Origin of the sequence: Pseudomonas sp. BF-RE-21, from assembly GCF_019947305.1 — a bacterium.
Lineage (GTDB): Bacteria > Pseudomonadota > Gammaproteobacteria > Pseudomonadales > Pseudomonadaceae > Aquipseudomonas > Aquipseudomonas migulae.
In genome coordinates this window covers 1-57,040 of record NZ_JAGYGF010000011.1, presented here as the reverse complement: position 1 = coordinate 57,040, position 57,040 = coordinate 1, and the positions used below count along the sequence as shown (strand labels likewise).

At 60.4% G+C, this 57,040-nt stretch carries 52 protein-coding genes and 1 pseudogene (1 of these 53 cut by a window edge); 25 read left to right on the top strand and 28 right to left on the bottom strand.

The window, feature by feature from the left end; genetic code table 11:
* Positions 1-80 carry the 5' portion of an SDR family oxidoreductase gene (locus KGB25_RS10675; RefSeq protein ID WP_207285580.1) on the bottom strand. It extends 661 nt beyond the left edge of the window, so only the first 80 of its 741 coding nucleotides appear in the window; it begins with the start codon at positions 78-80; its stop codon lies beyond the left edge, outside the window.
* A 127-nt stretch (positions 81-207) separates the two neighbouring features.
* On the opposite strand from KGB25_RS10675, the gene KGB25_RS10670 reads away from it, so the two are divergent.
* Complete coding sequence (locus KGB25_RS10670; protein ID WP_008040163.1) at positions 208-1,098, top strand: LysR family transcriptional regulator; 891 nt, start codon at positions 208-210, stop codon at positions 1,096-1,098.
* Between the two features lie 134 nt (positions 1,099-1,232).
* On the top strand, positions 1,233-2,270 hold the full coding sequence (gene mgrA / locus KGB25_RS10665) for an L-glyceraldehyde 3-phosphate reductase (RefSeq protein ID WP_223434921.1): 1,038 nt from the start codon (positions 1,233-1,235) through the stop codon (positions 2,268-2,270).
* Positions 2,271-2,439: 169 nt separating this feature from the next.
* On the opposite strand, the gene tauD is transcribed toward mgrA, so the two are convergent.
* The 7 genes from tauD to KGB25_RS10630 all read right to left on the bottom strand — a co-directional run bounded on the left by tauD (position 2,440) and on the right by KGB25_RS10630 (position 10,786).
* Positions 2,440-3,282, bottom strand: coding sequence for a taurine dioxygenase (tauD, locus tag KGB25_RS10660; protein WP_223434920.1), 843 nt, complete (start codon positions 3,280-3,282; stop codon positions 2,440-2,442).
* Positions 3,283-3,337: 55 nt separating this feature from the next.
* On the bottom strand, positions 3,338-4,171 hold the full coding sequence (tauC, locus tag KGB25_RS10655) for a taurine ABC transporter permease TauC (RefSeq protein WP_223434919.1): 834 nt from the start codon (positions 4,169-4,171) through the stop codon (positions 3,338-3,340).
* Positions 4,168-4,962: a taurine ABC transporter ATP-binding subunit gene (gene tauB, locus KGB25_RS10650; RefSeq protein WP_223434918.1), complete on the bottom strand. Its 795-nt coding sequence runs from the start codon at positions 4,960-4,962 to the stop codon at positions 4,168-4,170. The genes tauC and tauB overlap by 4 nt, the downstream gene beginning before the upstream one ends.
* A 16-nt stretch (positions 4,963-4,978) precedes the next feature.
* On the bottom strand, positions 4,979-5,956 hold the full coding sequence (tauA, locus tag KGB25_RS10645) for a taurine ABC transporter substrate-binding protein (RefSeq protein ID WP_008032265.1): 978 nt from the start codon (positions 5,954-5,956) through the stop codon (positions 4,979-4,981).
* 245 nt (positions 5,957-6,201) lie between these two features.
* The gene (gshA, locus tag KGB25_RS10640) at positions 6,202-7,785 is read right to left on the bottom strand and encodes a glutamate--cysteine ligase (RefSeq protein WP_223434917.1); all 1,584 of its coding nucleotides are present in this window, start codon (positions 7,783-7,785) and stop codon (positions 6,202-6,204) included.
* A 293-nt stretch (positions 7,786-8,078) separates the two neighbouring features.
* Complete coding sequence (locus tag KGB25_RS10635; protein WP_008019061.1) at positions 8,079-8,462, bottom strand: PaaI family thioesterase; 384 nt, start codon at positions 8,460-8,462, stop codon at positions 8,079-8,081.
* Positions 8,462-10,786: a Tex family protein gene (locus KGB25_RS10630; protein WP_223413709.1), complete on the bottom strand. Its 2,325-nt coding sequence runs from the start codon at positions 10,784-10,786 to the stop codon at positions 8,462-8,464. The genes KGB25_RS10635 and KGB25_RS10630 overlap by 1 nt, the downstream gene beginning before the upstream one ends.
* 360 nt (positions 10,787-11,146) lie before the next feature.
* On the opposite strand from KGB25_RS10630, the gene ompR reads away from it, so the two are divergent.
* Both ompR and KGB25_RS10620 read left to right on the top strand, forming a co-directional pair.
* Positions 11,147-11,887, top strand: coding sequence for a two-component system response regulator OmpR (gene ompR / locus KGB25_RS10625; protein ID WP_008032260.1), 741 nt, complete (start codon positions 11,147-11,149; stop codon positions 11,885-11,887).
* 103 nt (positions 11,888-11,990) lie between these two features.
* Positions 11,991-13,304 (top strand): ATP-binding protein, encoded by a 1,314-nt coding sequence (locus KGB25_RS10620; RefSeq protein ID WP_192226739.1) that lies wholly within the window; start codon positions 11,991-11,993, stop codon positions 13,302-13,304.
* 127 nt (positions 13,305-13,431) lie between these two features.
* On the opposite strand, the gene rimK is transcribed toward KGB25_RS10620, so the two are convergent.
* Together rimK and KGB25_RS10610 are read right to left on the bottom strand one after the other, a co-directional pair.
* Positions 13,432-14,337: a 30S ribosomal protein S6--L-glutamate ligase gene (gene rimK / locus KGB25_RS10615; RefSeq protein WP_007949201.1), complete on the bottom strand. Its 906-nt coding sequence runs from the start codon at positions 14,335-14,337 to the stop codon at positions 13,432-13,434.
* On the bottom strand, positions 14,334-14,780 hold the full coding sequence (locus KGB25_RS10610; RefSeq protein ID WP_177318178.1) for an ATP-dependent zinc protease: 447 nt from the start codon (positions 14,778-14,780) through the stop codon (positions 14,334-14,336). The genes rimK and KGB25_RS10610 overlap by 4 nt, the downstream gene beginning before the upstream one ends.
* A 247-nt stretch (positions 14,781-15,027) precedes the next feature.
* On the opposite strand from KGB25_RS10610, the gene KGB25_RS10605 reads away from it, so the two are divergent.
* Positions 15,028-15,435: an RNA-binding S4 domain-containing protein gene (locus tag KGB25_RS10605; RefSeq protein WP_008025063.1), complete on the top strand. Its 408-nt coding sequence runs from the start codon at positions 15,028-15,030 to the stop codon at positions 15,433-15,435.
* A 186-nt stretch (positions 15,436-15,621) separates the two neighbouring features.
* Here the strand turns inward: KGB25_RS10605 and KGB25_RS10600 are convergent.
* A pseudogene (locus KGB25_RS10600) lies at positions 15,622-15,850 on the bottom strand (phosphoesterase); the annotation flags it as partial.
* Between the two features lie 103 nt (positions 15,851-15,953).
* Here KGB25_RS10600 and hslO point away from each other — a divergent pair.
* Both hslO and KGB25_RS10590 read left to right on the top strand, forming a co-directional pair.
* On the top strand, positions 15,954-16,856 hold the full coding sequence (gene hslO, locus KGB25_RS10595) for an Hsp33 family molecular chaperone HslO (RefSeq protein ID WP_207285584.1): 903 nt from the start codon (positions 15,954-15,956) through the stop codon (positions 16,854-16,856).
* A 179-nt stretch (positions 16,857-17,035) separates the two neighbouring features.
* Positions 17,036-18,577 (top strand): phosphoenolpyruvate carboxykinase, encoded by a 1,542-nt coding sequence (locus KGB25_RS10590; RefSeq protein ID WP_008025058.1) that lies wholly within the window; start codon positions 17,036-17,038, stop codon positions 18,575-18,577.
* Between the two features lie 204 nt (positions 18,578-18,781).
* Here the strand turns inward: KGB25_RS10590 and KGB25_RS10585 are convergent, their stop codons facing one another.
* The 4 genes from KGB25_RS10585 to KGB25_RS10570 form a co-directional block, all read right to left on the bottom strand.
* The gene (locus tag KGB25_RS10585) at positions 18,782-19,636 is read right to left on the bottom strand and encodes an EamA family transporter (RefSeq protein ID WP_223434946.1); all 855 of its coding nucleotides are present in this window, start codon (positions 19,634-19,636) and stop codon (positions 18,782-18,784) included.
* 43 nt (positions 19,637-19,679) lie between these two features.
* Positions 19,680-20,033, bottom strand: a complete 354-nt coding sequence (locus KGB25_RS10580; RefSeq protein WP_223434916.1) for a DUF1493 family protein — start codon at positions 20,031-20,033, stop codon at positions 19,680-19,682.
* Positions 20,034-20,253: 220 nt separating this feature from the next.
* Positions 20,254-20,550: a hypothetical protein gene (locus KGB25_RS10575; RefSeq protein ID WP_008025053.1), complete on the bottom strand. Its 297-nt coding sequence runs from the start codon at positions 20,548-20,550 to the stop codon at positions 20,254-20,256.
* Between the two features lie 421 nt (positions 20,551-20,971).
* Entirely contained in the window at positions 20,972-21,247 is a 276-nt protein-coding gene (locus KGB25_RS10570; RefSeq protein ID WP_008025051.1) for a hypothetical protein, read from the bottom strand.
* A 298-nt stretch (positions 21,248-21,545) separates the two neighbouring features.
* On the opposite strand from KGB25_RS10570, the gene KGB25_RS10565 reads away from it, so the two are divergent.
* From KGB25_RS10565 to KGB25_RS10550, 4 genes are all read left to right on the top strand, one after another.
* Positions 21,546-22,049, top strand: a complete 504-nt coding sequence (locus KGB25_RS10565; protein ID WP_008040133.1) for a hypothetical protein — start codon at positions 21,546-21,548, stop codon at positions 22,047-22,049.
* A gap of 287 nt (positions 22,050-22,336) precedes the next feature.
* On the top strand, positions 22,337-24,271 hold the full coding sequence (locus KGB25_RS10560) for an ATP-dependent DNA helicase RecQ (RefSeq protein ID WP_223434915.1): 1,935 nt from the start codon (positions 22,337-22,339) through the stop codon (positions 24,269-24,271).
* Positions 24,272-24,499: 228 nt separating this feature from the next.
* Positions 24,500-25,726, top strand: a complete 1,227-nt coding sequence (locus tag KGB25_RS10555; protein WP_223434914.1) for a 3-hydroxyacyl-CoA dehydrogenase — start codon at positions 24,500-24,502, stop codon at positions 25,724-25,726.
* Between the two features lie 135 nt (positions 25,727-25,861).
* Positions 25,862-26,281, top strand: coding sequence for an acyl-CoA thioesterase (locus KGB25_RS10550; protein WP_207285588.1), 420 nt, complete (start codon positions 25,862-25,864; stop codon positions 26,279-26,281).
* Positions 26,282-26,351: 70 nt separating this feature from the next.
* On the opposite strand, the gene KGB25_RS10545 is transcribed toward KGB25_RS10550, so the two are convergent.
* The 4 genes from KGB25_RS10545 to KGB25_RS10530 all read right to left on the bottom strand — a co-directional run bounded on the left by KGB25_RS10545 (position 26,352) and on the right by KGB25_RS10530 (position 31,356).
* Entirely contained in the window at positions 26,352-26,837 is a 486-nt protein-coding gene (locus KGB25_RS10545; RefSeq protein ID WP_008025043.1) for a glycine zipper domain-containing protein, read from the bottom strand.
* A gap of 351 nt (positions 26,838-27,188) precedes the next feature.
* Positions 27,189-29,537, bottom strand: a complete 2,349-nt coding sequence (locus tag KGB25_RS10540; protein ID WP_223434913.1) for an FdhF/YdeP family oxidoreductase — start codon at positions 29,535-29,537, stop codon at positions 27,189-27,191.
* Entirely contained in the window at positions 29,534-30,373 is an 840-nt protein-coding gene (gene fdhD / locus KGB25_RS10535) for a formate dehydrogenase accessory sulfurtransferase FdhD (protein ID WP_192417229.1), read from the bottom strand. The genes KGB25_RS10540 and fdhD overlap by 4 nt, the downstream gene beginning before the upstream one ends.
* Before the next feature lie 95 nt (positions 30,374-30,468).
* The gene (locus tag KGB25_RS10530) at positions 30,469-31,356 is read right to left on the bottom strand and encodes a LysR family transcriptional regulator (RefSeq protein ID WP_008025038.1); all 888 of its coding nucleotides are present in this window, start codon (positions 31,354-31,356) and stop codon (positions 30,469-30,471) included.
* A gap of 135 nt (positions 31,357-31,491) precedes the next feature.
* Between KGB25_RS10530 and lysM the strand changes: the two genes are divergently transcribed.
* Positions 31,492-31,932: a peptidoglycan-binding protein LysM gene (gene lysM / locus KGB25_RS10525; RefSeq protein ID WP_223434912.1), complete on the top strand. Its 441-nt coding sequence runs from the start codon at positions 31,492-31,494 to the stop codon at positions 31,930-31,932.
* A 124-nt stretch (positions 31,933-32,056) separates the two neighbouring features.
* On the opposite strand, the gene yrfG is transcribed toward lysM, so the two are convergent.
* Positions 32,057-32,719 (bottom strand): GMP/IMP nucleotidase, encoded by a 663-nt coding sequence (yrfG, locus tag KGB25_RS10520; protein ID WP_223434911.1) that lies wholly within the window; start codon positions 32,717-32,719, stop codon positions 32,057-32,059.
* Between the two features lie 90 nt (positions 32,720-32,809).
* Here yrfG and nudE point away from each other — a divergent pair, with 90 nt between their 5' ends.
* On the top strand, positions 32,810-33,376 hold the full coding sequence (gene nudE / locus KGB25_RS10515; RefSeq protein WP_223434910.1) for an ADP compounds hydrolase NudE: 567 nt from the start codon (positions 32,810-32,812) through the stop codon (positions 33,374-33,376).
* Positions 33,373-34,200 carry a 3'(2'),5'-bisphosphate nucleotidase CysQ gene (gene cysQ, locus KGB25_RS10510; protein WP_223434909.1) on the top strand — a complete coding sequence of 276 codons (828 nt, stop codon included), beginning with the start codon at positions 33,373-33,375 and terminating at the stop codon, positions 34,198-34,200. Before nudE ends, cysQ begins: the two co-directional genes overlap by 4 nt.
* 124 nt (positions 34,201-34,324) lie before the next feature.
* Here cysQ and KGB25_RS10505 read toward each other — a convergent pair whose 3' ends face one another.
* The 7 genes from KGB25_RS10505 to rfbB are packed head-to-tail and all read right to left on the bottom strand — an operon-like array spanning position 34,325 to position 41,422.
* Positions 34,325-34,780, bottom strand: coding sequence for a thioesterase domain-containing protein (locus KGB25_RS10505; protein ID WP_207285594.1), 456 nt, complete (start codon positions 34,778-34,780; stop codon positions 34,325-34,327).
* Positions 34,781-34,820: 40 nt separating this feature from the next.
* Positions 34,821-36,206, bottom strand: a complete 1,386-nt coding sequence (locus KGB25_RS10500) for a sigma-54-dependent transcriptional regulator (RefSeq protein WP_207285595.1) — start codon at positions 36,204-36,206, stop codon at positions 34,821-34,823.
* Positions 36,203-38,011: an ATP-binding protein gene (locus KGB25_RS10495; RefSeq protein WP_192226765.1), complete on the bottom strand. Its 1,809-nt coding sequence runs from the start codon at positions 38,009-38,011 to the stop codon at positions 36,203-36,205. The genes KGB25_RS10500 and KGB25_RS10495 overlap by 4 nt, the downstream gene beginning before the upstream one ends.
* Positions 38,012-38,047: 36 nt before the next feature.
* Entirely contained in the window at positions 38,048-38,917 is an 870-nt protein-coding gene (gene rfbD / locus KGB25_RS10490; RefSeq protein WP_032832527.1) for a dTDP-4-dehydrorhamnose reductase, read from the bottom strand.
* Positions 38,918-38,925: 8 nt separating this feature from the next.
* The gene (gene rfbC / locus KGB25_RS10485) at positions 38,926-39,471 is read right to left on the bottom strand and encodes a dTDP-4-dehydrorhamnose 3,5-epimerase (RefSeq protein ID WP_008040112.1); all 546 of its coding nucleotides are present in this window, start codon (positions 39,469-39,471) and stop codon (positions 38,926-38,928) included.
* Positions 39,471-40,343: a glucose-1-phosphate thymidylyltransferase RfbA gene (gene rfbA / locus KGB25_RS10480; protein ID WP_008040111.1), complete on the bottom strand. Its 873-nt coding sequence runs from the start codon at positions 40,341-40,343 to the stop codon at positions 39,471-39,473. Before rfbA ends, rfbC begins: the two co-directional genes overlap by 1 nt.
* A complete protein-coding gene (rfbB, locus tag KGB25_RS10475; protein WP_008040110.1) occupies positions 40,340-41,422 on the bottom strand; it encodes a dTDP-glucose 4,6-dehydratase in 1,083 nt (360 codons plus the stop codon). The genes rfbA and rfbB overlap by 4 nt, the downstream gene beginning before the upstream one ends.
* A gap of 177 nt (positions 41,423-41,599) precedes the next feature.
* Between rfbB and KGB25_RS10470 the strand changes: the two genes are divergently transcribed.
* The 4 genes from KGB25_RS10470 (at position 41,600) to KGB25_RS10455 (ending at position 47,251) form a co-directional block, all read left to right on the top strand.
* Positions 41,600-44,512 carry an aminotransferase gene (locus KGB25_RS10470; RefSeq protein ID WP_223434908.1) on the top strand — a complete coding sequence of 971 codons (2,913 nt, stop codon included), beginning with the start codon at positions 41,600-41,602 and terminating at the stop codon, positions 44,510-44,512.
* A 288-nt stretch (positions 44,513-44,800) separates the two neighbouring features.
* Entirely contained in the window at positions 44,801-45,679 is an 879-nt protein-coding gene (gene aguB, locus KGB25_RS10465) for an N-carbamoylputrescine amidase (RefSeq protein ID WP_223434907.1), read from the top strand.
* Between the two features lie 4 nt (positions 45,680-45,683).
* Complete coding sequence (aguA, locus tag KGB25_RS10460) at positions 45,684-46,790, top strand: agmatine deiminase (protein WP_223434906.1); 1,107 nt, start codon at positions 45,684-45,686, stop codon at positions 46,788-46,790.
* A 245-nt stretch (positions 46,791-47,035) separates the two neighbouring features.
* Positions 47,036-47,251 carry a hypothetical protein gene (locus KGB25_RS10455; protein WP_008040104.1) on the top strand — a complete coding sequence of 72 codons (216 nt, stop codon included), beginning with the start codon at positions 47,036-47,038 and terminating at the stop codon, positions 47,249-47,251.
* Between the two features lie 210 nt (positions 47,252-47,461).
* Here KGB25_RS10455 and KGB25_RS10450 read toward each other — a convergent pair whose 3' ends face one another.
* Positions 47,462-49,555, bottom strand: a complete 2,094-nt coding sequence (locus tag KGB25_RS10450) for a TonB-dependent receptor (protein ID WP_223434905.1) — start codon at positions 49,553-49,555, stop codon at positions 47,462-47,464.
* 258 nt (positions 49,556-49,813) lie between these two features.
* Between KGB25_RS10450 and KGB25_RS10445 the strand changes: the two genes are divergently transcribed.
* The 7 genes from KGB25_RS10445 (at position 49,814) to KGB25_RS10415 (ending at position 56,839) form a co-directional block, all read left to right on the top strand.
* Positions 49,814-50,485, top strand: coding sequence for a DsbA family protein (locus KGB25_RS10445; RefSeq protein ID WP_223434904.1), 672 nt, complete (start codon positions 49,814-49,816; stop codon positions 50,483-50,485).
* Between the two features lie 18 nt (positions 50,486-50,503).
* Positions 50,504-50,899: a nuclear transport factor 2 family protein gene (locus KGB25_RS10440; RefSeq protein ID WP_223434903.1), complete on the top strand. Its 396-nt coding sequence runs from the start codon at positions 50,504-50,506 to the stop codon at positions 50,897-50,899.
* A 240-nt stretch (positions 50,900-51,139) separates the two neighbouring features.
* Positions 51,140-52,426, top strand: coding sequence for an OprD family porin (locus KGB25_RS10435; protein ID WP_192226780.1), 1,287 nt, complete (start codon positions 51,140-51,142; stop codon positions 52,424-52,426).
* Between the two features lie 286 nt (positions 52,427-52,712).
* A complete protein-coding gene (locus tag KGB25_RS10430; RefSeq protein ID WP_223434902.1) occupies positions 52,713-53,726 on the top strand; it encodes a 2-keto-3-deoxygluconate permease in 1,014 nt (337 codons plus the stop codon).
* Entirely contained in the window at positions 53,723-55,003 is a 1,281-nt protein-coding gene (locus KGB25_RS10425; RefSeq protein WP_207285603.1) for a four-carbon acid sugar kinase family protein, read from the top strand. The genes KGB25_RS10430 and KGB25_RS10425 overlap by 4 nt, the downstream gene beginning before the upstream one ends.
* Positions 55,004-55,008: 5 nt before the next feature.
* The gene (pdxA, locus tag KGB25_RS10420) at positions 55,009-56,010 is read left to right on the top strand and encodes a 4-hydroxythreonine-4-phosphate dehydrogenase PdxA (protein ID WP_192227011.1); all 1,002 of its coding nucleotides are present in this window, start codon (positions 55,009-55,011) and stop codon (positions 56,008-56,010) included.
* A gap of 55 nt (positions 56,011-56,065) precedes the next feature.
* Positions 56,066-56,839 (top strand): DeoR/GlpR family DNA-binding transcription regulator, encoded by a 774-nt coding sequence (locus KGB25_RS10415; RefSeq protein ID WP_192226787.1) that lies wholly within the window; start codon positions 56,066-56,068, stop codon positions 56,837-56,839.
* Positions 56,840-57,040: the final 201 nt, after the last annotated feature.

Here is a 57,040-nt window from a genome sequence, read left to right as displayed (position 1 = left end):
GCCAGTTGTTTGGCGATCACGGCGCCGATGCCGCGGGAGGCGCCGGTCACGATGGCAACTTTCGAAGTTTGAGTAGTCATGGCGGTGAGTCCTTTGAGGGTGTCTGTTTGGGGTGAAGCCAGACTCACATGTTTACTCAGGCTGATAAATGCACGAGAGTTGCCTTGACTGTTCAATAATCGCCAACAATCAAAGGTCGCGAACGCCATGGATCAAGTCAAAGCGATGAAGGTGTTCGTGCGGATCTACGAGCGCAGCAGCTTCACCCTGGCCGCCGAAGACCTGAACCTGCCACGGGCAACCCTGACCCATACGCTGAACCAGTTCGAAGCCTGGCTCGGTACGCGTTTACTGGAGCGCAGCACGCGTAAGGTGCGTCCTACGCTGGACGGCGAGGCGTACTACTTGCGCTGTGTGCAATTGCTGGCGGAACTGGAAGAAGCTGAACTGGCTTTTCGCAGCGTCGCGCCGAAGGGGCGATTGCGGGTGGATTTGCACGGCACGCTGGCCAAGAGTTTTGTCATCCCCGCCTTGCCGCAATTCATGGAGCGCTATCCGGACATTGAACTGTCCATCAGCGAGGCCGACCGCTTTGTCGACCTGATCGCCGAAGGCGTCGACTGTGTGCTGCGTGCCGGCACACTTGGCGACTCGGCGCTGATCGGCAAACGTGTCGCCAACCTGCGCCAGATCACCTGCGCCAGCCCCGCCTACCTGCGCAAATTCGGCGAGCCAAAATCCCTCGAGGACCTGAAACATCATCGCGCGGTGAACTACGTCTCGCGCACCACGGCGAAGTTGTTCCCGTTCGAATTCATGGTCGATGGCGAATTGCAGGAAGTCGCCATCGAGGGCGCGATCTCGGTGTTCGGCGCAGAAATCTACGCCGCCTCGGCCATTGCCGGACTGGGCTTGATCCAGTGCCCGCATTACCGAATGGAAACGCAGATCGCCCAGGGCCTGGTGCAGGAAGTCCTGATCGACACGCCGCCGCCCCCGATGCCGGTTTCAGTGTTGTATCCGCACAACCGACACATGTCGCCACGGGTTCGGGTGTTTGTGGATTGGTTGGGGGAGGTGTTTGCCGGGGCGCGTTAGCCCCTTGAATCGAAAATATGTGAAACGTTTCAGCATTTCCTCAAGTCCGAGGTTTATCGACGTTTGTCTGGGCGTATGCTGGGCAACTTGCGAAGCAGTCGATACCAACTTCAAGACAGACAAGAGAGGATTCGATGACCTACACCGCTGCCGAAAACCGCTACGACTCCATCCCTTACCGCCGCGTCGGTCGCAGCGGTCTGGTGTTGCCGGCGTTGTCCCTGGGCCTGTGGCACAACTTCGGCGACAGCACGCCGATCGACACCCAGCGCTCGTTGCTGCGCACGGCGTTCGATCTGGGGATCAACCACTTCGATCTCGCCAATAACTATGGTCCGCCGTACGGTAGCGCCGAGATCAACTTCGGGCGTTTGCTGCGTGAAGATTTCAAGCAGTATCGCGACGAGCTGATCATCTCGAGCAAGGCGGGTTGGGACATGTGGCCCGGTCCTTATGGGCAGGGCGGTGGTTCGCGCAAATACGTGCTGGCCAGCCTTGATCAGAGCCTGCAGCGTCTGGGCCTGGAATACGTGGATATTTTCTACTCCCACCGTTTCGACCCGGACACGCCGCTGGAAGAAACCGCCAGCGCGCTGGCCACGGCGGTGCAGCAGGGCAAGGCGTTGTACATCGGTATCTCGTCGTATTCCGGGGTGAAAACCCGTGAGATGGCGGCGCTGTTGCAAGAGTGGAAAGTGCCGTTGCTGATTCACCAGCCGGCCTACAACCTGCTTAATCGCTGGGTGGAAAAGGATCTGCTGGATGTCACCGACGAACTCGGCACCGGCGTGATTGCGTTCACGCCGTTGGCGCAGGGTCTGTTGACCGACAAATACCTCAACGGCATTCCGAAGGATGCGCGGGTCAATCGTCCGGGCGGCGGTTCGTTGCAGTCCTCGCACCTGTCGGAGGCCAACATCGCCCATGTGCGTGGGCTCAATGAGATTGCCAAGCGTCGCGGCCAGAGCCTGGCGCAACTGGCGTTGGCCTGGACGCTGCGCGACCCTCGGGTGACTTCGGCGCTGATCGGTGCGAGCCGGCCGGAGCAGATTATCGAGAACGTCGGGGCGTTGAAGAATCTGAGCTTCAGTGCGCAAGAGTTGGCGGAGATAGACCGGTTTGCCCAAGAGGGCGGGATCAATCTTTGGGAGAAACCTTCGACGGCTGAATGAGTGTTCGGCGCCGGGTTATCTGGCGTCTGTCAGTCCGATATCGCCGGCAAGCCGGTCTCGCTCCCACAGGGGTTGGGGGTTGACCACAATATTTGTGGTCGACCGATCACTTTGTGGGAGCGAGCCTGCTCGCGATAGGGCCGGGGCAGGCAACAAAGAAGTCAGGAACTCACCGAAAAAACGGCACATCCCCCAACACCGTCGCCCGCTGCATCACCCGGCGTGCCGGCCGGTAGTCATCCACCGCGTAATGCTGCGTCACGCGGTTGTCCCAGAACGCGATGTCGTCCTGCTGCCAGCGCCAGCGAATGGTGAATTCCGGCCGCGTGGAATGGGCGAACAGAAACTTCAGAATCGCCTCGCTCTCCGTCTCCGACAGCTCATTGATCTTCGACGTAAACCCTTCACTGACGAACAACGAACGGCGCCCGCTCACCGGGTGCGTACGAATGACCGGGTGCGACAGCGGTGGATTCTTGCGGCGTGCTTCTTCCCACTGAGCCAGCGCCTCAGGCGTGTTGCCATAGCGTTCCAACGGAAACGAACGGGTGAAATCGTGCGTCGCCGTCAGCCCTTCCAGCAGACTTTTCATCGGCGCGGACAGCGCCTCATAAGCCGCAATGCCGCTGGCCCACAACGTGTCGCCGCCAAACTCCGGCAACAGTTTTGCGCTGAGCACTGCGCCCATCGCCGGGGTCGGCAGGAAGGTCACGTCGGTGTGCCAGATCGCGTTGTCGCGCACGTCGGTGACGGCGGTGTCGAGGATCAGTACTTCCGGCTGTTCCGGCACATTCGGGTAGATCGGGTGAATGTGCAGGTCGCCGAAGTTGGCGGCGAAACGCGCCTGTTGCTGCGGCGTGATCGGCTGGTCGCGAAAGAACAAAACCTGATGCTTGAGCAGTGCCTGCTCGATGGCATCGCGCTGTTCCAGGTTCAATGGCTGGCTGATGTCGATGCCGCTGATTTGCGCGCCGAGGGCGGAGCTGAGGGGGACGATTGTCAGGTTGCTCATGGTGGTTCTCTTCAATCCGGGGTGCCGATCTGTCGGCATGGTCAATGACAAGTCGTTAGTGAGCCTGGCCGTGCCACGGCACCAGTTTGCGTTGCAGCGCACGCAAGCCCATCTCCATGGCGAAGGCGATCAGCGCAATCACCAGAATCCCCAGCACCACCACATCGGTGACCAGGAACTGTGCGGCCGACTGCACCATGAAGCCCAGGCCGCTGGTGGCGGCGATCAGTTCGGCGGCGACCAGCGTTGACCAGCCCACGCCCAGACCGATGCGCACGCCCGTCAAGATGTCCGGCAACGCACTCGGCAAAATCACATGGCGAATCAACTGCGCCCGGGTCGCGCCCAATGACTGCGCGGCGCGCAATTTGGCCGGGTCGACGGTGCGCACGCCAGTCGCGGTGGCGATGGCGATCGGGGCGAAAATCGCCAGGTAAATCAGCAGGACTTTCGACAGTTCACCAATGCCGCACCAGATGACAATCAACGGCAGATAGGCGAGCGGTGGAATCGGGCGGTAGAACTCGATCAGCGGATCGAGAATGCCGCGCGCAATGCGGTTGTGACCGATGGCGATGCCGACCGGCACGGCGGTCAGCACGGCAAAACCAAGGCCCAGACCGATGCGGCTGAGGCTCGCGCCCAAGTGCTGCCACAACGTCGAATCCATGTAGCCGGTGGTCACCAGCAGCCAGCCTTTTTGCAGCACGGCGGACGGTGGCGGCAGGAACAGCGGTTCGATCATTCCTGTGGCGGTAACGGCCCACCACAGGGCAACCAGCGCGACAAGGGTCAGCACGCTGATCCAGCGAGTACTGAGGCTGCGCCGACCAGGAATCACCGTCGAACCCGGTTTCACCGTCACGGCCGGAATTTCATAGCTGCTCATGCGCGCTCCTGCCGCGTGGCGGCGCTGCGTTGGGAGAACACTTTGGCGAGTACGTGTTCGCGGGTTTCGATAAAGCGCGGGTCGGATTTGATCGCCCGTGCGGACTCGCCGGCGGCGTAACGCTGACCGAAATCCAGGCTCAGGCGCTCGACGATTTGCCCGGGGTTTGGCGCCAGCAGAATCAGGTCCGTGGCGAGAAATACCGCTTCTTCAATATCGTGGGTAATCAGGAATACGGGTTTGGCGGTGCGCCGCCAGACTTGCAGCAGCAGCTCCTGCATCTGTTCGCGTGTGAAGGCGTCGAGGGCGCCGAAAGGTTCGTCCATCAACAACACGCGAGGGTCGGCGGCGAGCGCACGGGCCAGGCCGACACGCTGCTTCTGGCCACCGGACAGCTGCCAGATCCGCCGATTTTCGAAGCCGGAAAGGTCCACCAGTGCGAGCATTTCCCGAGCGCGGATTTCACGTTTGTCCCGGGAGACACCGGCCAGTTCCAGACCGAAACCGACGTTGGCCAACACATCTTGCCAAGGCAGCAGCGCGTCGTCCTGAAACACCACGCCGCGTTCGGCGCTCGGGCCTTTGACCGGCACGCCATCGAGGGTGATGCGCCCGGCGCTGGGCTCGACGAAACCGGCAATCAGGTTCAACAGCGAAGTCTTGCCACTGCCGGACGGGCCGAGGGCGACCAGCAATTGCTGGGGCCCAAGGCTCAAGGAAATATCCGCCAATACCGGTTCCGGGCTGCCGGGGTACTGTGCGCTGATGCGCTCCAGCTGTAGCAAGGCCATCGCAATTAACTCCCGATCAGTTGGTGATGAACTTGGCGCTGACGTACGGCGCGTAGTCCGGCAGCACGGCCTCGACCTTGCCTTGTTCTTTCAGGAACACGGCGGTGTCGGTGATGGCTTTGGTGGTCGGCGCGCCAAGGGTGATCACCTGGTCAGCCGCCAGCGGGTAGACGTTGCCTTGCAGCAGCAGCGGAATGTCGCTGGCCTTGGCGCCGGACAGCTTCACCAGCTTGTCGACGTTGGATTGATTGGCGAGCCAGGCTTTAGGGTCTTTGCGGTAATCGGCGTAGGCGTCGAGGGTGACTTTGGCGAACGCGGTGACGATTTCCGGGTGCTTCTCGGCGAAGTCTTTACGCACGATCCAGGCATCGAACGTTGGTGCGCCGAACTTGGCCAGTTCGCCGGAAGTGATCAGCACTTTGCCGTTTTCCTTGGCCACACCGAGCGCTGGGTCCCAGACGTAGGTGGCGTCGATGTCACCGCGTTTCCACGCCGCGATGATGGCTGGCGGGGCGAGGTTGAGCACGGTGACTTTCGAAGGGTCGATGTTCCAGTGTTTCAACGCGGCGAGCAGGCTGTAGTGGCCGGTGGAAACGAACGGCACGGCGATTTTCTTGCCGATCAGGTCCTGAGGAGTCTTGATCCCGGAGCCGTCGCGGGCAACCAAGGCTTCAGCGGCACCGATCTGGGTGGCGATGAGGAAGGTTTCAACCGGGACTTTGCGGGTGATTGCAGCCGTCAGAGGGCTGGAGCCGAGGTAGCCGATCTGCACGTCGCCGGAAGCGATGGCGGCGATGATGTCGGCACCGTTGTCGAATTTGCGCCAGTCGATCTTGGCGTTGGTGGCTTTTTCGTAGGCGCCGTCGGCCTGGGCGACTTTCGCCGGGTCCACGGTGGTCTGGTAAGCGACCGTCACGTCAGCCGCCTGGGCAAAGAAACTCGCCGCAGCCAAAGACGCGGCCGCCAGGAGGCGAAGAGGGAAATGCAGTTTCATTGGGAAGCTCCTTTTCAGGCGGACCGAGAGTCGGCGTGAAAAAGAGACTAAATGATATAAGAATCCGAAAATAAATAACTTTTTCGAATGAGCTTATGAGCGGAAAATTCTAAGCAAGACCGCGGCGCAGCCTTCGCGGGCAAGCCTCGCTCCTACAGGTTGGGGGTCGAGTCACAACTGGGTGACCGACACAAAACTGTAGGAGCGAGGCTTGCCCGCGAAAAGATTCGAAGGACCTTCAGAGGTTAGTTGCTGATTGCCAGAATGCTCGCCTGATACGAGCCGACAAACACATCGAAATCGCCGACTTCGTTCTGCTCCAGCTCTACTTGCTCCGCCAGCGACGAACGCGCGCGCTCTTCAAACGTTGCCTGGTCTTCGCTGCTCAACGGCTCGCTGCGGAAATATTCCGCATGGGCCTGGCTCTGGCGCAGGGAGAACTGGCTGAAGCTTTCCTTGTGTTCGGCCATTGCCGCCAGCACCTGGGCCGATGGCGTCAGGGACGAATCCTTGACCTTGGCCAGTTGCGCGTCCACAGCCTTGCTGTGCGCATCGCCGCCATGGCTCTGATCCAGCAACGCCGCCAGTGGCGCAATCTTCTCCAGCAACTCGCCTGCCCACTCTTTCAGGTCAACCGGTTGACCGTCGCGTTGCAGTTGCAGGCCCGGACGGCGACCTTCCTTGACCACGCTGAGGAAGTTCGATGTCGCGTTGCCGCACGAATTACTGGTCAACAGCGGGCTGTCGTTCAGCGCGCAATACAGCAGGAACGCATCCAGGAACCGAGACTCGGTGAGGTCGATACCCATCGGCAGGAACGGGTTGATGTCCAGGCAACGCACTTCGACGTACTGAATGCCACGGGCTACCAGCGCCTGGATCGGGCGCTCGCCGGTGTAGGTCACGCGTTTCGGGCGGATGTTGGAGTAGTACTCGTTTTCGATCTGCAGGATGTTGGTGTTGAGCTGAACCCACTCACCGTCCTGATGCGTGCCGATTTCGACATACGGCGCATACGGTGTGGCCACCGCTTTGCGCAGGCTGTCGGTGTAGCTCGCCAGATCGTTGTAGCACGGCGTCAGGCCGGCCTGGGCGTTGCTCTGATAACCCAGATCGCTCATGCGCAGGCTGGTGGCGTACGGCAGGTACAAGGTGTCCGGGTCCAGCTGTTCCAACTGATGCGTGCGACCGCGCAGGAAACCGGCGTCCAGCGCTGGCGAAGCACCGAACAGGTACATCAGCAGCCAGCTGTAGCGGCGGAAATTACGGATCAGCGCGATGTAGGCCGACGACTGATAGTCTCGGTCAGTACCGACAAAACCTTCCGCCTGCTTGAGCAGCGGCCAGAGCTTCTCCGGCAGGGAAAAGTTGTAGTGAATCCCGGCGATGCACTGCATGGTCTTGCCATAGCGCAGGGCCAGGCCCTTGCGGTAGACATACTTGAGCTTGCCGATGTTGGAGGTGCCGTAATAGGCGATCGGAATATCTTCCTCGGCCGGCAACGGGCACGGCATCGACGGACTCCACAGGTACTCGTTGCCGAGCTTGCTGTAGGCAAAACGGTGAATCCTGTCCAGGCTCGCCAGGGTCTCGGCCGGATCGGGCAGGGCGGGCGTGATGAATTCCAGCAGCGACTCGGAATAGTCGGTGGTGATTTGTTCGTTGGTCAGCGCGGAACCCAATTCTTCCGGGTGCGGCGTTTGCGCCAGGCGACCTTCGCCGGTCACGCGCAGGCATTCACGTTCGATGCCGTGAAGGCACTGTTCGAGCAGAGAGAGGTTAGCGCGCTCGCCGAGCAGAGCCAGGCGGCGGTTGAGAAGTTCGCTCAAGTTGGATTCCTTCACGCGTCAGTCGCCCCAATATGGGGGTGGGCAGGACGGTCTACAAGGGTGAAGTTGAAACTGGCGTTTTCGCCTGGTTTGGGAACCCCTCGGGGCTGTTGTCAGCCGGCCAAGGTTTGATCGCCGCAATCCCTTGTGGGAGCGGGCTTGCTCGCGAAAGCGGTGTATCAGGCAACATTGAAGTCGTCTGACACTCCGCTTTCGCGAGCAAGCCCGCTCCCACAGGGAACTTCGACGCTATGGTCTCAGCGCCGAAATTACCTCAAATCGATGACGGCTAGCTACAGGACAGCGAACGTGCCTTGTGCTTTTGCGACGAGTTTGTCGCCCTGCATCACGTCGGCTTCGACCACCAGCGTGCGGCGGCCCGGGTGGATCACCCGCGCCGTGCACATCACCTCGCCGTCGGAAACGGCGCGGATGTAGTTGATCTTGCACTCGATGGTCGCGCTCTGCTGGTCAAAGCCGTGGGTGCTGGAACAGGCCAGTCCCATGGCAATGTCCACCAGGCTGAACAAGGCCCCGCCGTGCAGCTTGCCGCCGCGATTGCGCAGTTCGGGTTCCAGCGCCAGGGCGACTTGCGCCACCCCGGTTTCCAGGCTGTGCAAGCGACAGCCCAGCAGCTTGAAAAACGCGCTTTCAGTCAGCCCGGCCGGGATCTCCATCAGCGTTTCTTCAACTGCTTGGCGTTGGCGAACAGCGAAGCCATGGCGTTGTTGGACGGGGCCGCTGCCGTGGTTTCCTTGCGCGGTGCAGTGTTCTGGGACTGGCGCGGTGCCGACCCCGGACGCGCGCCACGGGCACCGTCGATTTTCTCGCCCGGGGTGTCGCTCATGCGCATCGACAGACCGACGCGTTTGCGCGGGATATCGACTTCCATGACCTTCACTTTCACCACGTCACCGGCCTTCACCGCTTCACGCGGGTCCTTGATGAACTTCTCCGAAAGCGCAGAGATGTGCACCAAACCGTCCTGATGCACGCCGATATCGACGAACGCACCGAAGTTGGTCACGTTGGTCACGACGCCTTCGAGGATCATGCCCAGTTGCAGGTCCTTGAGGTCTTCGACGCCTTCCTGGAACTCGGCGGTCTTGAACTCAGGACGCGGGTCGCGGCCAGGTTTTTCCAGCTCTTGCAGGATGTCGGTGACCGTCGGCAGACCGAAGGTTTCGTCGGTGTACTTCTTCGGATCAAGACGCTTGAGGAAGCTCGCGTCGCCGATCAGCGAGCGAATGTCGCGGTCGGTTTCAGCAGCGATGCGTTGCACCAGCGGATAGGCTTCCGGGTGAACCGCAGACGAATCCAGCGGGTTGTCGCCGTTCATCACGCGTAGGAAGCCGGCGGCCTGTTCGAAGGTTTTTTCGCCCAGACGCGCCACTTTCTTCAACGCTGCACGGGTCTTGAACGCGCCGTGCTCGTCACGGTGGCTGACGATGTTCTGCGCCAGGGTCGCGTTGAGGCCGGAGATACGGGCCAGCAGCGCCACGGAAGCGGTGTTCACGTCTACGCCGACGGCGTTCACGCAGTCCTCGACCACCGCGTCCAGGCCGCGCGCCAGTTTCAGCTGCGACACGTCGTGCTGGTACTGGCCGACGCCGATGGATTTCGGATCGATTTTCACCAGTTCGGCCAGCGGATCCTGCAAGCGACGGGCGATGGACACCGCGCCACGGATCGACACGTCGAGGTCCGGGAATTCCTTCGAAGCCAGTTCCGACGCCGAGTAAACCGATGCGCCCGCCTCGGAGACCATGACTTTGGTCATCTTCATGGCTGGGTATTTTTTGATCAGCTCAGCAGCCAGCTTGTCGGTTTCGCGGCTGGCGGTGCCGTTGCCGATGGCGATCAGGTCCACCGAGTGCTTGGCGCACAGGGCCGCGAGAATCGCCAGGGTCTGATCCCACTTGTTGTGCGGCACGTGCGGGTAAACCGTGGCGTGATCCAGCAGCTTGCCGGTGGCATCGACCACGGCGACCTTGCAACCGGTGCGCAGGCCCGGGTCGAGGCCCAGGGTGGCACGCGGGCCGGCCGGAGCCGATAACAGCAGGTCGTGCAGGTTGTGCGCGAACACGTTGATCGCTTCGGTTTCCGCGCCATCGCGCAGTTCACCCAGCAGGTCGGTTTCGAGGTGGGTGTAGAGCTTGACCTTCCAGGTCCAGCGCACCACTTCGCCCAGCCATTTGTCGGCGGCGCGGTTCTGGTTCTGGATACCGAACTGCTGACCGATCATGCCTTCGCACGGGTGCATGGTGCCCGGCAGTTCGTCGCCGACTTTCAGCGCCGAGCTGAGGATGCCTTCGTTGCGGCCACGGAAAATCGCCAGCGCGCGGTGCGACGGCATGCTTTTCAGCGGTTCGTCGTGTTCGAAATAGTCGCGGAACTTGGCGCCTTCCTCTTCCTTGCCGGCGATCACGCGGGCACTGAGGGTGGCTTCTTGCTTCAAGTAGTTGCGCAGCTTGTCCAGCAGGCCAGCGTCTTCGGCGAAGCGCTCCATGAGGATGTACTTGGCGCCTTCGAGGGCCGCCTTCACATCGGCCACGCCTTTTTCGGCGTTGATGAAGCGTGCGGCTTCGGTGTCCGGGGCCAGCGAGGGATCGTTGAACAGGCCGTCGGCCAGCTCGCCGAGGCCGGCTTCCAGGGCGATCTGGCCCTTGGTGCGGCGCTTCTGCTTGTACGGCAGGTACAAGTCTTCGAGGCGGGTCTTGGTGTCGGCGAGCTTGATGTCGCGTTCAAGTTGCGGGGTCAGCTTGCCTTGCTCTTCGATGCTGGCGAGGATGCTGATGCGCCGTTCGTCGAGTTCTCGCAGGTAGCGCAGACGCTCTTCCAGATGACGCAACTGGATGTCATCGAGGCTGCCGGTCACTTCTTTCCGGTAACGGGCGATGAAGGGAACGGTAGAGCCTTCATCGAGTAGCGCGACGGCCGCTTCGACCTGTTGTGGGCGTACGCCGAGTTCCTCGGCGATGCGGCTGTTGATGCTGTCCATAAAACCACCTGACAAATTGTGAAAGCAGGCTCGCGGGCGCGGGGATAAAGGCTCGGCGAGTCTGGTTGAGCGGCCTGGCCTGCGCCGCTACCTGGATCAACAGGCATCCCGTTGACCCGTGAAATCGAACAATTACTGCCGTGGCGATGAAAATAAAAAGCCGCCGCGACGGTAACGATCAGACGTTGCCTGACACAAAAGGCCGCGCATTATAACCAGCGTTCTGTCATTCGGGGGCATCACAGGCTGTAGGCACAATGCCCGGATTTCTGGCGGTGAAGGAAAAATCTGCTAACAATGCACACGGTGCGTATAACGGCAGCTACGCCATAATGCGCGCCGAGATCAAAGGAGCATCCAATGAGCAGCACTGCAAACATTGCTGAAGGCGAAAAAATTCTTATCGTTGACGACGATCCGGGGCTCAGCAGCCTGCTGGAACGCTTTTTCGTCAGCAAGGGCTACCGCGCCCGCGCCGTACCGAACACCGAACAAATGGACCGCCTGCTGGCGCGTGAAGTGTTCAACCTGGTCGTCCTCGACCTGATGCTGCCCGGCGAAGACGGTCTGACCGCCTGCCGCCGTCTGCGCGGCGCGAACAATCAGATTCCGATCATCATGCTCACCGCCAAGGGCGACGAGCTGAGCCGCATCAAGGGCCTGGAACTGGGCGCCGACGATTACCTGGCCAAGCCGTTCAACCCGGACGAGCTGATGGCTCGCGTCAAAGCGGTCCTGCGTCGTCAGTCGGCGCCGGTGCCGGGTGCGCCGGGCAGCGAAGACGAAAGCGTGACCTTCGGTGACTACGAACTGTCCCTGGCCACTCGCGAACTGAAACGCGGTGACGAAGTGCACATGCTCACCACCGGTGAGTTTGCGGTGCTCAAGGCATTGGTCATGAACGCGCGTCAGCCACTGACCCGCGACAAGCTTATGAACCTGGCCCGTGGCCGCGAGTGGGATGCCCTGGAGCGCTCCATCGACGTGCAGATCTCCCGTCTGCGCCGGATGATCGAGCCTGATCCTTCCAAGCCGCGTTACATCCAGACCGTCTGGGGCGTGGGCTACGTGTTCGTTCCGGATGGCGCCGCCACCAAGTGATCGGCGATTTGTAGGAGCGGGTCGTGCGGACGCAAGTGTCCGCAGACTCGCGATCCGCAATATGCGAGCATCGCTCGCTCCTGCAAGTGTGTAGCGGTTATTCATGAAAACCCCGGTTTGGTTCCCCCAGAGTTTCTTCTCCCGCACCCTGTGGCTGGTGCTGATTGTCGTCCTGTTTTCCAAGGCGCTGACCCTGGTTTATCTGTTGATGAACGAAGACGTGCTGGTGGATCGTCAATACAGCCACGGCGTCGCCCTGACGCTGCGCGCCTATTGGGCGGCCGATGAAAACAATCGCGACAAGATTGCCGAAGCCGCGACCCTGATCCGGGTGGTGGGCACTGGCGTGCCGGAAGGCGAGCAACACTGGCCTTACAGCGAGATCTATCAGCGGCAGATGCAGGCCGAACTCGGCGCCGACACCGAGGTGCGATTACGCATGCACTCGCCGCCAGCGCTGTGGGTCCGGGCGCCGAGCCTGGGCGATGGCTGGCTGAAAGTGCCGCTGTATCCGCATCCTTTGCGTGGCCAGAAAATCTGGAACGTGCTCGGCTGGTTCCTTGCCATTGGTTTGCTGTCCACCGCCTCGGCGTGGATCTTCGTCAGCCAGCTCAATCAACCCTTGAAGCGCCTGGTCTATGCCGCCCGCCAACTTGGCCAGGGTCGCAGCGTGCGCCTGCCGATCAGCGACACGCCGAGCGAGATGACCGAGGTGTACCGCGCGTTCAACCAGATGGCCGAAGACGTCGAACAGGCTGGCCGCGAGCGCGAGCTGATGCTGGCCGGGGTGTCCCATGACCTGCGGACACCGCTGACTCGTTTGCGCTTGTCACTGGAACTGATGGGCGACCACAGCGACCTGACGGACGACATGGTCCGCGACATCGAGGACATGGACGCGATTCTCGACCAGTTCCTCGCGTTCATCCGCGATGGCCGCGATGAATCGGTGGAAGAGGTGGACTTGAGCGATCTGGTCCGCGAGGTCGCCGCGCCGTTTAACCAGAATGAAGAGAAAGTACGCTTGCGTCTGGAGCCGATTCAGCCGTTTCCGCTGCGTCGCGTGTCCATGAAACGGTTGCTGAACAACCTGATCGGCAATGCGCTGCATCACGCTGGCAGCGGTGTTGAGGTGGCGGCTTATGTGTCCGGGGATGTCAGCGCCCCGTATGTGGTGCTGAGCGTCATGGACCGTGGGGCGGGGATTGATCCGTCGGAGCTGGAGGCGATCTTCAATCCGTTTACCCGTGGGGATCGTGCTCGCGGTGGCAAAGGAACCGGGTTGGGTCTGGCGATCGTGAAGCGGATTGCTTCGATGCATGGTGGAAATGTTGAGCTGCGCAATCGTACTGGTGGCGGGCTGGAAGCGCGGGTGCGGTTGCCGTTGGGGTTGATGCTGCCTCGGGATGCGGTTTAACAACTGAGATCTTCAGTGGGGCTGATGGCCTCTTCGCGGGCAAGCCTCGCTCCTACATGGATTTATGATCACTGTAGGAGCGAGGCTTGCCCGCGAAGGCGGCATCACTGCCGCCACATATTCAGAATCAGCCCTTACCTTTGGTCCGAGTCATATTCGGCCCACCATTCTTCTCAAGATGCTCAATGATGATCCCCGCCACATTCTTCCCGGTGGTGGTTTCAATCCCCTCCAGCCCCGGCGACGAATTCACTTCCATCACCAACGGCCCGTGATTCGAACGCAGAATATCCACACCCGCCACCGCCAGTCCCATCACCTTCGCAGCGCGTAATGCAGTCATGCGTTCTTCCGGCGTGATCTTGATCAGGCTGGCGCTGCCACCGCGATGCAGGTTGGAACGAAACTCCCCAGGCTTGGCCTGACGCTTCATCGCCGCAATCACCTTGTCGCCGACCACGAAGCAACGAATGTCCGCACCGCCGGCTTCCTTGATGTATTCCTGAACCATGATGTTCTGCTTGAGGCCCATGAACGCCTCGATCACTGATTCCGCCGCCGTCGCGGTTTCGCACAGCACCACGCCGATGCCCTGGGTGCCTTCCAGCACCTTGATCACCAGCGGCGCGCCGTTGACCATGTCGATCAGGTCGGGAATGTCATCCGGAGAGTGGGCAAACCCGGTGACCGGCAAACCGATCCCACGGCGCGAGAGCAATTGCAGCGAACGCAGTTTGTCCCGCGAGCGGGCAATGGCCACCGATTCGTTAAGCGGGAACACCCCCATCATTTCAAACTGACGCAGCACCGCGCAGCCATAAAACGTTACCGACGCACCGATCCGGGGGATCACCGCATCGAAACCTTCCAGCGGCTTGCCGCGGTAGTGGATCTGCGGCTTGTGGCTGGCAATGTTCATGTAGGCGCGCAGGGTGTCGATCACCACCATTTCATGGCCACGCTCGGTACCGGCTTCGACCAGACGACGAGTGGAATACAGACGCGGGTTCCGCGACAGCACAGCGATCTTCATGCAACACCTGTGGAGGAGGTAGATACCGGGAACACCGGCTTGTCTTGTACATACTTAATGCCCGGATTGACCACCAGTTGGCCGTCGATCAGGGCTTTGGAACCGAGAAGCAGGCGATAACGCATGGACTTGCGGCAGGCGAGGGTGAACTCGACGGGCCAGACCCGATCACCGAGGGCCAGGGTGGTGCTGACCACGTAACGCTTCTGCGCCTGGCCGTTGGAGCTCTTGATGGATTTCATCGTCACCAGCGGTGCTTCACAGCGTCGGTGTCGCAACTGCACTACCGTGCCCAGGTGCGCGGTGAAGCGCACCCACTGTTCGCCGTCGCGCTCGAACGGCTCGATGTCAGTGGCATGCAGGCTGGAGGTGCTGGCACCGGTGTCGATTTTTGCCCGCAGGCCCGCAACTCCCAAACCCGGGAGCGCCACCCACTCGCGCAGACCGACAACGGTCAAATGGTCAAATGTCTTCAAAGGTACTCAACCGGTGGATACCGCTGGGGCCGCACGCGGCCGGATTCGCGGTATTCACGCAGAATAATGGTTAAAAGGCGACAGATATCTACAGCCCGGAATTCCACCCCTGCAAGCGAGGTGTGGCGTGCGCATTGTAGTACGGGTCGGTGGAAATCCTGGCACGACAGAAACGGTAGTACAGTTCACCAATATTTCAGAATGAGGAAATTCCATGGCACAAAAAAGCGAAGAGGACGACAAGGTCCGTCTCGATAAGTGGTTGTGGGCCGCGCGTTTTTATAAAACACGTGCCTTGGCGAAAGCGGCGATTGAAAGTGGCAAGGTGCATTGCCGGGGTGAGCGTTGCAAGCCGGGCAAAGAGCCGCGGATCGGCGACGAGTTTCAGATTCGCGCAGGGTTCGAAGAGCGCACGGTGGTGGTCCAGGCGTTATCGATCGTGCGCCGTGGTGCGCCGGAAGCTCAGACCTTGTACGCCGAAACCGAAGCCAGCATCGCCAAGCGCGAAGCGGCTGCGGCGATGCGCAAGGCGGGCTCGCTGGGCGTGAGCACCGACGGCAAGCCGAGCAAGAAGCAGCGGCGGGATCTGTTTAAATTTCGTGGGAGCAGCAACGACGAGTGAGTCGGTTGTTTCTGTGTTGTCTGGGCTGACGCTATCGCTGGCAAGCCAGCTCCTACAGGAGATTGCGTTACGTTTGAACGACGCGGTCACTGTAGGAGCTGGCTTGCCGGCGATCGAGTGCGCAGCACTCGCCCTCCAACGAAAAAATCGGGCGCTACGCACCATATTTCTCCGACGACTAGCATCCCCAACCACCGCATCGAACGGTCGCAGACTTGCAATTACCCGAATGCGCAGCCATATCGGGTGAATCGCCACCGGCGAATCGAGTGGATGGAAAGCCACTCGTCGAAAATCACACACAGCCTCTGACCTGTAGGCCATAACCAGAAGGCCAGCAGCACCAGCGGCACAAAATTGCACAACGCCACCGGCAGACGTCCCACCTTGCTTGGAACAAAACCGGATTGTTCATAAAATGCCTCCCATGGCTGAACAGTGCGCACCAAAACGGTGCTGCAGAGGCGCGATTTTCTCGTTTGTAACCTTTTTATCATTTACTTCAGATACCCAGACCTATGACCGATCTACCGGATACCGACTACACCCAACGCTTCATCTTCGATGACAGCGACACCCGCGGCGAGCTGGTTTCGTTGGAGCGCAGCTACGCCGAGGTCCTTGCCAAACACTCGTATCCGGAGCCGGTCGCGCAACTGCTTGGCGAACTGATGGCCGCGGCGTCGTTGCTGGTCGGCACCTTGAAGTTTGATGGTCTGCTGATTCTTCAGGCGCGGTCCGACGGCCCGATCCCGTTGCTGATGATCGAATGCTCCAGCGAACGTGATATCCGTGGTCTGGCCCGTTACGAGGCCGACCAGATCGCCCCCGACGCCACCCTCGCCGACCTGATGCCCAACGGCGTATTGGCGCTGACCGTCGACCCGACCGTGGGCCAGCGTTATCAGGGCATCGTCGACCTGGATGGCGAAACCCTCTCGGAATGCTTCACTAACTACTTCGTGATGTCGCAACAGGTGGGCACGCGTTTCTGGCTGTACGCCGATGGCCGTCGCGCCCGCGGCCTGTTGCTGCAGCAACTGCCCGCCGACCGCCTGAAAGACGAAGAGGAACGCGCCGCCAGCTGGCAGCACATCACCGCGCTGGGCAGCACCCTGACCGCCGATGAATTGCTCGGTCTGGACAACGAAACCGTGCTCCATCGCCTCTACCACGAAGAGCAGGTCCGGCTGTTCGATGTGCAGAAATTGCGCTTCCGTTGCAGCTGCTCGCGCGAACGTTCTGCCAATGCTCTGGTCAGTTTGGGTCTGGAAGATGCGCAGAGCCTGGTCGTCGAACACGGTGGCAACATCGAGGTCGACTGTCAGTTCTGCAATGAACGTTACCTGTTCGACGCCGCCGATATTGTTCAATTATTCGCCGGTGCGGGCGTCGACACGCCGTCAGATACCCGTCACTAAAACGGTTCAGCGCAGGTAAATTCACTGGAAAGTGCCGGAATAACGCCGTTACGACGGGAGGGCCCTACTTTTTTTGGGCGTTTCTGGCATAATCCGGCCCACTTTTTTCGCGGTAGTAGTGCACGACTTTCTACTACAAAACGTTTGGAGCACTCGGCCACTGGCCGACGGGGAACCTCATGACGCAAGCCAATAACGCCGTGTACACCGATCTGAGTGTTGATGATCTGGTTAAAGAAGCCCTGAATCGCGGTGAAGGCGAGCTTGCCGATACCGGCGCGCTGGTTGTTCGCACCGGTCACCGTACCGGTCGCTCGCCAGTCGATCGTTTCATCGTTGAAGAGCCGACCACCCAGGCCGCTATCGCCTGGGGCCCGATCAACCGCAAGTTCCCGGCCGACAAGTTCGATGCCCTGTGGGCTCGCGTCGAGGCGTTCAACAACGCGCAAGATCATTTCGTTTCCCACGTGCATGTAGGCGCGGCCGAAGATCACTACCTGGCCGTGAAGATGACCACCCAGACTGCCTGGCAGAACCTGTTCGGTCGTTGCCTGTTCATCAACCCGGCCCAGTACAACCCGGCGGGTCGTGCTGAGTGGCAAGTGCTCAACGTTGCCAACTTCGAATGCGTGCCAGAGCGTGACGGCACCAACTCCGACGGTTGCGTGATCATCAACTTCGCACAGAAGAAAGTGCTGATCGCCGGCATGCGTTACGCCGGTGAAATGAAGAAAGCGATGTTCTCGGTGCAGAACTTCCTGCTGCCGGCCGCTGACGTACTGCCGATGCACTGCGCCGCCAACATCGGCGAAGCGGGCGACGTGACCCTGTTCTTCGGCCTGTCCGGCACCGGTAAAACCACCCTGTCGGCCGACGAAAGCCGTTACCTGATCGGTGACGACGAACACGGCTGGGGCGAAGGCGTTGTCTTCAACATCGAAGGTGGTTGCTATGCCAAGTGCATCGACCTGTCCGAGAAGAACGAGCCGGTCATCTGGAAAGCCATCAAGCACGGCGCAGTCCTGGAAAACGTCGTGATCGACGACGCCAAGCACGCCGACTACGCCGATGTCAGCCTGACCCAGAACAGCCGCGCCGCCTACCCGCTGGAGCACGTTGCCAAGCGTTCCGAGAAGAACCTCGGTGGCGAGCCAAACGCTGTGATCTTCCTGACCTGCGACCTGACCGGCGTACTGCCACCAGTGTCGATCCTCAGCGAAGAACAAGCGGCCTACCACTTCCTGTCCGGCTACACCGCACTGGTGGGCTCGACCGAAATGGGTTCCGGCAGCGGCATCAAGTCGACCTTCTCCACCTGCTTCGGCGCACCGTTCTTCCCGCGTCCGGCCGGCGAATACGCAGAACTGCTGATCAAGCGCATCCGCGGCTTCGGCTCCAAGGTCTACCTGGTCAACACCGGCTGGACCGGCGGCGGCTACGGCGTCGGCAAACGCTTCAACATCCCGACCACTCGCGGCGTCATCGCAGCGATCCAGAGCGGCGCGTTGATCGGTGCTGAAACCGAACACCTCGACACCATCAACCTCGACGTGCCACTGGCCGTACCGGGCGTTGAAACTGGCCTGTTGAACCCACGTAACACCTGGGCTGACAAGGCTGCTTACGATGAAGCGGCTAAAGCACTGGCCGGGTTGTTTGTTGAGAACTTCAAGAAGTTCGAAGTGAGCGACGCGATCAAGGCTGCTGGGCCGAAGTTGTAAGATTGGTTTGATGTAATGAAAAAGCCGCCCTTTGGGGCGGCTTTTTTGTGGGTAACGCATTACCTGTAGGAGCCAGCTTACTGGCGATAAACCCAAGTGCGCCGCGTTTATCCAGACAGCACGCGTTATCGTTAACCACCATCGCCAGCAAGCTGGCTCCTACAGGTATTGGATTCCGTAAGGTGCCTTTTTTGTGGGGGTGGCTCAGGTTTTCAGGTGCAAAACGAACGCGCCCACCAACACCAGAACCACGCCAAGCACCTGTAACTTTGCCAGCCTTTCCTTGAAAAATACGTATCCCAGAATCGCCGCGATTCCTCCGGACAACGTACTGATCACGGTCACCACCGAAACCGATCCTGCCACCGCGCCCCAGGCGAAAGAAGAAAACCCACCCAGGTTCATCAAGCTGGCGCCGGTCAGCGTCATGCAGTTTTTCAACGGTGGAATTTTCAGTCCGTCCTCAATCCTCAGGACGATAACCACCAGCACGATCAGACCAACCAGATAGGCGAGCCAAAGCATCGTTACCGGACCAAGGACCGGAAGCACGAAGTGGCCTTGCAGCCAGAAACTGGTGCCGTAAAAAACGGCGGCCAGCAGCGCATAGGCAATCGAGCTGCTGGCTTGAGTGGTGTGTGGGATTTTCGAGTCGGAATGAATGCTGGAGAGAATCACCCCGATCACGCACAGAGCAATGCAAAGCAGCTGAATCAGGCTGATCTGCTCACCTCCGGCCCAAGACAGCAACGTCGTCACAACGCCATAAGAAGTTACCAGCGGCGCAACGATGGACGCTTTGCCGAGGGCAAAGGCTTTGGACAACGCGAGGGCACCAGACACCGTCAGCACGGCGGCGACAATGCCGAACAGCCAGACAGTGAGTGACGCCGACATCGATTTGAGGATGAACGCGGGGAAGGCAATCAACAGCAGGCTCATGATGCTGAACCCCAGCGCCTGACCGAAATACACCGCGCGTTTGACGCCCACTGCGCGGGCATTCAAACCCACCAGAAAATCCGTGCCGCCCCACAGTAAGGCGGCGAGTAAACCCATCAGTACGTCCACGCTATGTCCTTATAGGTGTGTGCTGCGGACGTTAGAAGCCTTCCAGCGTCTGAGTGTCCCAGCGTCGGGCCTTAATGGCCTGGTAGAGCATGCCGATGGTAAGCGGGACTTTGTCGCCACGCCCCTTGGCCCTGCGTTTGAGGAAGACATCGTAGCCTTCGGGTTGGAAGTAGCGATAGGCGTCGTAATCGATGAGGTCGATGGCGAACTGTTCTTCCAGTGTTTCCATCAGGTTTTGAGCATCGGCACCGTCGCAGCCCAGGTCGAAGTTGATCGAGGTGGTGAGGCTGATGGTTTTGCGTTCGGGCAGGCCGAGTTCCTCGTGCAGCAGCTGCATGAGCAGGTGCATGGTTTGGTCGTCGGGGAAGTTGGAGGCGAGGTTCATTCGGGGGGCGTCCGGTTGGGCTTGGGCGGATCTTATTGGTCGTCAGGTGTGGTGGGAAGGGCAGGAGCAGATTGTGACGGATTGTCTTCCCGGTATTTGGCGAGCACTTTCTCTCGCGCAGGAAGTGGAGTGACGAGGTCCTCTGGTGACGTATCGAATCCTGCAAGGCGCAGGCAAGCCGGCTCCCACAAGGGGGCGGCTTACCTATTAGCGCTTAGCGTCAGGCAGGCGCTTTCCAGCCCATCATGCGTTGTTGGGCGACTTTGAGTAGGTCGCAGCCATCCTGGGTCAGGAGGTAGAGCGCGTGGGTGATGTGGGGGATATCTTCTAGATCGCCTTGCTCGAAGCTTTGGCAGTGCAGGGTTCGGAGCAGTTCGCTGGAGGCTCGGATGCGCTGGAGGGCGGCTTCGAGGATGTCTTGCGGGTTGGCTTCTGTGTCGATGATCAGGGGTGGGGAATCGGTGAGGTTGGTTTGGAGTGGGCGGTAGCGATCGGTGAGCGGGTTCCAGGTATTCATTTGAATTTTCTCTTTTATGTAGCTGAAGACCCGCCACTATCGTGACCAAACGATGGGTGGCGGACTGTGTTCAGGTTGGTCAACCAGGGAGAGAAAACCCGGGTACGCAGAAGCGTCCCAAACACAGCCGCCATAAAGCGTGCCGACACAAAAGAAGTCGGCAGCATACAAGGGCATGCATAAGTTTTCTCTCAAATTCAGGTGACCAAACCTGAGTCGCTGAATTGGCAGCGACAGTCCGACTATAGATTCGAGCCACCGGTTGGCGATAGGCGACAAGGTGTCTTGTGTTGTAGGACCGGGAGGAAGCTTTGATAGGGCGTTGCCTACGGAGTTATCCCCAGCCGAAATTTTTAGTCAGGTACACCGCGTTATCGTTCTTCGCGGGCGAGCCTCGCTCCTACAGAAGGGGTGGTGGGCATTAGCCGGCGGTGAGTTTTGGGAGGCGTTGGCGGGCGATGTCGAGGAGTTCGTTGCCGTCCTGGGTCAGCAGGTAGAGGGCGTTGACGATGTTGGGAATGTCGCTTGCGTCGGCCTGTTTGAAGCACAGGCAATACAGGGTTTCGAGCAGGTCGCTGGCGGCGTGGATGCGTTGGCGGGCGGCGTCGAGGATTTCGTGTGGGTCGGCCTCGGTGTCGATGACCAGGACCGGGGTGTCGCTGTAGCTGCTTTTGAGGGGGCGGTAGCGATCTTGCATCGAGGGGCAGTCCTTTGGGAAGTCGGGCAGGCCGACACACTGTTTCAGCCGCGCCGAAAACTATGAAGGGGACGGCGGGCTGCGGCAATACAGCCGCAATCGACAGAATGTGTAGGGGATTTACTGGTCTTCGGGTATTGGCCCTACGCGTTTCCCGAGGTTTTTTTCACCGAAACCCCTACTGGTGAAATTTCCTACGTGTTTATCAGGCGCGACGCAGTAAACCTCTGTATGGTGCGCGCCAGAATCTGTAGGGCATTTCGAAAATGCCTGGTTAGGCACTTAAAGGGAATTAGGTATGCAGTGGCTACGTATGGCCTCGGTTTTGTTGTTGTGGGCGGGTGTTTGTCGTTTGACGGGCGCGGCCGACGCTGGCAGTTCGATGATGTTGGCCAACATGGCCCGCACCGGTTGGCCGGACGCCCTCACCACGCAGGCGAACATGGACACCGCGTCCCGCGCTGAGGTGTTGATGTTCGGCAAGGCGTTGCTGGCCAGCGAGTCGCTGGACGAGCAGGGGCTGAAACAGCGTCTGGGTGTGCAGGCATTGAAGCTCAAGTCTGTGCGACAAGTGCGTGACGGGTTGTGGGATCGGTTGCTGACCACCTACCGCAACGCCAGTCAGAACTGCGACGGCGAACCGTTCTGCCCGCGTGTACGAAGCGTCGCTGATTTGCGTCAGTTGGCGGCGGCGTTCACCGGCGAAATCAGCCCGGCCCATGCGGTGTGGGCGAGCAAGAGCCAGGTGTTTCATGAGCAGATGTTGAATGAGCAGCTGCGGGTGGCGGTGTTGGTGCCCTGAAGGGATCAACCATGATTTTTTGGTGAGGCCGCAGGCCTCATCGCTGGCAAGCCAGCTCCTACAAGGGGCAGGTGCGCCTATAAAATCGCTGTCCGCCGAAGCTCAACTGTAGGAGCTGGCTTGCCAGCGATGGCGATCTACCGGTCGCCATATTCCTCAAGCCCCGCCATCCCCCCCGCGTTATCCGCTGTATCATCCCGTATCGTTTTTGCCCCCGACCTTTTCTCGACTCGCTGCGATCACCGGCTAGGCTTTGGGCTTCGCAGCGGTCAACGGAGTGACAGCTTATGCACAACACCCTGGAACAGGTTTTCGGTTATCCACAGTTTCGACCCGGCCAGGAGGCGGTGGTCAGCGCGGTGATGGCCGGGCGCTCGGCGGCGGCGATTTTCCCCACGGGTTCAGGCAAGTCCCTGTGTTACCAGATGTCGGCGGTGTTACTGCCGCACCTGACGCTGGTGGTCTCGCCGCTGCTCGCGTTGATGCAGGATCAATTGGCGTTTCTGCAGCGCCATGGCATTTCGGCAGGCAGTATCGATTCGGCTCAAAGCCGCGATGACGCCGGTGACGTGATGGCTCGCGCCAAGTCCGGCGAATTGAAGATTCTGATGATTTCCGTGGAGCGCCTGAAGAACGAGCGCTTCCGCAATTTCTTGCAGCAAGTGCCCATCTCGCTGCTGGTGGTGGACGAGGCGCATTGCATCTCGGAGTGGGGCCATAACTTCCGCCCCGACTACCTCAAACTCCCGGATTACCAGCGTCAGTTCAACATTCCTCAAGCGCTGTTGCTGACCGCCACCGCGACCCCGAAAGTGATCGCCGACATGGAGGCGAAATTCGCCATTGCGTCGGAAGACGTGGTGACCACCGGTTTCTACCGGCCGAACCTCAACTTGTTGGTGGAACCGGTGCGTGGTCAGGACAAACGCCGACGCTTGGTCGAATGGATGAGCGAGCGTCCCAACCAGCCGAGCATCGTCTACGTCACGCTGCAGAAAACCGCTGAACACATCGCCGAACACTTGGATCGCAACGGTATTCAGGCCGAGGCCTATCACGCCGGCTTGCCCCACGAACAACGCGAAGCCATTCAGAAACGATTCATGGGCGGCCAGTCCAATTGCATCGTCGCCACCATCGCCTTCGGCATGGGCATCGACAAGAGCGACATCCGCAACGTGGTGCATTTCGACCTGCCCAAATCCATCGAAAACTACAGCCAGGAAATCGGTCGCGCCGGGCGTGACGGTCAGCCATCGGACTGCCTGGTACTGGCCAACCGCGACAGCCTCAACGTGCTGGAAAATTTCGTCTACGGCGACACGCCGGAGCTGGAAGGCATCCGTCATGTGCTCGACGAATTGCAAGCCGCCGCACCCGAGGGGCATTGGGAGTTTCTGCTAGGGCCGTTGGCCGATCAGAGCAACATTCGCCAGTTGCCGCTCAAGACCTTGCTGGTGCAATTGGAGCTGCGCGGGATCATCGCCCCGCGTTACGCCTATTACGCTGAATATCGCTTCAAGTATTTGCTGGAGCCGGAAGACTTGCTCGCCCGCTTCGAGGGCGAGCGCAAGGATTTCGTCGCGGCCATCATCCAGACCTCCAGCCGCGCGCGGACCTGGGCGACGGTGAATTTCGATGCGCTGTACGAGCAGCATCAAGCCGAGCGCAATCGGGTGGTCAAGGCGTTGGATTACTTCCAGGAAAAGGGTTGGGTCGAGCTGGAAAGCAAGCAGATGACCGAGGTCTACAGCCTGCTGCAAACGGAGTTCGATATTCAGGCGCTGAGTGCCGAACTGCATGATTGTTTCACCCGGCACGAACGCACCGAGATTGCGCGGATTCACGCCATGCTGGACCTGTTCGCCACTGACCACTGCCTGGGTAATCGCCTGGCCGAATACTTCGGTGACGAAAACTCGCCGCAGCAGTGCGGGCATTGTTCGGTGTGTCACGGGCACGTGGCGCGGCTGCCCGCACCGCCGGAGTTGCCGGCGCTTGTGGATAAAAACTTCGAGGCGCTGTGTGGTGGTTTTATCCACAGGCACGAGCAGCACACCGGCAGCGTTCCTCCCGCTGAGCGGGTGACGCGGTTTCTGTGCGGGATCAGTGTGCCGCTGTTCACCAAGCTCAAGGCTCGGTCGATTCCGGGGTTTGCGGTGCTGGAAGAGTATCCGTATGGCGAAGTACGGACTTGGGTTGAGCAACATCTCTCAGGCTGAACAGTACCCCTGTAGGAGCCGGCTTGCTGGCGATGGCGGATTTACATTCAACATTGATGTTGAAGGTGATGGCCTCATCGCGAGCAAGCTTGCTCCTACAGGGATGTCAGTGTCTGGCGGACGTGCATCCATCCGCTGAATGTCCCCCATCACAGGAATAAATTTCAAAAAAGCCGGGTGGCTGACTATGGTGGGGTCTGTCTTTGGATCGCCAACAAGAGAACAACCATGAGCCAGACACCGTTCAACATTCAGCGCGCTGCCGTCATCGGTGCGGGCACCATGGGCCGTGGCATTGTCATGTGCCTGGCCAATGCCGGGGTGCCGGTGCAGTGGGTCGATAACAATCCGCAGATGCTTGAGCAGGCACTGGCCAGCGTGGCTGAGACCTACGCGCACAACGTGCGGCAGGGACGGATTGATCAGGCTGAAGCGGATGCGCGCATTGCACGGGTCACGGCGGCTGCCGATTACGCAGCGATCCGCGAGGTCGATCTGGTGATCGAGGCGGTTTACGAAAACCTCGAGCTCAAGCAGAGAATCTTCCGCGAGCTGGATGGCCTGCTCAAGCCCGAAGCCATATTGGCCAGCAACACGTCGGCGCTGGATATCGACGCCATTGCTGCCGCCACCCGCCGCCCGAAACAAGTCCTGGGCCTGCACTTCTTCAGCCCGGCGCACATCATGAAACTGCTGGAAATCGTTCGTGGCGCACAGACTTCACCGGCGGTGCTGGAAGCCGCGCTGGACCTGGGCAAGCGCATGGGCAAGGTCAGCGTGGTGTCGGGCAACTGCGAGGGTTTCATTGGCAACCGCATGCTCAAAACCTACGTGTTGGAAGCACGCAAGATGCTGCTTGAAGGCGCTTATCCCTATCAGGTGGATGCGGCGTTGCAGGGGTTCGGTTTCGCCATGGGGCCGTTCCGCATGTACGACGTGGTTGGTATCGACCTCGAATGGCGGGCTCGGGAGCTGGCGGGCAAGGGGCAGGATGCGCCGCAGGTTCAAGTGGATAACCGTCTGTGCGAACTGGGCCGTTTCGGGCAGAAGAGTGGCAACGGCTATTACCACTACGAAGCGGGCAGTCGCCAGGCTGAGCACGATGTGCAGGTGGATGCGCTGGTGCTGAAGGTCAGCGAAGGATTGGGTTTCCAGCGTCGCGAGATCGGGCCTGAGGAGATTCTGGAGCGCTGCTTGCTGGCACTGGTCAACGAGGGGGCGAAGATTCTTCAGGAAGGGATTGCGGCGTCGGCGCATGACATCGATCTGGTGTACCTCAACGGTTATGGCTTCCCAGCGGACAAGGGCGGGCCGATGACCTGGGCGGATCAGCAGGGGTTGGCGGATATTCATCAGCGGCTACTGCAGCTGGAAACCAAACAGGGTGACCACTGGCAGCCGGCGCGGTTGATTGGGGAGTTGGCGGTGGTGGGCAAGGGGTTTGCTGATCGGTAAGTGGTGTATTGACCGTGGTGGCGCCATCGCTGGCAAGCCAGCTCCTACAAGGTCCTCGCTATCCTGTAGGAGCTGGCTTGCCAGCGATGATAGCGACACGGTCTACTGGCCATCCAACTTCAGGAACCGACGCTGATGCCCCAACGCACCGACTACCCGCACTTCCAGCCCATCACCACGCGCTGGCACGACAACGATGCCTACGGTCACGTCAACAACGTCACCTACTACAGTTTCTTCGACACGGCGGTGAACACCTACCTGATCGAAGTCGGCGGCCTGGATATTCATGACGGCGAAGTCGTGGGTTTTGTGGTGAGTTCGGCTTGCGATTATTTTGCTTCAATCGCTTTCCCCGACCGGATCGAGATCGGTTTGCGCGTTGGCAAGTTGGGCAACAGTTCGGTGCAATACGAATTGGCGGTGTTCAAGGCCGGTGAAGACGAAGCCTGCGCCGCGGGGCGTTTCGTGCATGTGTTTGTGGATCGGGTGTCGAATCAGCCCGTGGCGATTCCTGCCGGGTTGCGCGGTGCGCTGGAGCGATTGGCGGTTTGAGGGGCAAAAAAAATCGCAGCCCTTGGGCTGCGATTTTTTTGATCTACCGGTAAACGAGGCGATTCAAGCCTCAGTCGTGATAGCGATGTTTGTGCTTGCGGTGGCCATAAGCATGGCCGCGACCCGGATGGTCATCCCGGTAATAGCGACGATCACCATGACCGCGATAGGAACGACGATCATCGTCATCATCATCGCTTTTGTTGCCCATGTAGTTACCCAGCGCGCCACCGGCGCCGCCGCCTGCTGCGGAGCCGATCAGGCTGCCGGTGGTGCCGCCCATGCTGCGGCCGACCACGTTACCGCCTGCTGCGCCCAACGCACCGCCAATGGCCGCTTCGCCACGGCTGCGTTTGTCTGCGCCGACTGCGCTACCACCCGCGCCGCCCAGGGCCGCGCCAATGGTTGAACCTGTGTTGCCGCCTAGCGATTGACCGACGACCGAGCCCAAAACCCCGCCCAATGCGCCGCCCACACCTGCTTCGGTGGTGCCTCCGGCAGAAGCGAAGCCACTGACCAGGCCAAGGGACAACAAGAGAATCGAGGAGAACTTCATTTGAGGAACCTCAAGGGGATGACGGCGCGATCCTGAGGCTGTGTCGTAAGGCTGACAATCGAAATCCGACGAGTAACACGACTTCAGCACATTTCTATAAGTTACTGTTTTTTAGCTGGAACTTAAGTGTTTTTCGCCGGTCTTTAGTTACTTCGGAATGGCCGTTTTTGTGAAAAAACGGCCTTTTTTGTGGGCGATTGGAAAGTAATCGGGCGGTGCGGATACAGGTGTAGTCGTGTCGGATGCCTTCGCGGGCAAGCCTCGCTCCTACAGGTTTTGCCGTGACCGTGAGATCACTACTGATCTGTAGGAGCGAGGCTTGCTCGCGAAGAGGCCAGACCTGCTACCGCGTTAAGCAGACTTCGCCAAAATCAACCCGATCTCACTCGCCGCTTCCAACCGGATCGCCACAAACTTCGACGTCGGCGTATGGCTGCCATCCCCAGTGCTCTCCAGCGGCACCAGCGGATTCACTTCCGGGTAGTACGCCGCCGCTTGCCCCGCAGGAATATCAAACGCCAGCAGTGTGAAGCCTTTCACCCGACGCTCACGGCCATCATCCCAGATCGAAACGATGTCAGCCTTCTGCCCCGGTTTGAACCCCAGTCGAATAATATCCGCCTCGTTCACAAACAACACATCACGCTGACCTTTCACGCCGCGATAACGGTCGTCGAGGCCATAAATGGTGGTGTTGTACTGATCGTGGGAGCGCATCGACTGCATGATCAGGTCCGGCAACACGCCTGTGGAGCGCGTGCGCTCGTGCACCAGGTCCTTGGGCAGGACGTTCGCACGGAAATTCGCCCGGCCCGACGCGGTGTTCCAGCGGCGGGAACCGGCACTGTTGCCGAGGTAGAAGCCGCCCGGATTCTTGATCTTCTCGTTGAAGTCCTTGAAGCCCGGAATCGTATCGGCAATCAGGTCACGGATGCGCGAGTAATCGGCCACCAGCCAGTTCCAGTCCACCGGTTTGCTGCCCAGGGTCGCGGCGGCGATACCGGCGATGATCGCAGGCTCGGAGCGCATCTGGTTCGACAGCGCCTGCAACTGGCCGTTGGAGGCGTGGACCATGCTGAACGAATCTTCCACGGTCACCGCTTGCGGGCCTTCGGTCTGGATATCGATGTCGGTGCGGCCCAGGCACGGCAGGATCAGTGCTTCCTTGCCGTGAGCCAAATGGCTGCGGTTGAGCTTGGTGCTGATCTGTACGGTCAGGTCGCAGTTGCTCAGAGCCTGGAAGGTACGCGTGCTGTCCGGAGTGGCCTGGGCGAAGTTACCGCCCAGAGCGATGAAGACTTTTGCACGACCTTCGGCCATGGCATGAATCGCCTCGACCACGTTATGACCGTTTTCGCGCGGCACTTTGAACTGGAAGCGACGCTCCAGGGAATCGAGGAACGCCACCGGCGGACGCTCGTTGATGCCCATCGTGCGGTCGCCCTGCACGTTGCTGTGGCCACGCACCGGGCACAGGCCGGCGCCGGGGCGGCCAATGTTGCCGCGCAGCAGCATCAGGTTGGCGATTTCCTGGATGGTCGCGACCGAATGGCGATGTTGGGTGATACCCATCGCCCAGCACATGATCACATTCTTGCCTTTGGCATACATGCGCGCCGCTTGCTCGATTTCCACGAGGGTCAGGCCGGACTGCTCGACGATCTGCTCCCACGGCGTATCGTCGACGGTACCCAGGTACTCCAGCACGTTGACACTGTGTTCATTGAGGAAGTCGTGGTCGAACACGGCAGGCTCACCGGCTTTCTGCGCGTCGCGCTCCCATTGCAGCAGGAATTTCGCCATGCCGCGCAGTACCGCCATGTCGCCGCCCAAGGCCGGACGGAAATAGGCGGTGTTGGTCGGTTTGTCGCCGTTGGTGAGCATTTCGATCGGGTGTTGCGGGTGCTGGAAACGTTCCAGGCCGCGTTCTTTGAGCGGGTTGATGCACACCACTTGCGCGCCACGTTTCACGGCTTCACGCAGCGGCTCGAGCATCCGTGGGTGGTTGGTGCCGGGGTTCTGGCCCCAGACGAAAATCGCGTCGGCGTGTTCGAAGTCGTCGAAGGTCACGGTGCCTTTACCGACGCCAACGCTCTGCGCCAACGCGACACCGCTGGCCTCGTGGCACATGTTCGAACAGTCGGGGAAATTATTGGTGCCATAGGCGCGCACGAACAACTGATAGAGAAACGCCGCTTCGTTGCTGGCACGTCCCGAGGTGTAGAACTCGGCTTGGTCCGGGCTCGACAAACTGCGCAGATGTTTGGCGATCAGGGTGAAGGCGTCATCCCAGCTGATCGGTTGGTAGCGATCGGTTTCGGCGTTGTAGCGCATCGGCTCGGTCAGGCGCCCCTGATATTCGAGCCAGTAATCGCTTTGTTCCAGCAGCGAGGTGACGCTGTGTTTGGCGAAGAATGCCGGGTTGACGGCCCGTTTGGTCGCTTCCCAGTTCACCGCTTTGGCGCCGTTCTCGCAGAACATCACCATGCCCTTTTCCGGCGAATCGCCCCAGGCACAACCCGGGCAGTCGAAGCCGCCGTTCTGGTTGGTCTTGAGCATGATGCGCAGGTTTTTCAGCGCGTTGTCGCTGGTCAACCAGGCCTGGGCGACGCTGATCAGTGCGCCCCAGCCACCGGCTGGGCCCTTGTAGGGCTTGTAGCGGGGGACGGGTTTCTGGTCGGCTTGACGGTGTTGACTCACGCTTGATTCTCCAAAGCCGGGCTGTAGACCCGCGGCGCATTCTTCTGTGGCAGATGGATAAGGTTCAGGTTGTGACGACGGGCCCATTGCACGGCAAGGCCCGTGGGCGACGACAGGCTGACCAGGGTCTGGATGCCTGCGCGCAGTACTTTCTGGATCAATTCGAGGCTGCAACGACTGGTGACAATCGCCAGGCCGCCAGTGGTCGGGATCTTTTGCCGGATCAGCCCGCCAATCAGCTTGTCGAGTGCGTTGTGCCGGCCAATGTCCTCGCGGCCCAGCAGCAATTCGCCATGAGCGTTCATGAACACCGCCGCATGCACCGCGCCGCAATGCTGGCCGAGCGGCTGGAACGCGCCGATACGCTGGCGCAAACCGTCGAGCCATTCGGCGGGCGGCAATGGCGCACCGGGCAACACTTTGAGGTCCGGCAAGGCTTGTTCGACCGCTTCCACGCCGCAGAGGCCGCAACCGCTGGTGCCGGCCAGTTGCCGACGTTGCTGCTTGAGGTTCCAGAAGGCGCGGTTGGCGATGGTTACTTGCGCGTACTGCGCCGATCCCGAACCGCTCAGTTGCAGGTCATAAATGTCGGAGGCGTCTTCGATGATGCCGCTGCCGAGGCTGAAACCGACGATGAAGTCTTCCAGGTCCGTCGGCGTCACCAGCATCACTGCCTGACTGATACCGTTATAGGCAATCGCCAACGCAACTTCCTCGGCGAGCGCGGTGCTGGCCGATTCGGTGTATTGAAAATCGCTGTAACTGTACGTTTGGCTGGCGGCGGGCGCGGGCGTTTCGAGGGCTGGCGCCGCGCAAACAGGACGCTTGGCGTTCATGGGGGCATCACCGACGGTTTAGTCAGCTTTAAGCCTATGCGCGACAAGTTGTCGCGTCTAATCGCTATTACTGATCTGCCGATAGATGGCGTCGATCAAGAGCTTGTCATTGATTGTTGATAAATCGCGAAACAGGCCTCCGCCAACGCCGAGCGCGGTGCGCTGCGCCGCATGATCAGCCCCAGCCGGCCGAGGGTCTGGGCGTTTTCGATCGGTTGCAGGCGCAGATGGTCTGTGAGGTTTTCCAAGCCGCCTTCGAGCGGCATCACGGCGCAACACAACCCGCCATGAACAGCTTGTAACAGTTGATGCACGGCATCGGTTTGCAACAACGGCTGCGGAGTAAGGCCGCGACTGTGGAAATTGTGGTCGATGGACTGGCGGAAATGCATGCCGCTGGTGAGCATGCCCAGCGGCAGTTCGATCAGCGACTCCCAGCTCAGCGGCGCCTCGCCGAACGTGAAGAAGCGCTGGTCGTAGAGCAGGCCCATGCGCGTTTCGCTGAACGCCAGGGAATCGAAACGTTCGGCGTCCAGACGCTCCAGGTACGACACGCCAAGATCCAGGCGATTGTTCGCCAGTTGTTCGAGGATCTGCTCGGAGCTCAGCGCCGAGAGTTCGAAGCGCAGGTTCGGGTGTTCGCCGTGCAAGCGTTGCAGCAGCGGCAGCGGGTCGAAACTCGACAACGGCACCACGCCCAGACGCAGCGTACCGACCAGGTTACCGCGACAGGCGGCGGCTTCGGCCTGCAAGCCGTCGTAGGCCGCGAGCACCGTTCGCGCCCACGCCAGCACCCGCTCGCCCGGCGCGGTGAAGCCTTCGAAGCGCTGGCCACGGTTGACCAACGGCAATTCGAGTTCTTCTTCAAGGCTGCGCAAGCGCATGGACAGGGTCGGCTGAGTGACGTGACAACGTGCAGCGGCCTGGCCGAAATGCCGGGTTTCGTCGAGGGCGATGAGGAATTTCAGCTGCTTGATGTCCATCTTCGCTCCAGGGCGCGGGAAGGTCGGGATTCTAGCGCCTGGGGGCAAGCGGCGTCATTGGTCGGGTAGGAACCGGGTGTTGCAACCTTGGTCTAGGCTTTTGCGTCTGGAACCAAAAACCAAGGAGAGTGCACCATGAGTATTTTTAGCTTTGTGAAGGAAGCAGGCGAAAAGCTTATCGATTTGCTGACGCCGGGTAACGCCAATGCCAGCGAGCAGTTGAAGGAACACATCAGCAAGGTCGGCCTGGGCAATCCGAATGTGCAGGCGACGGTAGATGGCGACAAAGTCACGGTGACCGGTGAGGTGGCGAGCCAGGAAGAGAAAGAAAAAATCCTGCTGGCGGTGGGCAATATCGCCGGTGTCGGCAGCGTGGATGATCAGATTACGGTGACCGGGCCTGCGGTCGTCGCCGCGAAATTTGTCACGGTTGTGAAGGGCGACACCCTTAGCGCGATTTCCTTGCGTGTGTATGGCGATGCCAACAAGTATCAAAAAATCTTCGAAGCCAACAAGCCGATGCTCAAGGATGTGAACAAGATTTATCCGGGGCAGTCGTTGCGGATTCCTGAGTAAGGTTTAAGACCGTGTGATGGCTATCGCCGGCAAGCCGGCTCCTACAGGATTGAGTCGTACGCATTATTTGTGAACGACACAAAACCTGTAGGAGCCGGCTTGCCGGCGATGCAGGCGACTCGGTCTAAAGCCCCGCAATCAACTCTCGATAATCAACCACCGCCGCAAACTCCGCCGTGTCCTTTGGCCCCTTGCGGCTGTCCGGCTCCTTCACCGCCAACAGATGCGCGACCCCAAAATCCCGCGCACTGCGCAGGATCGACAACGTATCGTCGATAAACAGACTGCGCGCCGGATCAAACCCGATATCCGCCTGCAATGCCTGCCAGAATTGCGGATTCTCTTTGGGAAAACCGTAATCATGCGAGCTGATCAACCGCTCGAAATACGGCGCCAGTTCAATTCGTTCCAGTTTCAGTGACAGCGAATCCCGATGTGCATTGGTGATCATCACCACCCGCTTGCCGGCCTGCTTGATCGCCGCAAGGAACGTATCCGCGTCCGGGCGCAACGCAATCAGGTGTGCGGTTTCCAGTTTCAGCTCGCGCACAGGCAGCTTCAGTTCGGCGCTCCAGAAATCCAGGCAATACCACTGCAACTGACCGGCATGGCGTTCAAACAGCGGCTGCAATTCCATCTCGGCCATGGCCCGGCTCACCCCGTGCAATTCGGCGTAACGCTGGGGCAGGTGTTCCAGCCAGAAATGGTTGTCGAAGTGCAGGTCCAGCAGCGTGCCGTCCATATCGAGCAGAACGGTGTCGATGTCTCGCCAGGGCAGCAGGGACATAAAAAACTTCTCCAGCGGTAAAAGAGATATCCGAGGTCAACAATCAGGATAGGCCGGGTATAGTAACGCGTTCACGCCAAGGAGCTTTTCATGCGCCAGAAACCCACCATCCTCGCCCGCGAGATTGTCGCCACCAGTCGCTTGTTCTGCGTCGAAGAGCTGAAATTGCGCTTTTCCAATGGCGTGGAGCGCACCTATGAGCGGCTGGTCGGCAAAGGCGCCGGGTATGGCGCGGTGATGATTGTGGCGATGCTCGACGCAGATCACGCGGTGCTGGTCGAGGAATATTGCGGCGGCACCGATGAATACGAGATGTCGCTGCCCAAAGGCTTGATCGAGCCGGGTGAAGACGTGCTGGCGGCGGCCGAGCGTGAGCTCAAGGAAGAAGCCGGGTATGGCGCGCGGCAACTGGAACACCTGACCGAGCTGTCCTTGTCGCCGGGCTACATGAGCCAGAAGATTCAGGTGGTGTTGGCCACCGAACTGTACGAAGAACGGCTTGAAGGCGACGAGCCTGAACCGATGCGCGTGGACAAGATCAACCTGCGAGAGCTGTCGGCCCTGGCCCAGAACCCGAAATTCACCGAGGGCCGTGCCTTGGCGGCGCTGTACCTGACCCGAGATTTGCTGACCCAGCGCGGAGTGTTCCTGCCATGATTTTCCCTCATCCATTGATGGCGCCGGTGATTGAACTGACATTGAAGGCTGGCGATGCGATCCTGCCGTTCTGGCGCACCGGCACGACCGTGACCGCCAAGGCCGACGATTCACCGGTCACCGCTGCCGACCTGGCCGCTCATCATCTGATTCTGGCCGGGCTGACCGCGCTGGACCCGAGCATCCCGGTGTTGTCCGAAGAAGATGCCAACATCCCGCAGAGCGTGCGTGCCGGCTGGCAGCGCTGGTGGCTGGTGGATCCGCTGGACGGCACCAAGGAATTCATCTCCGGCAGCGAAGAATTTACCGTCAACATTGCGTTGATCGAGCAGGGGCGCGTGGTGTTTGGCGTGGTGTCGATGCCGACCAATGGGCGTTTCTACGTCGGTGGTGCCGGTCTGGGCGCGTGGCGTGGTGATAAGGACGCCGAGCCGCTGCCGATTCAGGTTCGCACCGTACCCGCCCCGGGCGAGGCCTTCACGGTCGTCGCCAGCCGTCGGCATTCGAGCCCTGAGCAAGAGCGCTTGCTCGCCGGGTTGAGCGACAGCTTGGGTGAGCTGCAACTGGCCAACATCGGCAGTTCGCTGAAGTTTTGTTTGTTGGCGGAAGGGGCGGCGGATTGTTACCCGCGTCTGGCGCCGACTTCGCAGTGGGATACGGCGGCGGCCCAGGGTGTGCTGGAAGGGGCGGGCGGTGAAGTGCTGGAGTTGAGTGGCGTGCCGTTCAGCTATCCGGCGCGGGAGTCTTTGCGGAACGAGTTTTTCCTGGCGCTGCCTGCAAAGGCTGCCTGGCGTGAAAAGTTGCTGGAACTGGCACGCGGCTAAGACCTTTCTTTGTGGGAGCGAGACCGGCTTGCCGGCGATGGCGGCGGGTCAGGCAACTACGATGTTGGCTGGACGGCCGCCATCGCGAGCAGGCTCGCTCCCACAGGTTTTGTGGCGTTCCGATTTACCGATGCAGGACGTACTGCCCGGCAAACCTCACGGCGTCTTCATCGCTATCGGCATTCACAATCCGCGAATGCAGCGTCAACCGCGCTCTTCCATAGCGCTGATACATCGCCAGAAACTTCTTCCACACCGCCGCACTCGGCGCCTGGCAAATCGCGATCGCGTCCATGGTCACTGGCAGCGGATAGCTGATTTGCCCTTCGTGAATCACGATGTGCCCGTCTTCAATCCCTTCTTCGCGCAAACGCAAATGCAGCCAGCCCCAACCCGCGAGTACCGCGCCGCAGTACAGACTGCCGCCGAACATGGTGCTCTTGTGATTGACGTTGGCCTCCAGCGGCAAGTGCAGGCGCAGTTGCTGGTCGTGCCAGTCGAGCACTTTGATGCCCATGGCTTGCGTCAGGGGAATGTCGCGATGGAGGACTGATTCCAGGTGACGACTGTCGCGGTTCATGACGGGGCCTTTTGTTTGAAGAGGACGGTTTGACGGTCGATCAATCGAGTTCGTCGCTCGGGTGGTGGTCGGCGAAATTCAGTCCGTGCTTGCGCAGTTTGTCGTGCAAGGTTTTGCGCGGAATGCCGAGGGCTTCGGCGAGGCTGCGCACCGAGCTGTGAGAGCGCGCCAGTTCGGCGGCAATCAGCGTTTTCTCGAAGTTTTCCACCTGCTCGCTCAAGCCACCGCTGACCGCTTCAACCGTTGTGCCCGCCGTGCCATCCGGCGCGTTGTTGTCCAGCGCCAGTTCGAGGCCCAGGGCAAAACGCTCGGCGGCGTTTTGCAACTCCCGCACGTTGCCCGGCCAGGTGTGACGCAGCAGCAGCGCCCGTTGCCCCGGTTGCAGTTCGTGGGGTGGCAAGCCATGGCGAGCACTGGCTTCATCGGCGAAGTGCTGGAACAGCATCAGCGCATCTTCACCGCGTTCGCGCAGCGGCGGAATGCGCAGCGGGGCGACGTTCAGGCGGTAATACAAGTCGGCGCGGAAGCGGCCCTGATCGGCGGCCTGGCGCAGGTCTTCCTTGGTCGCGGCGATGATGCGGATGTCCAGCGGGATCAACTGATTGCCGCCCAGACGCTCGACTACACGTTCTTGCAGCAAGCGCAGCAATTTCACCTGCACGTCCAGGCTCATGCTTTCGATTTCATCGAGGAAAACCGTGCCGCCGCTGGCGAATTCGAACTTGCCGATACGGCGCTTCTGCGCACCGGTAAACGCGCCCGGCTCGTGACCGAACAACTCGCTTTCCACCACGGATTCGGCCAGAGCCCCGGCGTTGATCGCCACGAACGGGCCGTTACGCCGGTTCGACAAATCGTGCAGCGCCCGCGCCACGACTTCTTTGCCGGCGCCGGTTTCGCCGAGGATCAGTACATCGGCCTTGGTCGCCGCCAGTGCGCCGATCTGCTCGCGCAGACGCAGCATTGGCGCCGATTGCCCGACCAGCCTTGTGCTCAGTTCATTGCGGTCGCTGAGGGCCAGACGCAAGCTGCGGTTGTCCAGCACCAGTCGGCGCAGGGCCAACGCGCGGCGCACGCTGTCGAGCAAGGCGTCGCTGGCGAAGGGTTTTTCCAGAAAGTCGTAAGCGCCAGCGCGCATGGCTTGCACCGCCAGCGGTACGTCGCCGTGACCGGTGATCAGCAGCACCGGCAGCTCCGGGTCCTGGGCGTGCAGTTCGGTCAGCAGTTCGAGACCGTCCATGCCGGGCATGCGGATATCGCTGACCACCACGCCCGGCCAGTCGCGTTCCAGTTGCCCGGCCAGGCCCTTGGCTTCGGCGAGCGGCAGGATTTTCAGGCCGGCCAGATCCAGCGTCTGGCTCAGGGCCTGGCGCAGATGGGGATCATCGTCGATCAGCACGACCTGGATGCGGTTGTCGATGGTCATGCACTTCGGTCCTCGGACGGTTGCAGGCTCACGCCCGGTGCGCCTGCGCGCAGTTTCAGGGTAATCAGGGCGCCGCCTTCCTTGTGGTTGGCGAACGACAGTTCACCGCCGAAGGCGCGCATCAGGGTTTCGCAAATCGCCAGCCCCAGACCGAGCCCCTGGGTGCGGGTCTTGGTGGTGTAGAAGGGCTCGCTGGCGCGGCCAAGAGCTTCCATGCAAAAGCCGGGGCCGTTGTCGCGAATGTACAGATTGACGCCGTCGGCGGTGGATTGGGCACTCAACCAGAGTTTACGCGGCGGGCCTTTTTCCGTCAGCGCGTCCAGTGCGTTGGCCAGCAGGTTGCCGAGCACTTGGCGCAGACGGGTTTCCCCGGCCTCGACCCACAGCGTGGCGGCGGGCAAATCGCGGATCAGCTCGACTTCCATGCTCCGCCGACGCTTGGCCAGCAGCGCCAGCGCGTCGTCGAGCGCCGGTTGCAACGCGACGCTTTCCGGCGCGTGGCGATCACGCCGGGCAAAGGCGCGCAGGTGCGCGATGATCGAAGCCATGCGCCCGGTCAGTTCGCTGATCAGTTTGAGGTTGCCGCGCGCATCGTCGGTGCGCTGATGATCAAGCAGCACTTCGGCGTTTTCCGCGTAGCTGCGGATGGCAGCCAGCGGTTGATTCAGTTCATGGCTGATGCTTGCCGACATGGTCCCGAGCGCCGACAACTTGCCGGCCTGCACCAGGTCATCCTGGGCGCGTACCAGTTCCTGCTGGGCGTGTTCGCGCTCCAGCACTTCCTGTTTCAGTCGGCGGTTCAGGCCCTCGAGGTCGCTGGTTCGCTCAGCGACCCGGCCTTCCAGTTCGCGCCGGGCCTTGGCTTCGAAGGCGATCCGTTCGAGGTAGTGACGGCGCCGTTGCATCATCAGACCGAGCAGCAGCATCAACACCAGCAGCGTCGCGCCGCCGATGGCGACCACCGTGCGCACCGGGCGATCAATCAAAGTGCGCGGTGCAAGAATGCTGACGCTCCAGCCGGTTTCGTCGATCTGCCGGGTCTGGGTCAGCCAGGCGTCAGGATTGAGATTCAACGGTTTCGGGTCGCGGGTCGGATAGGGTTGAATCGCGGTGATTGCCTCGCGCTCGCCCTCGCCCAGTGGCCGGGTCGCGCGGAATCGCCATTCTGCCCGCGAGGTGAGGATGACCACGCCGTTGTGGTCGGTGACCAGCAGTTGTTCCGGAGTTTTACCCCAAAGGCTTTCGGTGTGGTCCAGGTCGACCTTGACCACCAACACGCCGAGGATTTTTTCGCCGTCACGCACGGCCGCCGCAAAGAAGTAACCGCGTTTGGCCGAGGTGGTGCCCAGCCCGAAAAACCGCCCGAGACGCCCGGCCATGGCTTCGCTGAAGTAGGGGCGAAACGAAAAATTCCGGCCGACGAAGCTGTCGTGTTTGTCCCAGTTGGACGCCGCAAGGGTCTTGCCGGTGGTGTCCATCAGGTACATGACTTCGGCACCGGTCTGCGCGCTGATGTTCTTCAGCAGGCGGTTGGCATTGCCTTGGGTCACACCGTCGTCGGGGGCCCCGAGCGTGGCGCGCAGGGCCGGCAGGTCGCCGAGGATCTGCGGCAGCACTTCATAACGGTGCAGGGTGCCCAGCAGGTTGGCGACGTACAGGTCGAGGGTCTGCCGGTTCTGCCCGGCCAGTTCGCTGCGGTAGTAACGCTCGGCCAGATGCTCCAGCGGCCACAGCAACGGCGCCAGGCACAGCGCCAGCAGGGCGAGGCTACGCCAACGGGGTCTGCGGGGGAGGGTCGGAGTCATGAGCATCAGGCGCCTGAGGGTACAGGCGCATTATGCCTAGGCTTGCCCGGCAAGACACTCGCGCAGCGCGGTTTGCCAGTCTGGCTGACTGACGCCCCATTCGCGGAGCAGGCGACTGCAATCGAGGCGCGAGTTCAACGGTCGGGCGGCAGGCGTCGGGTAATCGCTGGAAGGGATGGGCAACAGGTGCGCGCAAGGCTTGCCCTGTTTGCGCAGCGCTTCACCAATGGCCTGGGCGAAACCGAACCATGAGGTTTCACCTTGAGCGGTCAGGTGATAAGTGCCCCAGGCGCCCCGCTCACCGGCCTGCCAGCGCTCGATCAGCGCGAGGGTGCTGTTGGCGATCGTGCCGGCCCAGGTGGGCGCGCCGATCTGATCGGCAACGATGCGCAACTCGGGTTTTTCTTGCAGCAGACGCTGCATCGTCAGCAGGAAATTGCTGCCACTGGCCGAGTAGACCCAGCTGGTCCGCAGAATCAGATGCATGCCTCCCACCGCCGTGATGGCTTGTTCGCCAGCCAGTTTGCTCTGGCCGTAGACCCCCAGCGGCTTGGGCGCGTCGGCTTCGTTGTAAGGCTCGCCCTTGCTGCCGTCGAACACATAATCGGTGGAGTAGTGAATCAGCGGGATGCCCAGGGCCAGTGCTTCTTCGGCCAGAATTCCCGGGCCCGTCGCGTTGATGGCGAACGCCAGCTCAGGTTCGCTTTCTGCCCGATCGACCGCCGTGTGAGCGGCGGCGTTAATGATCAGGTCGGGATGAGCGAGCCGGACCTGTTGGCGAATCTGTTCCGGTTGAGCCAGATCGAGTTGATCGCGCCCCAGCACCATGAGTTCATCAGCCGCACTCAAGCGACGCTGCAGTTCGCGGGCGACCTGGCCGTGCTGGCCAATGATGAGAATTCGCAAAGGGATTTTCATGGAAGCAGTTCAGATTCCTGCCAGCTTTTACCGTGTTGGTCCTTTTCTGACAGTTGAGGCGCTTCTTCCAGTTCCCAGTCGATGGCCAGTGTCGGATCGTCCCAGCGAATGCAGCGATCTGACGCCGGGTCGTAATAGTCGGTGGTTTTGTAGAGAAACTCGGCGTACTCGCTGAGTACCAGGAAGCCATGGGCGAAGCCTTCCGGTATCCACAACTGACGATTGTTCTGTGCGGACAAACGCACACTGGCCCAGCGTCCGAAGTTTGGCGAACTGCGGCGGACATCAAGGGCCACATCGAGTACTTCCCCCGCAGTCACCCGAACCAGCTTGCCCTGGGTGTGTTGCACCTGATAGTGCATGCCACGCAGCACGCCTTTTCGCGAACGCGAGTGGTTGTCTTGAACGAACGCTTTCTTGAGGCCGGTGGCGTTTTCAAACTCACGGACATTGAAGCTTTCATAGAAAAACCCACGTTCGTCACCAAAGACCTTCGGCTCGATAATCAGCACACCTGGTAACTGGGTGGGGGTGACTTTCATTACGCTTCTCCGGCAATCGTATAGAGATACTGGCCATAACCGGTCTTGCCGAAATACTTCGCTCGCTCAAGCAAGTGCTCGCGATCGATCCAGCCATTCATGTAGGCAATTTCTTCGAGACAGGCCACTTTCAGTCCCTGGCGGTGTTCGATGGTTTGCACGTATTGCGACGCTTCAAGCAGGCTGTCGTGAGTGCCGGTGTCGAGCCAGGCGAAACCGCGGGTAAAGCGCTCGACCTGAAGTTTGCCGCGTTGCAGATAGGCGTTGTTCACATCGGTGATTTCCAGCTCGCCGCGCGGTGACGGTTTGACGGCCTTGGCAATGCGGATAACGTCGTTATCGTAGAAATACAGCCCGGTGACCGCATAGCTGGACTTTGGCTTGAGCGGTTTTTCTTCGATCGAGATGGCGCGGCCTTCTGCGTCGAAGTCGATCACGCCAAAGCGCTCCGGGTCCTTGACCCAATAGCCGAATACCGTCGCGCCGCTGGTTTGCTGCGCCGCTCTTTGCAACTGGCCACCGAAGTGCTGACCATGGAAGATGTTGTCACCGAGGATCAGGCACACCGGGTCGTCGCCGATGAATTCCTCACCAATCAGGAACGCCTGGGCCAGGCCATCCGGCGTAGGCTGTTCGGCGTAGCTGAAATGGACGCCGAACTGACTGCCGTCACCCAGCAGGTTGCGGTACTGCGGCAGATCCTGCGGGGTGGAAATCACCAGGATTTCCTTGATGCCAGCCAGCATCAACACCGAGATCGGGTAGTAGATCATCGGCTTGTCGTAGATCGGCAACAGCTGTTTGGAAACGCCTAGCGTGATCGGGTGCAGGCGCGTGCCCGACCCTCCAGCCAACACAATTCCTTTCATCATGCGAGTAACTCCTTGATATCGGTGGAGCCTAGTCGTTCACCCTGATAACTGCCATCTTGAACGCGGCGGCACCATTCCAGGTTTTCCAGATACCACTGAACGGTTTTGCGCAGGCCGGTTTCGAAGGTCTCTTCCGGCACCCAACCCAGGTCGCGCTCGATTTTTCCGGCATCGATCGCGTAACGCAGATCGTGCCCGGGGCGGTCCTGGACGAAGGTGATCAAGTCGGCATATCGGGTAACACCGGCTGGTTTGACCGGGGCAAGTTCTTCGAGCAGGGCACAGATGCTGCGCACCACGTCGATGTTCGTCTGTTCGTTGTGTCCGCCAATGTTGTACGTCTCGCCGACGACACCTTCGGTGACTACTTTGAGCAACGCTCGTGCGTGATCCTCGACGAACAGCCAGTCGCGGATCTGCAGGCCGTTTCCGTAGACCGGCAGCGGTTTGCCGGCCAGCGCGTTGAGAATCACCAGCGGAATCAATTTTTCGGGGAAGTGGAACGGGCCATAGTTGTTCGAGCAGTTGGTCAGCAATACCGGCAGCCCGTAGGTGCGCTGCCATGCGCGGACGAGGTGGTCCGAGGCCGCTTTGCTGGCGGAGTACGGCGAGCTTGGCGCGTACGAAGTCGTTTCGGTGAACAGATCATCGACACCGTGCAGGTCGCCGTAGACTTCGTCGGTGGAGATATGGTGGAAGCGGAAGGCGCTTTTTTCCGGCTCGGCCAGCGTGTGCCAGTAGGCGCGAGTGGCTTCCAGCAGGCTGTAGGTGCCGACGATATTGGTTTGAATGAAGTCCGAAGGCCCATCGATGGAGCGGTCGACATGGGACTCAGCCGCCAGGTGCATGATGGCGTGTGGCTGGAAACGTGTCAGTACGGCGCTCACGGTGGCTTGGTCGACAATATCGGCCTGCACGAACTCGTAGCGAGTGTCGGTGGCAATGCTGGTCAGCGATTCGAGATTGCCCGCATAGGTCAGTTTGTCCAGGTTGAGCACTTCATGCTCGGTGTGCCGAATCAGCTGGCGAACCAGGGCAGAGCCGATGAAACCGGCGCCGCCGGTGATAAGAATACGCATGTGGGCCAGCCTTTTTTTCCGTCAGACGATATAGCGAAGATCATAGCTTGTCGGCAGGAGAGTGGTGGTGCAAGAGGGTTGTGTCTGCAATTTGGGTTTTGTGGCGTAAACAGGGGGTTGATTATCGACCGATGCGGTGGCGATATAAGCGCCTAATAAAATTTCAGGGGTTGTTGTATGCCGCTCGCCACGTTGATTCATCGCGCCAGTTTGCCCAGCCCGCAAGTGTCTGCGGAGCAAGCGCTTGAGCTGCTCGAGGGGCATTACGGGCTGAGCGCAAAGCTGCAGGCGCTCGGCAGCCAGCAAGACCTCAACTTCCGCGTTGACAGTAAGCATGGGCGTTTCGTCCTGAAAATCTGCCGGGGCGACTATTCGGTGCTGGAGCTGCAAGCCCAGCATGCCGGGCTCAAGCATCTGGCCGAACACTCCGGTGTGCCGGTGCCGCGAGTGATTGCCGCGCAAAGCGGCGCCGACCTGCTGTCACTGGAAATCGACGGGCAAGCGGTGCACGTACGCCTGCTCGAATACATCGAGGGCCAGTCGCTTACACATCTCGATCATCTGCCCGGATCCGTGGTGGCCGGTTTCGGCCGACTCTGCGGCGAAATGGACCTGGCGCTGGCCGCTTTCGATCATGCGGGCCTTGAGCGCACCCTTCAGTGGGACGCCCGCCACGCGAATGCGTTGATCGCGCATTTGCTGCCGGTGATTGCAGATGACCGACAACGCGCGTTGGTCGCCGAAGTGGCCGAACAGGCCGAGCGGCATTTGCAGCCGCTGGTGAAGAAGTTGCCGGTACAGGCCATTCACATGGACATCACCGACGACAACGCGGTCTGGCAGCGCGATGCGCAACGCCAGTGGCAATTGCAGGGCGTGATCGATTTTGGCGATCTGGTCCGCACGTGGCGCATTACCGACTTGTCGGTGACCTGCGCGGCGCTGCTGCACCATGCCGGAGGCGATCCGTTCTACATTTTGCCGGCGGTTCAGGCTTATCACGCGGTCAATCCGTTGCAACACGAAGAGCTGCTGGCGCTGTGGCCATTGATCGTTGCGCGGGCGGCGGTGCTGGTGCTCAGCGGCGAGCAGCAGGTCAGCATCGACCCGGGTAATGCCTACAGTCGCGACAACCTGACCCATGAGTGGGAGATTTTCCGCGTGGCCACGTCGGTGCCGTTGGCGTTGATGGAAGCGGCAATCCTCACCTCGGTCGGCCACAGCCTGCCGGACATCGGCAGCGAAGGCTTCGCACCGCTGCTGCCGAGCCTGGTCGGGCGTGAATTTGCCTTGATCGATCTGGGCGTATTGAGCCCGCATTTCGAGGCCGGTAACTGGGAACAGGAGGGGATCGATCAGCGTCTGTTGAGCGAAGCGGCTGCGGCCCACGGCTTGGCAGCGAGCCGTTATGGACAATACCGTTTGTCCCGCACACGCCCGGACAGTGCGACGGAACCAGACACCTGCCCGTTGCACGTCGAGCTGCGGGTGCCTCATGGCACTGCGGTCGAATCGCCGTTTGCCGGGGTTGTTCATCAACCGGCGCCGGGCGTGCTGCAACTGGACGGCCCGCAGTTGAGCGTGCGGCTGTGGGGCGTGACACCGTCGCTGCACACCGGTGCGGCACTGGTCAAAGGCCAGGTGTTGGGTTCGGTCAGCGGCCCGTTGCGGGTGCAGTTGTGCCGAAGCGCGGCGCTCGATGCGCCGTTGTTTTGCACGCCTTCGCGCGCGGCCGCCTGGCAAGCGTTGTGCCCGTCGCCGGCAGCGTTGCTGGGGCTGGCGTGCGATGCCGAGGCAGAGCTTGATTCGCAGACTTTGCTGGCGCGCCGCGACGCCAGTTTCGCCCGAACGCAGAAGCACTATTACGTCGACCCGCCGCGCATCGAGCGTGGCTGGCGCAATCATTTGATCGACATGCAGGGCCGCTCCTACCTCGACATGCTCAACAACGTCGCGGTGCTTGGCCACGGTCATCCGCGCATGGCCGCGGTCGCCAGTCGTCAGTGGTCGCTGCTCAACACCAACTCGCGCTTCAACTACGCAGCGGTTGCCGAGTTTTCCGAGCGCTTGCTGAAACTGTCGCCGGAGGGCATGGACCGGGTGTTCCTGGTCAACAGCGGCAGCGAGGCCAACGACCTGGCGATCCGTCTGGCGTGGGCCTACAGCGGCGGTCGCGACATCATCAGCGTGCTGGAGGCGTATCACGGCTGGACCGTGGGCGCGGACGCGATCTCGACCTCGATCGCCGACAACCCCAAGGCCTTGAGCAGCCGTCCCGACTGGGTGCACCCGGTAACCGCGCCGAACACCTATCGCGGCGAATTCCGTGGCCCGGACAGTGCGCCGGATTATGTGCGCAGCGTCGAACACAACCTGGCGAAAATCGCGGCGCAGCAACGCCCGCTGGCCGGTTTCATCTGCGAACCGGTGTATGGCAATGCCGGTGGTATTTCGCTGCCGCCGGGTTACCTGAAACAGGTCTATGCAATGGTCCGTGCACAGGGCGGTGTGTGCATCGCCGACGAAGTGCAGGTGGGTTACGGCCGCATGGGCCATTTCTTCTGGGGCTTCGAAGAGCAGGGTGTGGTGCCGGACATCATCACCATGGCCAAAGGCATGGGTAACGGCCAGCCGCTGGGCGCGGTGATCACCCGTCGGGAAATCGCCGAAGCGCTGGAGGCCGAGGGCTACTTCTTCTCGTCGGCGGGGGGCAGCCCGGTCAGTTGCCAGATCGGCATGGCCGTTCTGGATGTGATGGAGGAGGAAAAACTCTGGGAAAACGCCCAGGTCGTGGGCGGGTATTTCAAGGAGCGTCTTGAGGCGCTGATCGACAGTCATCCGCTGGTGGGCGCGGTGCACGGTTCGGGTTTTTATCTGGGCGTCGAGTTGATCCGCAACCGCGAAACGCTGGAACCGGCGACCGAGGAAACGACGGCGCTGTGTGACCGGTTGCGCGAGCTGGGGATTTTCATGCAGCCGACCGGTGATTTCCTGAACGTCCTCAAGATCAAACCGCCGATGGTTACGTCGCGCCAGAGTGTGGATTTCTTTGTCGACATGCTGGCGAAGGTGCTTGACGAAAACCTGTAGGAGCCGGCTTGCCGGCGATAGCGGCAGGTCAGTCGACGTAAATGTTGAATGATAAGACGCCATCGCTGGCAAGCCAGCTCCTACAGGTGGCGGGGGTGACTAAGTCCGATTGTTATCGGGTTTTAGTGCTGTTGTTTTCGACAGAAGGAAGATTAATCGCTTTTAAAGCCGATTTTTATCGGCTATAAAGTCGCCATTGCCGCGGCGTGTCTCTTCACGCCAGGCGCTTCCCTTTCTGTCATCGGTCGATGCCAAACTCGACCCACAGCACTTGCCCGGAGATGATTCATGAGCCGTATCGTTACCGTCGCCGCCACCCAGATGGCCTGTTCCTGGGACCTTGAAGCCAACCTCGAAACCGCTGAAAGGCTGGTCCGTGAGGCTGCGGCCAAAGGCGCGCAGATCATCCTGATCCAGGAACTGTTCGAGGCGCCGTACTTCTGCCAGAAGCCGAACCCGGATTACCTGCAACTGGCCACGACGGTTGAAGACAACGTCGCCATCAAGCATTTCCAGAAAGTCGCCAAAGAACTGCAAGTAGTGCTGCCGATCAGCTTCTACGAACTGGCCGGTCGCGCACGTTTCAACAGCATTGCGATCATCGATGCCGACGGCTCCAACCTCGGGATTTATCGTAAAAGCCACATCCCAGACGGCCCTGGCTATCACGAAAAGTATTACTTCAACCCGGGCGATACCGGCTTCAAAGTCTGGAACACCCGCTACGCGAAAATCGGCGTAGGCATCTGCTGGGATCAGTGGTTCCCGGAATGCGCGCGCAGCATGGCGTTGCTGGGTGCGGAAATTCTGTTCTACCCGACCGCCATCGGCAGCGAGCCGCACGACAAGACCATCTCGTCCCGCGATCATTGGCAGCGTGTGCAACAGGGCCATGCCGGTGCCAACCTGATGCCGCTGATCGCCAGTAATCGCATCGGCAATGAGGAGCAGGACGGGTACGACATCACCTTCTACGGCTCGTCGTTCATCGCCAACCAGTTCGGCGAGAAGGTTCAGGAACTCAATAAAACCGAAGAAGGCGTATTGGTTCATCGTTTCGACCTCGACGAACTGGAGCACATCCGCAGCGCATGGGGCTCGTTCCGTGATCGCCGCCCGAACCTATACAATGCGCTCAAAACCCTCGACGGTTCCCTGGAGTCCTGACCGCATGACCACTTTAAACAGCACCCCGCGCGCCGACGGCTTCTACATGCCCGCCGAGTGGGCGGCGCAAACCCAAGCCTGGATGATCTGGCCAGAGCGTCCGGACAACTGGCGCCTGGGCGGCAAACCGGCGCAAGCCGCACACGTGGCGGTGGCCAAGGCCATTGCGCGTTTCGAACCGGTGACCGTGGCGGTGTCCGCCGGCCAATACGAAAACGCTCGGGCGCGTCTCGATGTGCCGAATATTCGTGTGGTCGAAATGTCCAGCGACGACGCCTGGGTCCGCGACACCGGCCCGACATTCGTCATCAATAACAGCGGTGAAGTCCGCGGCGTGAACTGGGATTTCAACTCCTGGGGCGGTTTTGACGGCGGGTTGTATTCGCCTTGGAACCGCGACTCGCAGGTCGGCGGCAAGATCCTCGAGATCGAGCGCAGCCCGCGTTATCGCACCGAGGGATTTGTGCTCGAGGGCGGTTCGATTCACGTGGATGGCGAAGGCACGCTGATCACCACTGAAGAATGCCTGCTCAACCGCAATCGCAACCCGCACATGAACCGTGCGGAAATTGAAGCGATGCTCAGCGCGAATCTGGCTGTGGATAAAATCATCTGGCTGCCGGACGGTTTGTTCAACGACGAAACCGACGGCCATGTGGATAACTTCTGCTGCTACGTGCGTCCGGGCGAAGTATTGCTGGCCTGGACCGACGACCCGCAAGACCCGAATTACCCGCGCTGCCAGGCGGCGATGAAAGTGCTGGAAAGCAGCACCGACGCCAAGGGTCGCCCATTCACGGTGCACAAGATGCCGATTCCGGGGCCGCTGTATGCGACCGAAGAAGAGTGCGCCGGTGTCGACCCGGTGGACGGAACTCAGGAGCGCAATCCGACCGTGCGTCTGGCTGGTTCCTACGTGAACTTTCTCATCGTCAACGGCGGCATCATCGCGCCAAGTTTCGACGACCCGCTGGATGGTCCGGCCAAAGAGATTTTGCAGAGCCTGTTCCCGCAACACGAAGTGGTGATGGTGCCGGGCCGCGAACTGTTACTGGGAGGCGGTAACATCCACTGCCTTACCCAACAACAGCCCGCGCCGCACAAGGAGTGAGTGGGGTTGTAACAGCTTGAGTTGATTGCTAAATCGCTCAGGCAAACGTTTTCCCCGTACGCCTCGCAGAAAGCCCGCAGCCCGTCAGGACTGCGGGCTTTTTTTGTATCCGCTCGTCGACCATCCAGACACATTGGCACAGCTCTTGTATCTCACCAGGTGTAGACAGGGAGGGGGAGGACTTCGATGTTCTGTCATAAACCTTGGATAAGTTAGCCGCTCACAAACCAGGAGAGAGCGCGGAAATGAACGCCGAAATGAATGTGGTGAGCGAGCGGGCATTGCATCCCCTGGCAGTAAAGAACAGCGATTCGCTCCAGATTCTGGCGCACTGGTTGAAGTCCAATGGAACGCGTCAGATCAGGGAACCTGATCCGCGCCGGATGATGATCGAGCGTTACCCCGCTGGTTTATTCAGCGAAGCGGAACTGGAAGCGTTGTGGGATGTGATGGAAGGATAAGAAGAAAAACAACGGATTGATAAAAGCGCTGCCGGGAGGGCGGCGCTTTTTTTATGGGCGATGGTTTTGTGGGCATTACGCAGACCCCTGTAGGAGCTGGCTTGCCAGCGATGGCGGTTTTTCATTCAGCATCAATGTTGAATGTTATGGCCTCATCGCTGGCAAGCCAGCTCCTACAGGGAGGTAGTTTGATGTCTGGATCTTTGGTGTTTAGAAGCTGTAAGTCCCGGTCACCACCACGCTGCGCGGTTCACCCGGTTGAATCTGCGCCGCGCTGGTGGCCGACGAGTAATAGGTTTTGTCGCTGATGTTGTTCAGCGCCGCACGCAAATCCCAATCCTTCTGACGGAACCCGGCCAACGCATCCCAACGGCCATAACCCGGTAGCACGGTGGTGTTGAGGTTGTCGGCGTAACGCTGGCCCACCAGGGTCAAACCGGTTTCGGCGTACCAGCCCATTTCCGGTTTCCAGGTCAGGAACAGGCTGCCGTTGTGCTTGGCGACGTTGCTGATGCGCTTGCCTTCAAAGCCGTTGTTGTCCTTCTCGACCGTCGCGTCCTGAACGCCCACGCCACCGCGCACGTACCAGTTGCCGACAATCTTGCCGGTGCCGGTCAGCTCGATCCCGCGGGAACGTTGTTTACCGGTAAGCAAGGTGATGGTCGGGTTGAGCGGATCGCTGGTGCGACGGTTGTAGAGCTCCAGTTCGTAGATCGCCAGCGTGGTGCTCAGGCGATCGTCGAGCCAGTCGCTCTTCACGCCGATTTCCTTCTGCTTGGTCAGCTCGGGGCTCAGGTCGTTGGTGTTGCCGGCAGCGCCAGGCGTGATGCCGATCAAGCCACCGCCCACCGGGGAAAAGGTCTTGGTCCATGACGCATAGAAGGAGTGATTCTGCAGTGGCGTCCAGACCAGTCCTACACGTGGGCTGGTGCTGTGGCTGTCGCGGTCCTCGGAAATGTCCCGCAGGTTGTTGGTCGATTCGATGTCGAAGGTGTCGTAACGCAGACCGCCCAACAGTTGCCATTCATCGTTCAGGCGCAGTTGGTCCTGCACGTACACCGCACGGCTTTCGACTTCGGTGTGGTTGTCGCTGGACACCTGCATGCGTCCGGTGTGACGCAAATTGCGATTAGGGTTGTTCAGGTTCAGCGCCGGTACGGGCCGACTGCCGGGGCCGGTCGTGGCGGCGGTGTACAGGATCGGGTCGCGGCGCTGGCTGCCGATTTCGATGCCGGTCAGCAATCGATGCTCAAGGCCAAAGGTATCGAAACCACCCTCCAGCTCAACGTTGTTAAACACGTTGCGGGTATTCAGGTCCTGCTGCCAGTGCTGGCGCGTGACCGAGTTGGTCGCCGGGGTGTAGCCGATCAGGTAGGTGTTGTCGAAATCGCTGTTGAGCTTGAACACACCCAAGGTCTGACGCAGCTGCCAGTTCTCGTTGATGTCATAGCTGAGTTTCGAGCGCAGGGATTGCGACTTGTCATCGATGAAATCGTTATCGCTGCCGTAGGTCGTATCCCGTCCGACATCGGCCGGGCGTCCGTTGACACCGGGAATTCCGCGATCCGGCGTACGGTTGTAGCGGCTGTATTCGTACTGCACCAACCAGTTCAGGTCGGGTGTCAGTTGCCAGCTCATCGACGGCGCGAACAACTGGCGATTGCCGCTGACACCATCGCGGAAACTGTTCTGATCCATGTTGCCCATGTTCAGACGCAGGCTGATGTTCTCGCTGGGGTCGGTGCTCAGGTCCGCGTAAAGGCTGCGCAGATCGTTGCTGCCGCCCTGGGCTTCGATGGTCGAACGGCGGCCGAATTCCGGCAACTTGCTGACCCGGTTGACGATCCCGCCCTGACTGCCACGGCCGTACAACACCGCCGCCGGCCCCTTGAGGACTTCGATGCGCTCGATGTTGTGCAGGTCGCGCACGTACTGGCTGTCGTCCCGAATACCGTCCAGGTAAAAGTCGTTGCTGGCGTCGAAACCGCGAATGCGCAAGCTGTCGAAACGGGTGTCGGCGCCGCTGCTGACGTTGGGCATTCCGCTCAGCGCCGTGCCCAGATCGTTGGTCCCGTAATCGACGACGTTCGAGGTTTTTATCGAGTCGATGGCTTGTGGCACGTAGCGTACCGGCGTGGCCGTGCGGGTCGCTGTGCTGGTTTCTTTCACACGTGGATCGTCAGCCTCTGCTTCGGCGCTGATCGAAGTAGCCGGCAGGGTTGTAGGCGCGGCGTAGGTAAAACCGGCAGATAGCAAGGCAGAGAGCCCAAGACTGAAGGGCGTAAGACGAAAAGGGGCAGGCATTAAGGACGCATCCGTAGGATTTTGGGTAGTATCGTGAAGGGTGCGAATGGTAATGCTTGCTATTTACTTTCGTGAATTATTCCTGAGAAGTTCCTTTGTTTGATTGTTTCAATTTGTGTCGTAGTTGTTACAGAAAGGATTTTCAGCATTCGACCGATTCATGAAACAGACTGAAAGCCATTCCGGCGTTTTTCAGAAACTGTCGCAGGGCTAACCTGCCGGCATCGATTTTTCCTACCTTATCGCCGGAGCCTTCCCATGATCCTTCACTACATTTACGACCCGTTGTGCGGCTGGTGCTACGGCGCAAAACCACTGGTGCAAGCCGCTCAGGCCGTTCTGCCGGTGATTGCCCATGGCGGCGGCATGATGACCGGCGCCAACCGCCAGACGGTCTCGCCACGTTTGCGTGACTACGTGATGCCCCACGACCGGCGCATCGCCGAGTACACCGGTCAGCCATTCGGCGAAGCGTATTTCGAAGGGTTGCTGCGCGATGAAACGGCGGTGTTCGATTCCGCTCCGCCGATTGCCGCCGTGCTCGCGGCGCAGCAGATCGCTAGCCGTGGGCTGGAGTTGTTGGGCCGTTTGCAGAGTGCGCATTACGTGGAAGGGCGGCGTATCGCCGATGAAGCCGTGTTGATCGAACTCGCCAATGACATCGGCCTGGAGCCCGAAGCCTTCCTGTCAGCGTTTGAAAACGCCGACACCGATCGCCACATCAAAGCCAGCCGGGCCTTGTTGGCCAGCGTCGGCGGCCATGGTTTCCCGACCTTCGCCCTGGAGCAGGATGGCCAGTTCACGTTGATCGACATCAGCCCGTGGCTGGGCAAGCCGCAAGCCTTCGCGGCATGGCTGAGTCAATCGCTTCCCGCAGACGTCGCGACATCCGAGTTTCAAGCCTGCGGCCTCAACGGCTGCGCCCACTGAATTCTCCCGGAGCCTCTCATGGATAACCTGAGCCTGATCAAAAGCACCTACGAAGGCGCCAACTCCCAGGAAAATGCGCGCAACACCGCCGCAGCCCTGGCCGATGACGTTCGCTGGACCGAAGCCGCAGGCTTTCCCTACGCCGGCACCTACGTTGGTTTTGACGCCATCGTCGAGAATGTCTTCAAGCGTCTGGCCACCGAATGGGAAGGTTTTCAGCTGAAGATCGAGGACTACGTCGCACAGGGAGACAAGGTGTTTGCCTACGGCAATTACAGCGGAGTCTACAAAGCCACCGGCCGCTCGATGAATGCTCGCGTCGCCCATTTGTGGACCATCGCCAATGGCAAAGTTACCCATTTTGAACAATTCGTCGACAGCCACACCGTGCAGCTGGCAATCGTGGACAAGTAATTTCTTAGACGATTTTCACCTAATCACAGACGATTCATGAAATTGACACATGGTTAAGGGCGCGGATAGGATTCGCCCCAACGCCTGTGGCTAACCGCCATGACTCAAAAAAATAAAAAGGCCCGCTCCGCGATTTATCGTGGGCGGGCCTTTTTGTTTTCGGGTGAAAAAAGAGTGCGATAGCGCCGTTTCAGCCGTTCGACACAGCGCGTATCAACCCGAAATAAGGAAAAGAACAAAATGTTGAATAAGCGAATCAGCCTGATCGCTCTGGGGATGTTGAGTGCGACACAGGCCATGGCTAACGACCAGGCCGAATCCAAGGGTTTTGTTGAAGACAGCAGCCTCAAAGTGCTGCTGCGCAATGCCTACATCAATCGTGACTACAAAGACGGTCGTGCGGACAAAGCCGAGTGGGGCCAAGCGGCCATCGGCACGTTCTCGTCCGGTTTCACCCAAGGCACCGTCGGTGTGGGTGTGGATGCGTTCGGTCTGTACGCACTGCGTCTGGATGGCGGCAAGGGTCGCACCGGCGCGCAAGGCATCGACTTCTTCAAGAAGGGCGACAGCGGCAACGCGGCTGACGACCTGTCGAAGGGCGGCGCAGCGGTCAAATTCCGTCTCTCCAGCACCACGCTGACTTACGGTGACCAGATGCCGGCTCTGCCGGTGTTGAGCTACGACAACGTGCGCCTGCTGCCGGAAAGCTATACCGGTACGCTGATCACCTCCAAGGAGATCAAAGGCCTGGAACTGAACGCCGGTCGTTTCACCGCCGAATCGCGCAAAAGCGCGGAAGGCCGTGACAGCGGTGGCCTGAAGTCGATCAACGTATTGGGTGGTAGCTACCAGTTCACCGAACAGTTCAAGGCGGCGGTGTACGCGTCCGACGTTGAAGACGTGTTGAAGAAGCAATACGTGAACGCCAACTACGTGTTCCCGATCGACAAGGATCAGTCCCTGACCCTCGACTTCAACGGCTACCGCACCAAGCTGGACGATTCCTACGTCCGCGAAAGCGGTGCCACCGGCGATGACAACAAAATCTGGAGCCTGGCAGCTACCTTCGCCACCGGCCCGCACTCGTTCACCGTCGCTCACCAGCGCAGCACCGGCGACAGCAACCTGGGCTACGCCTACGGCGGCTATCAGAAAGATCAAGGTCGCGTCGGTGACGGTGGCAACACCATCTACCTGGCGAACTCCTACTGGTCCGACTTCAACGCTGAAGACGAGCGCAGCTGGCAGGTCGGCTACGGTCTGGACTTCAGCACGTTCGGCGTTCCGGGCCTGAGCTACAACGTGGCTTACGTGCGCGGCGACAACATCACCACCTCCACCAGCGAAGGCGGTACCGAGCGCGAAATCTTCAACCAGTTCAAGTACGTCGTGCAAAGCGGCCCGGCCAAAGACCTGAGCGTGAAACTGCGCAGCTCGATCCTGCGTGTTTCGCAGAAGTCGAGTGAGTACAACGTCAGCGGCAACGAAGTACGTGTGTTCGTCGACTACCCGATCAACATTTTCTGATGATCGGTTGCCGTATCGAGGCCTGATTAGAGGCTGAGAACGAAGAAGCCCCGACTGGTTCGGGGCTTTTTTGTGGGCGGCGCGAGGCTCTAGGTCGCGGCAAGCGCATCAGGTGCTCAACAACTACCGACGCAAAATGATCAAAACGAGCATCCAGAATGATTGATTTGCGCAATTTGTAAGGGTGGCATAAGATTATTTTGACTGATTCAATCACTCTTGTGATCGGTTCAGTCAGTTTCGAGGTGAAACACGTCTTACCCCACAATTATAAAAGGAGACCCTCGTGGCCCAATTTCCTATCAAGCGCACCATAGAACGCATTCCGGGCGGCATGATGATCGTGCCCCTGCTGATCGGTTCGCTGGTCGCCACCTTCATGCCTGATACGCCCAAGTTTTTCGGCTCCTTCACCAACGCGCTGTTCACCGGAGCGTTGCCTATCCTCGCGGTGTTCTATGTGTGCATGGGCGCGAGCATCAACATCAAGGCCACGCCTTACCTGCTGAAGAAGGGCGGCACGCTGCTGATTACCAAAGTCGGCATCGCCGTGCTCATCGGTATCGTGCTCGGGCATTTCCTGGGCGAGCAGCCGATTTCGTCAGGCCTGTTCGCCGGCATCTCGACGTTGGCGGTGGTCGCCGCGATGAACGACACCAACGGCGGTTTGTACATGGCGCTGATGGGGCAGTACGGTCGCTCCGAAGACGTCGGTGCCTACTCGGTCATGTCCCTGGAGTCCGGCCCGTTTCTGACCATGGTCACCCTTGGCATCGCCGGCCTGTCGGCGTTCCCGTGGCCGACGCTGGTGGGCAGCATCCTGCCGCTGGCGCTGGGCATGTTGCTGGGCAATCTCGACCGCGACATGCGCGACTTCCTGGCCAAGGCCGTTCCGGTGATGATCCCGTTTTTCGCTTTGGCGCTGGGCGCAAGTCTGGATCTGCACAACGTCTGGCAGGCCGGTTTGCTGGGTCTCGGCATGGGTGTTGCGGTGGTCGTGTTGACCGGTATTCCACTGTTCTTCGCTGATCGTTTGACCGGTGGCACGGGCGTCGCGGGTGTCGCTGCGGCTACCACCGCCGGGAACGCCGCAGCCGTTCCTGCGCTGATCGCGGCAGCCAATCCGGTTTACGCTGAAGCAGCCAAGAGCGCGACCATATTGGTAGCCGCCTGCGTGGTGGTCACCGCGATTCTTGCGCCGATACTCACTGCCGCCGTCGCCAAGCGCGTACAAAAGCGCAACCCCGTCGTCGTCCCAGAGCAGGAGATCGAACCTCAAAAGCAGGAGGCGTTGCGATGAGGATTCTGATCATCGCCGATGATCTGTCCGGCGCGGCGGATTGCGCCATCGGCTTTGCGAGTGTGGGGCTGCAAACGGTGGTCACGCTCGATCCGCTGAACGACTCGGCCGATGCTCAGGTGATCGCTGCTGATACGGACACTCGCCGCCTCTCTGCGGCGCAGGCTGCCGAGCGTACCGTTGCTGCATTCAAGGCGCTGCATCAGCCTGGGCAGCGGTTGTACAAGAAAATCGATTCGACCTTGCGCGGTAACTGGGCAGCGGAAGTCGCTGCCCTGCAACCCTTGGCCGGCCTGGCGATCGTTGCCCCGGCATTCCCTGCTACGGGGCGCACGTTGCGCGGCGGTCGGGTCTTCGTGAACGGTCAACCGCTGGAAACCACCGATACCTGGAAGCTCGAAAACGCTGATCGCCCAGCTGACGTAGAAGCGATGCTCATCGCCGCCGGCCTGAGTACCGCGAAGCTGGACCTCGACACTTTGCGCGGCAACGAAAATGCGCTCGCGCAGCACATCACCGAAGTCGCCCGCAGCGGCACGCAGGCCCTGATCGTCGATGCACAAATCGAAGACGATCTGCTGACCCTCGCTCGCCTGACTGCGTCGATGGATCAGCCGCTGTTCTGGATCGGTTCGGGAGGCCTGGCGCGGGAAATCGCCAGCCTTCCGGATTTCTCAGAAACACGGTTCACGGCCATCGAACCGACCGCGCAGGAAAAAAACCAGGCGCCGATTCTGATCCTCGTCGGCAGCCTGTCCGGTGTCTGCGAGCGGCAATGCGCGCTGCTCAAGGAGCGCGGCGGTGTCAGCGAACTGGTCGTCCCTCCTGAGGTCCTTCGCCAGGGCGTCGCCCATGAAGATTGGGCAACCTGGCAGGCGCGCATTGGCGAGCAACTCGATGGCTGGAGCGACCTGCTGCTGCGCATCGGCCGCGATGACGCGTTCGATCCGCAAGAGGGCGCGCAACTTTCAAGCATGTTGGCCGTGCTGGTCGAACCGCACTTCGCCAAGGTCGGCGGCCTGATCGCCACCGGCGGCGAGACGGCCCGGGCCATTTTGACCACCGTCGGCATCGACAGCCTGCAACTCATCACCGAAATCGAGGCCGGCGTTGCCTTCGCCCGCCCGACTGTTTCCCGACAAGGCCATCGTCCCGGCATCGTGACCAAGGCCGGCGCGTTCGGCACCGATCACGCTTTGTATGCGGCATGGCAACACCTGAGCGACAGCGCCGATCGCTCCTCGCCCCAACGCACACGAATCCAAGGACTCGAATGAACACTATGAGCAATTACCTCCCTATCATCGGCATCACCATGGGCGACGCCTCGGGTGTCGGTCCGGAAATCGTCGTCAAGAGCCTGACTCACGACATCGTCTATCAACAATGCCGACCGCTGGTGATTGGCGATGCGCGTCGTCTCGAACAGGCCAATGTGATCGTCGGCGGCAGCGCCAAAATTCGCCGCATCAAGGACGCTTCCGAGGCACGCTACGAGACCGGCGTGATCGACTGCATCGACCTCGACCTGATCCCCGACGACCTGCCATTCGGCGAACTCTCGCCCATCGCCGGTGACGCCGCTTACCAATACATCGCCCGTGCCGTCGAACTGGCGCAGGCCAATCAGATTGACGCGATCTGCACCGCGCCGCTGAACAAGGAAGCGCTGCACGCCGGCGGCCACAAATACCCCGGCCACACCGAAATGCTCGCGCACCTGACCAACGTCGATGAAGTTTCCATGATGCTGGTGGCACCGCAGCTGCGGGTGATTCACGTCACGACGCACATCGGCATCATCGATGCGATCCGCAAGATCGAGCCGGGCCTGGTCCAGCGCACCATCGAGCGCGGCAACGCGACGCTGATCAAGGCCGGCATCGCCCGCCCGCGCATCGGCGTGTGCGGGATCAATCCACATGCCGGTGAAAACGGCCTGTTCGGTTATGGCGAAGAAGAAGAAAAAATCATCCCAGCGGTGAAGCTGTTGCAGGAACGCGGTCTAGACGTCACTGGCCCGCTGCCGGCCGACACCCTGTTCTTCCGCGCTGGACGAGGCGACTTCGATCTGGTGGTCGCGATGTATCACGACCAGGGTCACGGCCCGGTCAAGGTGCTCGGTCTGGAAGCGGGCGTGAACGTCACCGTCGGCCTCGACGTGATCCGCACCTCGGTCGACCACGGCACCGCATTCGACATCGCCGGCAAAGGCATCGCCGATGAGCGCAGCCTGCTCGAAGCGCTGCGCCAGGGCGCGGAACTGGCCACGCGACGGGGATGAGCCGCAGGGGCGCTGTCGTGTAAGATCGACCACCGTCCACCGTGCGAGACCCGCCATGAAAGCCTCCGAACGCCACCGCGCCATCCTCGACCTCGTACGCATCGGCGATGCCAACGTCGAGCAATTGAGCGCGGCCCTTGGCGTTTCCGAAGCCACGGTGCGACGCGACCTGACCATGCTCGCCAAACAACGGCACTTGGTGCGCACCTACGGCGGCGCCACCGCCGTGGTCGGCGTGCATGAACCGGAAGCTTCGCTCGAAGAGCGCAAAACCAGCCAGTGGGAACAGAAAGACGCCATCGCCCAAGCGGCGGCGGCGCATGTCCAGGACGGCGACACCGTCCTGCTCGACGGCGGCACCACCTGCGCCGCGCTGGCCCATCACCTGTGCTCGCGACAAGACGTGCACGTGGTCACCAACAACCTGCTGGCGGTGATGACCCTGGCCAATGCGCCGGGTATTCGCCTTACCCTGATCGGCGGCGACTTGCGCGGTTCGAGCATGAGCACATTGGGGCCGTTGGCGGAGTTGACCTTGAGCCGGTTGAGCGTCGACAAAGCCTTCCTCGGCGCGGACGGCGTGGTCGCGGAGTTTGGATTGTGTGAGGCGAGCGCGCAGCAGGCCTATCTCAAGGAATGCATCATCAAACGGGCGGCGCAGATTGTGGTACTCGCCGACACCGACAAACTCGGCCGTGCGCGGCAACAGCACTGGACGCCGATTGAGCGGGAGTGGCGGTTGATTACCGGGGCTACCGCCGATGAAGCTGCTCTCGCACCGTTTCACGCGCTCAAGCAAATCACCGTCGAAACCGTCATCGTCGATTAAGCCCCGAACTGTAGGAGCCGGCTTGCTGGCGATGGCGTCTTCGTAATCGCCATCGCCGGCAAGCCGGCTCCTACGAAAAGCGATCTCCGCTCTGTCGGCGAATTCTGTTTCCAAGACGTGTCGCAAAAAGTGAAAAATTGCGACACGTTATGGTGTCATGCATTACACCACGTAACTAATGATGTTCCCGCCCCCACCTTT

Bases quoted from the DNA above. Each gene is read 5' to 3' on its own strand.
- KGB25_RS10670 (WP_008040163.1), top strand. From the start codon at position 208: ATGGATCAAGTCAAAGCGATGAAGGTGTTCGTGCGGATCTACGAGCGC.
- mgrA (WP_223434921.1), top strand. From the start codon at position 1,233: ATGACCTACACCGCTGCCGAAAACCGCTACGACTCCATCCCTTACCGC.
- tauD (WP_223434920.1), bottom strand. From the start codon at position 3,282: ATGAGCAACCTGACAATCGTCCCCCTCAGCTCCGCCCTCGGCGCGCAA.
- tauC (WP_223434919.1), bottom strand. From the start codon at position 4,171: ATGAGCAGCTATGAAATTCCGGCCGTGACGGTGAAACCGGGTTCGACG.
- tauB (WP_223434918.1), bottom strand. From the start codon at position 4,962: ATGGCCTTGCTACAGCTGGAGCGCATCAGCGCACAGTACCCCGGCAGC.
- tauA (WP_008032265.1), bottom strand. From the start codon at position 5,956: ATGAAACTGCATTTCCCTCTTCGCCTCCTGGCGGCCGCGTCTTTGGCT.
- KGB25_RS10635 (WP_008019061.1), bottom strand. From the start codon at position 8,462: ATGGAGATCCCGGCCGGGCTGACTGAAAGCGCGTTTTTCAAGCTGCTG.
- KGB25_RS10630 (WP_223413709.1), bottom strand. From the start codon at position 10,786: ATGGACAGCATCAACAGCCGCATCGCCGAGGAACTCGGCGTACGCCCA.
- ompR (WP_008032260.1), top strand. From the start codon at position 11,147: ATGAGCAGCACTGCAAACATTGCTGAAGGCGAAAAAATTCTTATCGTT.
- KGB25_RS10620 (WP_192226739.1), top strand. From the start codon at position 11,991: ATGAAAACCCCGGTTTGGTTCCCCCAGAGTTTCTTCTCCCGCACCCTG.
- rimK (WP_007949201.1), bottom strand. From the start codon at position 14,337: ATGAAGATCGCTGTGCTGTCGCGGAACCCGCGTCTGTATTCCACTCGT.
- KGB25_RS10605 (WP_008025063.1), top strand. From the start codon at position 15,028: ATGGCACAAAAAAGCGAAGAGGACGACAAGGTCCGTCTCGATAAGTGG.
- hslO (WP_207285584.1), top strand. From the start codon at position 15,954: ATGACCGATCTACCGGATACCGACTACACCCAACGCTTCATCTTCGAT.
- KGB25_RS10590 (WP_008025058.1), top strand. From the start codon at position 17,036: ATGACGCAAGCCAATAACGCCGTGTACACCGATCTGAGTGTTGATGAT.
- KGB25_RS10585 (WP_223434946.1), bottom strand. From the start codon at position 19,636: ATGGGTTTACTCGCCGCCTTACTGTGGGGCGGCACGGATTTTCTGGTG.
- KGB25_RS10580 (WP_223434916.1), bottom strand. From the start codon at position 20,033: ATGAACCTCGCCTCCAACTTCCCCGACGACCAAACCATGCACCTGCTC.
- KGB25_RS10575 (WP_008025053.1), bottom strand. From the start codon at position 20,550: ATGAATACCTGGAACCCGCTCACCGATCGCTACCGCCCACTCCAAACC.
- KGB25_RS10570 (WP_008025051.1), bottom strand. From the start codon at position 21,247: ATGCAAGATCGCTACCGCCCCCTCAAAAGCAGCTACAGCGACACCCCG.
- KGB25_RS10565 (WP_008040133.1), top strand. From the start codon at position 21,546: ATGCAGTGGCTACGTATGGCCTCGGTTTTGTTGTTGTGGGCGGGTGTT.
- KGB25_RS10560 (WP_223434915.1), top strand. From the start codon at position 22,337: ATGCACAACACCCTGGAACAGGTTTTCGGTTATCCACAGTTTCGACCC.
- KGB25_RS10555 (WP_223434914.1), top strand. From the start codon at position 24,500: ATGAGCCAGACACCGTTCAACATTCAGCGCGCTGCCGTCATCGGTGCG.
- KGB25_RS10550 (WP_207285588.1), top strand. From the start codon at position 25,862: ATGCCCCAACGCACCGACTACCCGCACTTCCAGCCCATCACCACGCGC.
- KGB25_RS10545 (WP_008025043.1), bottom strand. From the start codon at position 26,837: ATGAAGTTCTCCTCGATTCTCTTGTTGTCCCTTGGCCTGGTCAGTGGC.
- fdhD (WP_192417229.1), bottom strand. From the start codon at position 30,373: ATGAACGCCAAGCGTCCTGTTTGCGCGGCGCCAGCCCTCGAAACGCCC.
- KGB25_RS10530 (WP_008025038.1), bottom strand. From the start codon at position 31,356: ATGGACATCAAGCAGCTGAAATTCCTCATCGCCCTCGACGAAACCCGG.
- lysM (WP_223434912.1), top strand. From the start codon at position 31,492: ATGAGTATTTTTAGCTTTGTGAAGGAAGCAGGCGAAAAGCTTATCGAT.
- yrfG (WP_223434911.1), bottom strand. From the start codon at position 32,719: ATGTCCCTGCTGCCCTGGCGAGACATCGACACCGTTCTGCTCGATATG.
- nudE (WP_223434910.1), top strand. From the start codon at position 32,810: ATGCGCCAGAAACCCACCATCCTCGCCCGCGAGATTGTCGCCACCAGT.
- cysQ (WP_223434909.1), top strand. From the start codon at position 33,373: ATGATTTTCCCTCATCCATTGATGGCGCCGGTGATTGAACTGACATTG.
- KGB25_RS10505 (WP_207285594.1), bottom strand. From the start codon at position 34,780: ATGAACCGCGACAGTCGTCACCTGGAATCAGTCCTCCATCGCGACATT.
- KGB25_RS10500 (WP_207285595.1), bottom strand. From the start codon at position 36,206: ATGACCATCGACAACCGCATCCAGGTCGTGCTGATCGACGATGATCCC.
- KGB25_RS10495 (WP_192226765.1), bottom strand. From the start codon at position 38,011: ATGACTCCGACCCTCCCCCGCAGACCCCGTTGGCGTAGCCTCGCCCTG.
- rfbC (WP_008040112.1), bottom strand. From the start codon at position 39,471: ATGAAAGTCACCCCCACCCAGTTACCAGGTGTGCTGATTATCGAGCCG.
- rfbA (WP_008040111.1), bottom strand. From the start codon at position 40,343: ATGATGAAAGGAATTGTGTTGGCTGGAGGGTCGGGCACGCGCCTGCAC.
- rfbB (WP_008040110.1), bottom strand. From the start codon at position 41,422: ATGCGTATTCTTATCACCGGCGGCGCCGGTTTCATCGGCTCTGCCCTG.
- KGB25_RS10470 (WP_223434908.1), top strand. From the start codon at position 41,600: ATGCCGCTCGCCACGTTGATTCATCGCGCCAGTTTGCCCAGCCCGCAA.
- aguB (WP_223434907.1), top strand. From the start codon at position 44,801: ATGAGCCGTATCGTTACCGTCGCCGCCACCCAGATGGCCTGTTCCTGG.
- aguA (WP_223434906.1), top strand. From the start codon at position 45,684: ATGACCACTTTAAACAGCACCCCGCGCGCCGACGGCTTCTACATGCCC.
- KGB25_RS10455 (WP_008040104.1), top strand. From the start codon at position 47,036: ATGAACGCCGAAATGAATGTGGTGAGCGAGCGGGCATTGCATCCCCTG.
- KGB25_RS10450 (WP_223434905.1), bottom strand. From the start codon at position 49,555: ATGCCTGCCCCTTTTCGTCTTACGCCCTTCAGTCTTGGGCTCTCTGCC.
- KGB25_RS10445 (WP_223434904.1), top strand. From the start codon at position 49,814: ATGATCCTTCACTACATTTACGACCCGTTGTGCGGCTGGTGCTACGGC.
- KGB25_RS10440 (WP_223434903.1), top strand. From the start codon at position 50,504: ATGGATAACCTGAGCCTGATCAAAAGCACCTACGAAGGCGCCAACTCC.
- KGB25_RS10435 (WP_192226780.1), top strand. From the start codon at position 51,140: ATGTTGAATAAGCGAATCAGCCTGATCGCTCTGGGGATGTTGAGTGCG.
- KGB25_RS10425 (WP_207285603.1), top strand. From the start codon at position 53,723: ATGAGGATTCTGATCATCGCCGATGATCTGTCCGGCGCGGCGGATTGC.
- pdxA (WP_192227011.1), top strand. From the start codon at position 55,009: ATGAGCAATTACCTCCCTATCATCGGCATCACCATGGGCGACGCCTCG.
- KGB25_RS10415 (WP_192226787.1), top strand. From the start codon at position 56,066: ATGAAAGCCTCCGAACGCCACCGCGCCATCCTCGACCTCGTACGCATC.